The following is a 56,834-nucleotide window of genomic DNA, read 5'->3' as shown; positions in this document are numbered from 1 at the left end:
TTGCACACCAGCTCGATTTCGTGAGAATAAAGGGCATCAGCTCAAACGTGATTAGAGAGCTTCAATCGAGCTTGGATTTGGTGGGGGAGGGTGTTGAACGGTCCCTCCAACCGTTGTACCGCATCCACATGATAAAACGTGCTCGTCTCCTCCATATTCATCATCTGGTCACCCAAATCGTATAGGAAAACGTGTTTATTCATCCCGAGAGCAATCCCGAGTTCGACGTGTGCGCCTTTGCCTCCAGGCAACAGGATGACGACGAAGTCGGCTGATTGAATTCCAGCGACTTCTTCTTCACCAATCGAACGTAATGCATCAATCGAAGCAGCACGTTCGTTTTGCGTCCAGTCATACGTATGCGTGTGACCGAGGGCCCTCAGCTCATCACGGATGAAACGTACTTCTTCCTTATTTGAAAAGCTTGAACCGACATAAAATCGCACAAAAAAACCTCCGATTCGTTATAAATGATTCATCTAGTAAAGAGCCACAACATAAAATAATATGATCAACAAGCAACAGAGTGCAAGGAAAGAAATCACCATAATCAGGACGAATTTCATCAAAGAAAGTGGAACGTATGATTGAATCAAGCGTGTTAAATAAATCGAAGAGAGGACAAGCAAAATGATTGTGCCGATAAACCAAATGGAACCATTCGTGACATTCGGAATCAGCCAAAAATAGGCGACTGTCATCACGATTAGACACAGTGTCACCATTAAATCTTTACGTTTTTTAGTCATCTAATCCCCCTCGTTGATGTTCCAACTTCGACCTTACCTGTTCGGCATCTTCCGCATCAAACGTGCTGTACCATCTCACATAATCGAGATCGATGACGCGGTAATGTCCGCTGATGATGTTCTGTTGAAGAATGAAGTGGGACCCCTCTTTAATCGCATGCCAAAAGACACGTCCGCCGAGCGTCTTTTCTTTCGGTTCATATGTGTTCGCGGTCGCAATCAGTTTGACGAATTCGACCGGGTCATCACCGATTAAATGGATGAGAATCTCACTCTCATTGAACAAGGCGCATAGCGTCACTATGGTCGACCAACTCGCTTCATTCCGTTCTTTCTCGATTTGAATGAGTGTTTTTTTTGATATGCCAAGTAAATTCGCCATCTCATCCTGTGAATGCTGAGATTCGATTCGAATCAGCTTGATTTTACGAGAAACTTGTCCAATAAATTCAGATTTTTGCATATGGGTTCTTCCCTCCTATTCGTAGAACTCAAAGTGACGCCGAGCTAATGAAAATCAGTAACCATGAGATTCCGAGAAACACGGTGAATAAGAGCAGGCAGACGACGATATAGCAGGAAATGTATTGCCAATATGTGAATCGTTTCGATTGATAAAAGTGATATGTAAAACTGAATGTCGCGATGCCGATGACTAAGAAAGCGACGATATCCCAGATGATTCCGACTTTTAAGAACGATGGAGTAAAATACGATGCAACAAGTGCAAGTATAACCGTCACAACTCCAGTAGAAATGGCAGCGGATGGTGTTGAAGTGTTTTCCAACATAATCACCTCCTAATATATTACAAGTGTAATTTTACACTAAAAGTAGACAATGTCAATTTAAGAATCTAAAAAACCCTTCTCTAAGGAAGGGTTCCGTCATTTGTCATGTTTATTCGTTAAGTATGTCGTCAGTGGGTAAACACCGATGCTTTGTAAGATCAGGGAAAGTAAAATGACGGCGAACGCGAGGGATATCATTTCGCTCGACCCGGCAATTTTCTCTGCCTCTAGCCAGAGGACGAGAGCGATCGACATCGTTCCTTTGATTCCCGACCATGTGAGTAAGGAAGTCGCTGTTAAATCGTCTTTGAATTCCTTACGCCAGACGGGGACCGAATAGACGAGGCCGCCGACGACGATGAACCGGGTCACGATTGAAAGCAGGAATAAAAGAACAGCGAACGTCCAGAGTGAGACAGACAGATAGCTGGTCGCTTCGATTCCAATCAACAAGAACAAGAGGGAAAGTAACATCGGGATGACGATATCCCAAAAGCCATCCAAATGATGTTTAACTGTTTCATAATTTTTCTTCGTCCCGAGTTCGTGCGATAACATTATTCCAGCCGTTACAGTAGCAAGGACACCAGAGACTTCAAACGCATCGGCGAGATAGAAAGCCCCGTACGCGATGACAATTGTCAGCATGACGAGCTCATGCTTCTTAAAGCTGACAATTATCAATTTTTTTAGTAGAAATCCGAAAATGAAGCCGATGACAATTCCTCCAGCAGACACAATCAAAAAATCGGTCAAAAAACTGAGCGTTGAGAAACGTTCTCCTGTTGAGAACATACTGAGAAAAATCGTGAAGATGACGACACTCGTTCCATCGTTCACCATTGATTCACCTTCGACAACGTCAGCGATCCGCTTCTCACCTTTACTCCGTTTTAAAATCGCCGTCACGGAAACGGGATCGGTCGGAATCAAGATGGATGCCAATAAGAAAGAGGCGGTCAAGCTGAGGGGATTAAAGAGCTCACTGATCCAAAACGTGCCATATCCCATCAAGATGGCGGTCAAAATAAGACCGACCGTACTTAATATCGTGATGATCCCAATATTGTCCTTCAAATCTTTGTATTTGAACTGATAGGCAGATGTAAAGAGAAGTGCAGGCAGGAACACTTCGAAAATCATATCTTTTGAGATGAACACCGAATCAAAAAAGGTGATATACGAGAGGCCGATCCCAATCAAGACCAAGATGACCGGGACAGGGAAGTAATTTCGTTTAGAATCAATCAAATAAATGAGATAGCCAATCAGTAGTAATGTGATCACCTGCTGCGCGATCATAACGACGTCCTCCTCTGCAATCAACATGCTATACAGTATCTTCCCATTCAAGGACTAATCAAACGAGAATTGTGGAATATAGGGGGTAGTACATTTATTTCATATAGGGAGGAATCAATATGGGAAACCCGATTGGTGATTTGTCATGGACGTTTTATTCAGAGTGTGAGGTGCCAAGTGATATCACCGAGACATTCATCGATGGGGAGCGGGCAGTCGCTGCCTACAAGACGGTGCGTGACGTTGCCGTCTTCACGAACAAACGTCTGATTGTCCGTGACGCGCAAGGGCTCACGGGGAAGAAGATTGAAGTGTACTCACTTCCGTACGACTCGATTAACATGTACTCGACGGAGAACGCGGGACGCATGTTTGATTTGAACTCAGAAGTCCAACTGTTCACGCGCGCCGGAACAATCAAAATCAATCTGAATAAAAAAGTGGATGTGCGTAAGTTCGACCGTCTGCTCGCAGAAGCAATTTTGTAAAACAGTGGACCGAGAAATCTTTCGGTCCTTTTATTTGGATTTTTCTGACAATCCATAATCTTGCATGATACGATAGGACATAATGTGTGACGGAGGTTACGATGCGATTTACAACCCGATTATTGATGATCATGCTCGGCGGTTTGATGTTGGTGACTGGATTTATCCATCTGGCTCGTTTGTTTTGGGAATGGTTTCACGACCCTACGGAGGGAGGGATTGTGCTTCTTTTTTCTGGAGAGGATGGTGAGAGCAGCGGTTTTTATGAAGGGAAGTCACGCAAGATGAGAGAGGACGATGATTTACAGTTCTTGAATATTGACTTTCTAGATTACACGTTTGGAGCAGGTGGGACGGTGACGGAATCGGGAAATTCATACTGGTTATGGTTCTTTATTGGAGGTTTGATTGTTTTAATGATTCTACTGATCATCACGATGCGAAGAAGAAAGCGTGTCGTCTCGACCATTGATTTCTCGAGTGACGCCGTAAAACGAAGAGGGAGAAAGACTAAAGCAAAAGGGTTTGTGGAATCTAAAGAGATTCAATGGACTGATAGCGCGATTCGGAATGCGCTCATCCAGTTCAACTTGGATTTACCGGTTTCATTAAGGCATGAATCAAATGAAACTGTTTTGGACTGGTTCAAACGGATCGGTGTTGAAGAGGTGGACCTCTCTCCTTATTGGAAATCGAGATATGTGGATGAAGGAGTGACTGATGAAGAATCTAGACAGTTTCGAGAAGCGTTACAGTTCATGCGATTGGAAGATGATAAGGGGTGATTGTGTATGAACGATGAAATAGAGGTGGTTGATTTCGATATGCGGAAGTCAATGGGTTCCGCTCGTTTGGTAAAGTCCAATCATCGATTCTACATTAATTGGGATGAGCTGGTCATAGACCTTAAACGGCATGAATATGTCTCGGGTATTCGAATCATCGACGAGAATCACTTGTTCATTTGGGCGTTTACGTTAGAAGGAGAACCAATCAATGCGTGGGTGCTGGATACGCGTGGACAGATCAAGCATTCCTTTCATGCAGGAAACGCGATTGCAGCAGTTGTAATGAACGATACGGGAATCTGGATTGGATATGGGGACGAGGGCATCTTTGGAGATGGGATCTCGACCGAGGCACTCGTCTGTTTCTCAAACGAGGGAAGCGTACGTTTTCGCTATAATCAAGAAGTGAGAAAGGCCCCAGTTCTTCATGATTGTGACGTGATGTACGCGTCTGAGAAGGGGGTGTGGGTCATCTCTTCAATCGATGCTCGTCTCGTCCATGTCCATATGAACGGACGGATTGACTCATATCCGATGCCCCGTCATCTCCTTGACTGTTCGTCATTGATGATTGAAGACGGTGTTGCCTATGTCATGAAAGACGAGCAGGTGTATCGCTGGCCATTCGAGGATAGAAAGCGTGCCGAACTAGTCGAAAGTTAACGAAGATATTAAGTAGATTAAATGGGCAATCAATTGAATTCTTTATCGTATTGAGAGTCAGTGGATTTAGTCACAAAATTAAAGGTCGAAAAGGTTACTTAATATTATTTCACATACCGAACTCATATTAAATATGTATTTAACTCATGGACAGAAAATAATCCGCTCTCACTCAAGAATTGCTTTAACAGATGGATATGTCCTAAACCATAAAGTACAAAGATGCGATCATTTGATTCCCTTAGTGACATCAATTCCTTAAAAATCATTAAGTTACGAAAATACCAGTAGTGTGATACCCACCTAGTACCAGACACTACAAGGGATGCAATCTCTAAATAGGCGCGATGCATAGATAATGTAATTGTAGGGTGATTGATTTCTTTATAATAGTCAGAGATCGTACGACTCTTAAATATTTTTTCGATATGATTCATGACATCTTGTTGGGATGATAATATTTCCTCCATTTCTCGCTTCTCATCTTGAATAATGGTTTCTAAACTGAGTCCCTCATCCTCATTCCAATCGATTGGATATACGAAATCTAGATTAGATTGTTGTGCAAGTCGGAATGCAATTTGTTCGCGTTCGTTAGCGGTTGCTAATTCCGGCTGTTGAATGATACGTTGAAAATGCTCATTTACGTATTCTTTCTTTGAAGTATTCATTTCTACACATACTTTAGTAGGCTCAAATTTTGCTAATTGATTCACGAATTGTTTAATTTCTAACTGACGTTTTTCGCTTAAAACATCTGGCATTTTTGGCATAAAATAATCACCATTGTTTGGCATGTTTAGATGTGTTGTGCCAACGAGCAATATATCTGTTTTATTCATAGCAATTCTCCTAATCAATTTGATGTATAGTGTTAACTACGCTTATACTTCTTCTAGGTTTCATATTTTGTTACTTGATTTCAAAAGAACCAAGTCAATATTTCTCATGGACCTTCGAGTTCATCCTAGTTAATAAACTTGTTAAAAATCTACATAGAAATGAGGAATTCACATGATTCGTTTCGGCATCATTGGTACAAACTTCATCACAGACTGGTTTATCGAAACAATCAATCAGTTGGATTACGTAGAAGTGACGGCACTTTACTCGCGCACGGAATCACGTGTTAAAGAATACGCAGAAAATCACTCCATTGTACATACGTTCACGTCACTTGAAGAGATGGCTCAGAGTGATGTCATCGATGCCATCTATATTGCTAGCCCGAACTCACTTCACGCCGAACAGAGCATCTTCTTCATGCAGCATGGTAAACACGTCCTGTGTGAAAAACCGCTCGCCTCGAACGGCCAGGAAGTCACTCGTATGATTGAAGTCGCGAAGGAGAACCACGTCGTCTTACTTGAGGCACTACGTAATCTGTTCATGCCGAACCTTGAACGGGTTCAACAAGCGATGGAACAAATCGCTCCGGTTCGCCGGGCCGTCTTCAATAAATCGCAATATTCTTCACGGTACGACCTGTACAAAAAAGGGGAGAACCCCAACACGTTCAATCCTGATTTTTCGAACGGCTCGTTGATGGACCTCGGTGTCTATCTCCTCGGACCTGCTTTGAAACTGTTTGGTCAGCCGAATGAGATCCAGGCGAGCGGCGTAAAGTTGGAATCTGGAGTGGACGGGAGTGGTACGGTCCTTCTCTCTTATGACGACCTTGATGTGGTTGTCATGCACTCAAAAATCCATGCGACTTCGACGCCTTCTGAAATCATTGGGGAAAAGGGACGCATCATCATCGACGATATTGCAACGTGCGATGAAGTCCGTCTGGAGTTACGGGATGGCACGTCAAAAATCATATCAGAAGCGCAGAATGCTCCGATGTCCTATGAGATTGAAGCATTTGTGCGAGCAATAGAAGCTAGGAATTCAGAGACGGATGCGCATTCAGGAACTGATATGATTCGTCTTGCTGATGTGATGACAACGGTGCGAAAACAAGTTGGTGTGGTCTATCCAGCAGATAAATAAGTACACAAATAAAACGGTCCTCGATGTCATGTGCGCATCAAGGACCGTTTTCATTATTCTTTGTTCAAATAGAGATATCTCAGAAACAGTCCCAAGACAATCGTCATGACGACGGCAGGGATGAGTCCGATGAGCAGTAATGTGTTCATACGGTTTCCTTTCTGAGCGATTCGAGTCGTTCACGCATCTCATCAAAGGAATGGCTATCCGTCAACATACTGAGCTCTGCAGCGGCGAGTTCTTTCACTTGAGTCGACCACTCTCGTTCAATCTCGATTTCAGAATTCCTGATCTCCTCGTTTGCCCGCTCGACCTGTTTCTTATGAATGCTCTCGAGACGAGTGCGAATCATGTCACGGAGGAGTGCCGTCAATTCATCCTTCAGTTGTGTCCGACCATCCCCTTCGAAAAATTGACCCGCGTTCTTATAGCGCTTCAACACTGACTGATAAGGTGGTGTTTCGAGATGAATCGGTTCGACAGCCTCTCGTAGCCATGCCACGTCGAGTTCACGGTCGAATTCAAGCGTCGGAAGGAGAGACGCTTGACGTTCTGTCAACCGTTCGACCAAGGCTTCGAATTCGCGTTTAACGTATCGCTCCAATCGATATTGGAATACTTGGAGCTCTTGTTGGATGTCATAGGCGTATTTATCGAGTGTACGTCCGAGTGCACGCTCCAGGCTCTTCCTCGACCCGTCGACCTCGACCGGGTGGAATGTCTCTTTGACAAAGTCCGAGAGGCGGAGAAGCGAACGGGTCTCGAGGTGGGCGAGGAGTTCTTTCGCTTCCCGGTCAAACAGGTCAATGAGTGCTGATACATCGAGTGCCGGCGGGTTCTCGAGTAAAGCAATCAATTGCTTACGGCGTTGTTCTTTTGCCGACTCATCTTCTTCTGCTTCGTGTAAGACGCGATCGAAGGCGGCGAGCAATGCTGTCGTCTCTTCCTGTATACGCATCGCGTTCGCGAGACGAAGGTCTTTGTCGATATAGCGTTCAAGTGTCGAGACGAATCGGTCGAATCCTACATCATCCCCTTGCATGGCGTTTCGGCTTGAGATGGGGAGAACGGTCGGTCGTCGGACACCGAGCGCGGTCAACTGTTGCGAAACATAGCTTGTGACCGCATCCCGTTCTTCGTCATCTGTCGCAAGATCGGAGGCGTTCACGAGGAAGAACATCTCATGGTCTCCGGTCCCTTGAACACGACCGAGCTGGATGACGAGCTCTCGGTCTGCTTCTGTGAACGCATGATTATAATAGGTGACGAACAAGACAGCATCCGCGTCACGCATGTAACCGAATTGCACCTCGCTATGTCGGTTGAACTGCGAATCGGCACCTGGTGTGTCGACGAAGACGATGCCGCGTCGCGCCCACGGTGAGTCGAGGTACAGTTCAATCTCTTTCACGATACAGCTTTTCTCTTCTTGTGCGACGAACGCGCAGAACGTGTCATAGTCGACGGTCTCCATTTGCCCGAGATAATCGAGCGGTGCTGATTTAACAGCATTGACGAATGGGTGGTCGACATCTAGTGAGGCGAGGGAAGTCCCATAACCTTGTAACTCATACTCAAGTTCATCTCGTGACTTAAAGGTGATTGTCGCTGTACGATTCGTCCGGCCGTTCGGCGGAACAATCTTCGTGATTGACGCCGTGAGCGGGTTCGGTGAGGTCGGTAACACCGTCTCTCCGAGAAGGGCATTGAGGGTCGAAGATTTTCCGGCTGAAAACGCACCGAAGATGGCAAACGTATATTGTTCATGCTTCGCACGCTCGATTTTCTTACGGAGAGTCGTGACACGGGAGCGGAATAAAGGGTGCTTCTCTAATATTTCACATACCGTATTTTCATAAGAAAAATTAAAATCAAATAAATCATAATTATCTTCTAACATCGATGTCGACGCAACCTCTGATTGGACAACTCTCGCTTGTTTTTCAGGGAGATACGTTGCATCGACATAGTTTCGAACGGCCAACTGATCTAACTGACCTGAATCAAGTTGCAACGCTTCATATTGACCGATAGCATCTAGACGGTTCAAAAGGCGTAAGCGTAATGCTTCATTATCGAGCGCTTCATACAATTCGTCTTCTTCAGCAGAAAATTGTTCCAAGCGCATGTCGACTTCAGCCTTCATATACATATCCGTAGAATGGACCCAAGGTTCCGAGACTTTCGTCACCCATGTCGCAAGGGCCGTCTCGATGTCACGACTGAACTGTAACACCGTATCACCACTGAGTGATGCGCCGGATTTTACTTGTTCAGTGATGAGTGAGCTCGGAGCAATCGGGAGGACATCACTTTTCGGCAGGAGAGTCTCTGGAAGTTTCAAATCCCGAATGATGTCTTCTGCATATTTCACGAGGTGCGGTCGTAGATTCATATCAATCAAACGGTTGAACTCTTTGACGGCCACGTCTTCACGACGAGTGCGTTCTTGCTTCGTTTTCTCTTTCGAGAACAAAAGTCCGACCTTAAAAGAAGGAGAACAACTCTCGAGATAAGAGCGTAATAGTTCACGGAACTCATAAGTCATGATCGGTGCACTTTCGACGATTGGTGCTTGATGTTTGAAGAATTCACGACGGAACGATGTCCACCATGCCCGTTTCTTCTCAAGGCGGTGCAGGCGAGATTGCATTTCCTTCGGACTCTTCTCATAGGTCGGTAATTGATCCAACATCGATTGAATTGAAGTTTCGTTGCGTTGGACCAACGTATGAATCAATGCATCCGCATGCTCGACTTGTTGCTGTCTTGATTCTTTGATGACATGCCGCACATACGAGCGCAAACGCTCGACTTCGTTATGAGGATGTTGTAATTCCCGAAGTGAAATATAGAACGTGTCATTCGGGACGATGTCATGATGTCGGAACGCCTTCGTCAATGAGGCTTTGAAGTCCACAAAGGAAAGCTCATCCTCGTCATGCTTATCAATTTGGTTAATGATGATGGAGTAGGGACGTCCTTCTCGACTAAATTGTTTCATCAGCCCGATGTTTTGTTCCGACTGGACATGGTTGTAGTCCATCATGAAGAACAGGTGATCTGCCAAGAAGAGCGAGCGTTCTGTCGCTTGGCGATGACGTTCATCGGTCGAGTCAATTCCTGGTGTATCCATCAACACGACATGTTCATCAAACGGGAATCGTTCGATGGTGTACTCGACTTCCTTGATTTCCTCGACTTTACAATAGTCACTAATGTTTGATAGAGAAGAAGCGTCTAATGAAATCCAATCCGTATCATTGATTGCGACGGATGCCGCTGATTCGCCACCTCGTAATGTGACGATATTCGCACTCGTCGGAATCGGACTTGTCGGAAGAAATCCTTCTTCTAGCCAGTCGTTGAGCAATGTCGACTTCCCAGCTGAGAAGTGACCACAGACAGCAATCCAAACTTCTTCATTCGTTACTTTTTGTAGGGCGGTGCGGGCGAGTCGTGCCGCGTCCGTCATCTCCTCTTGTTCAAACGTTAAAGCAAGCCGAGCTAATTGTTCTCGTTGTTCGTGCATGTTTCCCATCCCCTAATTATGATTCCGTCGTGATGCCGACACGATGTCCGACATATTCATCATTCGTTAAACAATCCAGCACCAACTCGGCGACATCGTCTCTCGAGATTGGACCTGATTGTTTCGTGCCTAACACTTCTTTTGAGACGATGATGTCTCCACTCGATGGTTCATTGATCAGTTGAGTCGGACAGATGACTGTGAACGCCAATCCGGAGTCTCGTAATAATTCATAGGCCCGTGCATGATCTTCTGCTGCGGTTGTCATCGAACGCTTCGATTCTTTCGTTTCAAAGCGATAGTTGTCGCTGTCATGTGCCTGTAAGATGCCGGCGGTCCCTACTGTGATGATGCGTGTCACATCAAATTGTTTCATCGCGTCAATCACGAGTGGTGTGAATGTAGACAATACGTTTTGTTTGTCCGTCCCTAACGCCGAGATGACGACGTCTGCAGATTGTACCGTTTCTAGGACTGCTTCTTTGTCCGTCGCGTCTCCGATGATTTCGTTGACACCTTCCTTTGAATCCAACGAATGTCTCGTTAAAAGTTTGACGTCATGTCCTTGATTTAATAAACGCTCAAGTATCCGTTCCCCTGTACGGCCACTTCCGCCGAATAAAGCAATTGTTGACAAGTAAACCCCTCCCCATCAATATGAAAGAAATATCCAACGCCATCATAACACGGAAGCGTTCACAAAACTGCCTGAAATGGTTCGATTCTGCTTGAAAAGAATGTGGTACGTTTTAGAATTGAGGAAGAAGGCAAAAAATACATATGACAAGCGTAAGAGAGGAAGGCACCATCACATGAAATTTGGGGCTCGAACTATTAAGACCGGACTATCGGTCGCAATCGTTTTACTGATTGCCGAGGCGTTTCAGTTCCAACAGATCGTCGTCCCGGCACTCGCTGCGTCACTCGCGCTTCTCCCGTCTGTTTATCAGACCGGACTTCGCTTAATCGAAGAGATGAAAGGGAACTTGATTGGGGCATTGCTTTCCGTCGGTTCCTTGTTGCTCACTCCGAATCCGACACCAATCGCCATCGGATTCGTCATCATCATCGCCATCTCCATCCTTTTGTTTTTAAATTTAGAATCGACGACACGGACCGTCATCTTGACGACGATTCTCATCATGGAAGGGGCAAGTCAGTCGGACATGCCGGTTTGGGTGTTTGCGGGTGAACGTTACTTACTCATCATGATGGGGATTACTGTTGCATTAATCGTAAACGCACTTTTGTTCCCACCTCGATATGAACGGAAACTAGAAGAGCAGGTGACGGAGGTATTTCAAATGGTCGTCCGGATCGCACGATTGTTTGCAGAAACGGAAGGCGGTCGCTCATCCTTCGAATCCTTGCCTGAGACGAAGAAGTTGCATAGTGATTCAAAGCAAACATATGCCTATTTTGAAGAAGAAATCAAAGCGAATCGTTGGCTCGAGAAGAAGACGCCGATCTTCCGTCGTGCCGTCCTGAAGTCCAAGATGATTGAGACGAACCGGGCCGCGCTCCATGTCATCGAGAAACTCGATCATGATTTCCATACGATTGAACAACTTCCTCCACAATTGAGCGATGAGTTGTATCGCCACATTCGGCATTTGTTGCGTCGACATGAGCGTCTGTTTTCGGCCTACGAGCTCGAGAACGAGCACCTCATCGATCGAGAAGAGGATCTCATCCATGAGAACTTTGACTTTGCGAAGTTAATGATTGAGAAGATGAGAGAGGAAGAGGAAGAACTCATTCTCATCGTCGTGCCGCTCGTGGCGACGATGACTGACTGGGTCAAGGCAATGAATGAACTCGAACGCTATCTTGTCACGGAAATGAAGAAACATGGGGACAACTTAAAAGTGGAACCACGTAAGAAATGGTTTTTTGAAGACTGAGAAGGAAAGATTGATAGAAAACCTAAAGGAGTACTCGAAACCGTGTGCACCTTTAGGTTTTTGTGTGTATAAAATATTTATAGAATGACCTATATAAAAGACGAATGAACCTCTTCAATCTCTTTTGTACAAACGTACAAGTGCCAGACAAACGAAAACTAACGAAATGAACACGATCAAACTGATTTTTTGCACATAAATTGTAAAATCATAATACTCATAGAAGTAAAAGATATGCGGCCAAGGCATAAACTCACCTCGAGTGATAACCTCGATGAGTGTATAGGTTAGTACGAGGGCAGTCGCATACTCGAAGCTCTTTAAAAGAAGTACCAGAGCTGCTCCAATCCACCAAAAGAGAGTTAGTAAAAGTAGATGATGAACTAGTATTAATGGAGTTGTTTGAATCAATCGGAACGCGCCATCGATATTAAATAGCAATAAAAGATACCCTATAACATATAATATGAACAGGAACACGAAATTGAACCCAATCCATTTTCGGTAGTGTGGGATTAATGTGTAATAAGCCCCTGTGTCATATAACGGCTGAAAATAAAGAATGACAGACCATGAAATCCAAGGCAGATAGAGGGAATGGACAATCTGTATACTGAGGTGCAGTTCGGAACTGTCCCTAACTAAAACAAGAAGAGAAACACAGAATACAAGTAGCGGAATAATCCCGAGTAACCGCTGATATCTCCATTCAAACAATTGAATTCTTAGTAAACGGTATATATCCATCATTGCGCCCTCATCACAGCTAAGTAACCATCCGAAAGCCGAGGAACGATTTTCGCATCGCCTTTCTCTTCATCAAAATATCGGATACAGGCTCCGTCTGATGTTTCTTCGATATGTACTACATCATGATCTTTCACCCATTTATTCAATTCCATAAGATTGATTTGCGCTTCCGCCAACGAACCTTCTGCTTTCTTCTTCCATCTTCAGGTGGGATTTATCGGTCAAGTTGACTCTTTCTAACGCTTGTTGAATGGCACTCTCTTGTTTCTTGCGGTCGACGATACCTTGCAATAGGGCTAAATGAAAGAGAACTTCGTTTACAGACAGGGAAGGATAAACATTAAAGTCTTGGGCTAAGAAACCAATCATTCCAGCTGTATCCGCATATTTACGTTTCATCATTGATTGACCGTTCACCCGGATATCTCCACCGGACGCATTCGTTAGCCCGCAAATGATTTTCATTAATGTCGTCTTTCCCGCTCCGTTCGACCCAAGGAGACCATATATCCCTTCAATGTTTAGCGAGACATGATCGAGAGCCATATGTTTCTTGTACCTTTTCACGATGTGTTCCACTTGTATCATGGTGTACCTCCAAATCACTTATACTTTTGACGCACTGTTCAAATCCCGATACCATTTTTTCAAAAAGATGAGTTGCTGTTGATGAGTCAATTGCATGAATTCAGATATTTGCTCTTTAGATGCGACCAGTTCCTCCCCGTTAAGAATTGATTCTAAGAAGAAAGGGTCTGGTTCGAGCGGTGAGGGGAGATTCAATTCGACTGACAGCCAAAAAGCCATCGCATCATCGAATGCCGCTCGTGTCGGCTGGATTTGGCTGTCTGTGTTTGAATGTGACCAAAACAAGGCAGGCATGTATGCTCGAACGACTTCTGGTAGGTCATGATCTAATCGTAAATTGCTCCCCACATGAAGGAGTAAATGCTGATTATCTCGGTAACTGAATTTCTCAAGATTAGGCGATAGGAGGATGATCTTATCAGGCAAGGAGCTTGATATGCCAAACTCTCTTTCAGTGAGTGCATGAATTGATTGAAGCGTTTCTTTTAGAATCGGCCAATACGAGTATGGTGGTGTCCATGACTGATCGACGATTATTTCTTGATCTTCCGCTTGATACGCTTCAAATGATCCCTCAAACAACGTAACCCCTGCCTGTACACCTTCATAATGAGCAGGAGCTTGCTCGATAAGGTTTGTTAAAAACTTAGATTGTGGCGAATAATGCAACGTGACAGGTACGCTATTCGTTCGATTAATCACAGGTTTAAAGTTCTCAGACCCGATTCTGCTGTTCGGATAAGATTGTTTTGTTGGATACCAATTTAACCAAGCAGGCAGATAGGTTACTTCATTAGTGATTGGGAATTGACTTGTGTTTGGGATTGTATATCGGACAGACAATGCAGTTGGTACTCCGAGCGTTACAGCCTCAATCTCGATGAAATCTCCAACTTGATGGAACGAGACTTCTCGCTGGTTTACACTGATATGTTTTACCTGATAAGGATGATAGAGCGATAACACAATAGTTTCTGTACTCGACACTAAAGTATAGTCTGCTTCCACTTCGAACTGACCATGTGATTGCTTCGCTAATTTCAACTGAACATTGATTATTTCAAAGTTCAAAAATGAATCTATTTGTGAAAAATCATATGGATAAGGTAATTCATAATGTTCTGTCGTTTCCGTATCGAGAGAACGATCGAATACCAACTGGTCATGGCTTAATGCGAAAGAAGCACTAGATGCAATCACTAAGAACAGCATAATTGCCAAGACTGTCATCTGAATACGATGACTCCTTCTGATTGCCCAACACGATATGATCCATAGGGTGAGTCCAAAATGAAAACATAAAATCAACATGTTCTTAATAAATAGTGCGTTGCTACTCAAAAAACCTGTCAGTTCGTAATAGATGACCTCAGGTTGTAGAGGTCCGAAAAAGAAGAAAGCATTCGGGCTATTAAATCCTTTTTCTAAGAAGAACTCAGAAAAAATCTCTGTATTCAGTGGTCCGAACAATATCCATAGGATAAAGAGGACGAGAATGCCGCTTCGCTTTTTTCCAAACAGGAGACCCACATTGATTCCCCATACCGATGCAATTAGTAGTGGAAGTAGATAGAAAATAAGTGAATGGAATAACAGCTGCTGATAAAAGGACCATGTTTCGATTTGATTAAATGAGAAATAAGTGACGACAGGTAGAAGCCCGAGTAAGATGGCACAAAATGAAAAGAACGTATGTATGAAGAGTATGGCGACAATCTTTTGAAATTGAATCCACACAATGTTTGGAAGAGTCAATTGACTTCTGTATTGTGCCTCATCTGAAGTAAGACGATACATGACTACGCTGACAATCAACATAACACCTTGAATAGGAATCACTATGCCTTTTAAGACATTAGGAAACATCATGTACTCGAACGGCTCGTTCACGTTCGCAACGATTTTTAATATGAGGACAATCGGGATAAAGATAAGTGCAATCAAATAGAATACGTTTCGGCTCATCTGTTTAAAATAAAAAGGAATTAATTCTTTTAATATGTTTTGTCTCATAGTTACCTCGATGATTGTGTAGTGATTGAATTGATAACGATATTGATTTAATTATCTCAGCTATATCCTAAGGTGTAAATAAAATCCAATTATATATGAGTCGATAAAGGATTAATGAATTATTTGGTAATAATCTCAAGTTGTGTTAGTCTAGAAAAATCATTGTCTGCGTCAACCGATTCGTTGTCATTATCTATACTTGAAGGGGCAGGAAAATGAAAAAGATTGTATTATCCATTATTTTACGAGTTATTATGAAGTCTTAAGTACATTCCCGACCGAATCCTGAAACTTTTTGAGAAGAAACACGTATACAATAGAGACAGATACATAAGAACGATAGGGGGATTCACTATGTCAGAAACAACACCGCCACCAGAAGAAGGTGTCACACCACAACGAATCAGCGGAACACTTCCGATCGAGGCACGGGCGGTCTTTCGATTATCGAGTGCGATTTTTTATATCATCGGTCTCCTCATCACTGGAGCTCTCGTTGTCGCATCATACTGGTTCGACTGGCCGACTTGGCTACAGATTGGCTTTATCGTGCTACTTGTCATCGATGTCGTCTATAGCTTGATTGATATCATCTGGTTCCAAAAGTGGAAACAGGAACGATTCACGTATGATGTCCAGCCGCTTGAGATCCGGATTCATCATGGAATCATCACGACACATGACGTACTCATCCCGATGACGAAGGTCCAATATGTTCATGCGGAACAAGGACCGATTCTACGTAAATACGGGTTACAGACCATCACCATTGGAACAGCGGCCGGTTCTCACGAAATCTATGCGATTGAAGAGTCATTCGCAAAAACACTCCGTGAGCAGATTGCCATCTATGCACGAATCGAAGAGGAGGATGTCGTATGACCGAGACCGCGTTAACATGGCATCGACTCCCGAGTCGCGTTTTGGTGCTGCGTATTCTCGAAGTCATCAAGTCGTTCGCCATTCCAATCGTCTTACTCTTTGTGCTTAACAACGACTGGGAATCGACTTTCGGCATCATCATCCGAGTCGGCATCCTACTCTTTCTATTACTCGACATTGTCCAGAAGTTCTTTGGGTGGTTAAACTTCCGATATGCACTGGATGAAAAGACTGTCTATGTGATCGAAGGGAACTGGTTGAAAAAAGAAAAATCGCTTCCACTCTATAAAATTCAAAGCGTTCATTCGAACAGTCCATTCCTCTATCGATTGCTTGGTGTTGTCGAATTGACGTTCGATACGAATGCCAACAGTGACGATGCATCATTCAAACTGGCTGGTGTCTTTCCGACCGAAGCGAAACGACTGGAAGAGATTCTCGAGCAAGTCCGTCATCGGAAACAGAATGCACAAACCGAAGACAATCCAGAAATGACAGATGCGACAACTGAACAGGCAGAATCTTTACCAAGCCGTCTGTTATATGCCTTGTCCACGCGCGAAATCGTGTTGGCCTCCATCACGTCGCTCTCTGTCTTCGCCATCTTCCCGGTCGCTTCAACAATCATCTCTTCGATTGATGACTTCATCAATTTGGATGGGGCGTTCAACCAAGTAGAAGATTATGTCGTCCATGCGTCCATCATCGTCATCGGTCTTCTCGTCATCGGGGTGTTGATGCTGTCGGTCGTGATCGGTATGGTCATTAACTTCTTGAAATATGGAAACTTCCGACTCGAACGAAGAGGGGAGCGCATTCGTGTCGAAAAAGGGTTATTGAACCGGAGTGCAAAAGAGATCCCCTATGAGAAGATTCAAGCGATTCGAATCAAAGAGACGTTCATCCGTCGCTGGTTCCACATCGTCGGAGTCGAACTCGTCGCAGCAGGAACGATGGATGAATTAAAGGACGAATCATCAACGATTCTCCCGTTTGTTCGACGTGACCGTGCGATGCGAGTACTCCGTGAACACTTCACGCACTTCACATGGTCGGATGAATTACATCGACTTCCAAAAAAGGCGTTAGGAATCAAACTACTGCGAATCAGCTGGTTCGGCTTCATCTTATCAGGACTCGTGCTCTATTTCTTCCGAGATTATGCATGGTGGCTCCTTCTTTTATGGGCCATTATCATCGGGGGACGTGTGCTCAGTTACGTCACGACAAAATATGTCCGTACCGATCAATTCATTCAATTGCGGACGGGAGCTTTCAACGTCCGGTCGTTCTTGACGGACAAACCACGGATCGAACAGATTCAAGTGAAGCAATCGCTCTTGCAACGTCGATTCGGACTTTGTACGGTTCAGTTCTCGACTCGAGGAGGATTCTTGTCCGTCGAGACAATTGACGACATTCCGAAAGAAGAAGCGGACGCGATGCTCGTCTGGTTCTCCCGTTATAACGAAATGAATGAAAAACGCTCAGGATAAAGTCTCCTGAGCGTTTGAATTATTTGTGATTTTCGTATCAAATGATGTTTCTCTTACTGAAAACGCGGATAAAGTATGGTATGATGCAAGTAGAAAGAGACCGGTGCTGGACACACCGACCTCTGGCTTACAGGCTCCCACTTTAAGAGTGGTCCCAGCCGCCACAATGGTTAGTGAATCAGAAAGTGACCCATCTCATTGCGCCGAGGGGGTCATTTTTTTGTGCGTTCAGACGTTGCACGATCGGATGTTCGGTGAATCACCAAGTGAACGATGATCGGAGCGAGGATTGGGATCATGACATAATCTCCAACCCAGGTCCAAAGTTGTTCCATCCGCACCACCGCCTTCCTCCATTGTGGACTTGGCGGCTGACCCCACTATTGCTGCGTTAACCTGCCCCTTCATTATAACAGATTCGTTCGTAAAATGGCGTTAAAAATAAGAACAAACGTTCTTGTTTTATAAAATGAATCTTTTGATGGAATCGGTCTCATAAATGGGTCCAAAGAAGGAATTGAGTCGAATCGCCCTTGCTTGTTAGATGTCTGACAGGATATAATCAATCTCGTGTGTATACACGGGTGGGTGAGGGTGCCAATAAAGGATTGATTCCTATGGCAAAACAAACAGAATGGAAAACAGAAACATACGGGGGCGTGCTGAACTTTCTGGCGACAGCATACATCCCGGCCGTGCATGCGGCAATCTTGACACAAGCCGGACTCCCGTTCGAGGGGGCGCTCGTCGGAGCGATTTTGACAAGCATCATCGGGACGTTGATTGCGGGGTTCTTCAATCTTCCGCTACTCTTGTTACCGGGAATGGGGATTAACGCGCTCTTCACGTACACGCTCGTCTTACAGATGGGGTTGAGCTGGCAAAGCGCGCTCGCTGTCTCGTTCGTCTCAGGTGTACTCGTCGTATTGTTGACGGTCACCAAGGTGGCGAGGAAATTGGCGAACGCGTTCCCGCCGATCATCCATGACGGATTGACGGTCGGTCTCGGCCTCTTCCTCATTTTGATCGGTCTCGAGGCGGCTGGAATTGTCTCAGGTGGAGGCGGGGCATTGCTCCACATCGGTGACCTCGGAGAGCGTAACGTCCAGGTGGCCTTTTTATCACTCTTCGTCGCCATCTTGTTGTTCTTGAAGATGGGACCGAGCAGCTTCCTATGGACAATCGGTTTCGGTGTCGGTCTCAGCGCCGTGATGGGAACGCTAGAGTGGACGGGAAGCTTCTCATTGTCACCGTTCTTCGAGTCATTCGGCACGGTGTTTGGGAACATCTCGTTCGCTGAATCTGCGTCTCCGCTCTTCTTAGTCGCGGTCGGTGTACTGACGCTTGTCTTGTTGATTGAAAACATCAGCTTGATCCAGAATCAGACACGTGCAATCGACAAAGAAAAGGATGCGCCGAAAGGTCTCATTGCACAAGGCCTCTCGACGATGGTCGGTGCCATGTTCGGGTCAAGTCCGACCGTCTCGACGGTCGAAGTGGCTGCCGGAATATCGGTCGGTGCACGAGGCGGGATTGCTTCATTCGTCACATCTGGATTGTACGTGGTATCGCTCTTATTGCTACCGCTCTTTGCCATCATCCCTGTGACGGCGATTGCACCGGTATTGATTATCATCGGCATGATGATGTTCCAAAACGTGAAGCATTTGCCGCTCGATAACTGGGAGCATGCCTTCCCGGCGATTCTCGTCATCATCATGATTCCGTTCACGTATTCCATCGTCGATGGGATTGGACTCGGATTCATCGCATACACGATGATTGTCTTGTTCAAGAAGGGCTACCGGTCACTCAGTCCGGTCGTCGGTGTCTTGACCGTATTGTTCTTAGTTTTCTTCTCATTACCAGTCTGGTTATAGAGACACACGCGGCATCGTTCATGACGAACGGTGCCGTTTTTTTGATGATTCTCAAGGGATGGTTCATGCTATAATCGCAGTAATTTGAAGAAAACGGGGAGGGGATTTGATGCAAGTCCTTCAAGAATTCGCATCGTACACAGAATGGCTCAAGTCGTTAGAAAAGCTAAGTGAATCTGATTGGAATAAACAGATCGACTCTGAGAAGTGGTCTATAAAGCAAATCATCTTACATATCGCCCATTGGGACAATCATCTGTTGAATGTCATCATCCCATCGGTGAAGAACGGGGAAGGAATGATATTCCCTGATTTTGACTCGTTTAACGCGCGGGCGACGAAAAGAGCGGAGAAGTTGACAGGTGAGACCGTACTGAAGGAATCCCTTAACAGTCGGCGAACGCTCGTCACGATGCTCGAGTCCTTAAGTGAAGAGGCGCTGACTTATAAAACGACAGCGAATGGCGTCTCGCATGATCTTCATCAAGGTGTCCCATATTCACTATATGTGATCATCGGAGAATTCATCGAGCATGACTGGCACCATATGAAGCAAGTCGAGTCCATCCTGAAATGAGACATCGGAAAGTGCGTGGTCTGAAACGAAAGTTAATTCGTCTTCAGCGTAATATGCAAGAAAATCATCATGATTTCCCAACTGAGTTTCATAATGGTTATTGGAATACCAAGATTCCGGTCGGACAAACTTTTTTATTGGAGATTCAACACAATGCCCAAATCAAACAGGCAATCATCCATATTCTGCTCGATGAGGCGAAACGACTAGTTGAGTTGCGTGTGGATGAGCGAATGCGAGTTGCCGTGCTGCTAGATTTTCCTACACTCTGGAACTCTGAGCTTCTCGTGTTTGAAGATGAAGAGGAGTTACAAACGTTTATGCGGCGTGATTCATCCCATCAAAAATGGATCCCGATTTCTCATAAAAAAACGTTTATGAACAAATGGGACATTCGTAGTGACCAGGATATTCGCGTGTATGGATTTGAAGAATGGTTGCTCGACGAAGAAGATGAAGGTAGAGAATTGTGGATGCTCGTTCAATGAACGGGCTTTTTCTTTTGTCTAAAAATAACTGAATATTCCGTTAAAGTGCATGGTATAATCCTTTTAATCCTATTTCCAAATAAAGGATTAAATCTATAGGGGGAGCCGTCACATCAGATGAAAACAATCAAACCGAATATACATAAGCGGTATAACCAATGAAACAAGCCAAAATGATCTTTATGTCAGGAATTCTTTTCTCCTTGCTACTTGTCGGGCTCATCTCCTATTCCGGTCAACTGGGATACCGTTACTATCAATCATTAGACATCTCGGGGAGCGACATCACGAGTTGGGTCACGGACTGTCATGACAAACGAAAGTTTTTAGGGATTTTCGAAGTGACGGATGTTGATTTTTGGTGTGGTGATGCGCCATATGAAGAACCGGAAGGGAATGGTCCAGACGGAGCGATGATTGACTCAGAAGAAAAATCAGGTGGTACACCGAAAGAGCGGATTAAGGACCAGTCACCTTCTTACGGCAATCCCCAATCAAATGAGTCGAACGAGATCGCTTACCTCCCATACATTATTACCGGTCTGTTCATCTTGCTCGGATGGTGGCTTTGGAAGAGACGACGTCCTTCGAAGAAACAAAGCGAGGAAGAAGAGTTAGATATCGAGGATCACTCGCTAGTGACTTATGACAACTCGTCGGAGCAGATAAACCGAACGCTTCATCCATTACCTGCCTCGGTTATTCGACAACAGTTGATTCAATTCGAAGCAGCATTACCTCCACATAAACGTCGCCGCCCGTATGAGACGTTGTCGACCTGGGCGAAACGAATCGAGCTTGATGCATCTCTACTTGCCTATTTAGAGACACGCTATGACGAAGTGAACATCTCACCACAGCGTGAGCGAGCGTTCACCCAACAACTTGATGAATACCTACTACGCACACAAAAGGAGTCGAATTCATGACCATCCGACACGTATTGGAACAACTAGACCGCATTTATCTCGGGAAACCGGAAATCACAAAATTATGCTGCACAGCCCTATTGGCGAACGGACATATTTTGCTAGAGGATGTGCCTGGGACGGGGAAGACGTTACTTGCGAAAAGCATCGCCAAAAGCTTTGAGGCAGACTTCGCCCGAATCCAGTTTACAGCAGACCTGCTGCCTTCTGACATCATCGGTTCAGACTTCTTCAATATGAAGACCCAAACGTTCGAGAACCGTACCGGTCCCATCTTCACAAACATCTTGTTAATCGATGAAGTGAACCGTGCCGTCCCGAGAACACAATCTGCCTTGCTTGAAGCGATGGAAGAACGCCAAGTTTCAATCGGTGGCGTCACCTATCAGCTACCGAAACCGTTTTTCGTCATCGCGACGCAAAACCCAATCGAGTCTGCTGGGACGTTCGCCCTACCGGACGCCCAACTCGACCGCTTCCTCATGTCCCTTCAAGTCGGATATCCAGGGGCAGATGAAGAGCGGAACTTGATTCTGCAGACGATTTCAAAGACGAGGCATGTGGTACACGCCTTGATGACGAATGCGGCTTTCTTAGAAGCACAAAAAGAAGTCGAGAACGTCCGGATTCATGAAGATGTCGTCACTTATTTGCTCGCACTCATCCAAGAGACAAGGCAACATCCGTTAGTCGAAGTCGGGGCGAGTCCACGGGCGACGCTCGCGCTCGTCAAGGCCTCACAAGCCTATGCGTACTTGAACGATCTTCAGTTTGTCACGCCTGAAGATGTTCAAGCCGTTGCACCACACGTTCTCTCGCATCGATTGACCCTCACCCTTGAAGGGGACATCAAATCGACGAAGCGACAAGTGCTAGCGGACGTACTCGAGTCTGTAACTGTCCCAGTCGAAAAGGTGTAACGATGCGACAGGTCGAAATCAGTACACCGTCCATCCTTCAGGACCAACTTTGGCCGGCTTATGTCAGTCTCGGTCTCCTCACGATGTGGATGCCTTATGTATGGCCCATTTCTTATGTATGCGGAGCATTATTAATCGTCATGTTCATCCGGAAACGAATCATTCGAACACTTTCAAACGAAGTCTCATTTTCCATTCGACAGAAAGAAGATCTCTTGTTCATTGACGATGAGACATCATGTGTCGTCCGTATCGATGGGTATGAGCGAATCATTGCCCTTGGCGTTCCGCTATTGATTCGACTAGAGGGTAATGAACGAATGGTATTCGAGAACGGGTCACAGGCATACGACACAAGGATTGAACAGGACATTCATCATGTGAGCGTCTCGGCTGTGAAGCGTGGACCTGCTTCGATTCATACGTGTGTGATGCGTGTTACGTTACCGTTTTATTTAGGTACTCTTTTTTTCACGGATGAGGAGATGGATATGCCCTCATGGATTGTGTTACCTACCATCACGAAGTCGCCAATCACCGAATCTCGTATGATACGGATGGGTGACCGCATCGTCAAACACTCCCCATTGAACGATCCGTTGATGATTCAAAGTGCAAAACGATATGAGAAGGAACCCTCCAAACAGATCGACTGGGTCGCCACTTCAAAGGTCGGTCATGTACAGGCAAAAGTACTCGAACGACAAAATCTCGACACGTTCACGATTTTCCTTGATTTGAGCGGTCCGCTCGGGAACGGGCTCCATGCGCAATACGAAGACTTGATTCAACAGACGGCGTATTGGGTCTCTTATTTGATCAAAGAAGATTGTAAAGTGGAACTGTTAATCAACCGACTCGACAAAAACAACCAAGTCGACCGTGTTACACTGGGAGAAGGCAGAAAACAATTACGGCACATTCTCGTCCGACTGGCGATGATTCATGAATCGAACGCGTTTGTTGCATCATCGCGATTCACGTCATATGTCAGTCGTCACAAACAGCCGCACGCCGAATTGATTCACATCAATCACGCGATGCTGCTGAAATCTTCAGGTTGATGAAGGGAGAAACACATGCGACCAATGAAGGGCTTATTCATATGTTGTGTCGGACTGCTTGCAAGCACGACGACCGGATCAGCTGAGATGACTGAATCCTCGGCGGAACGTTTTGCAGATGCATATTTTTATGACATTGTGATGGATCATATTCAGGGAGATGATCCGACTAATTATCATATGACGTACAGTGAGAACATCACGTTCGGACCACTACTCGAGACATACGTCCCGTCTTCCTCTTGTTACAAGAATGATGAGACATGTTCGTTCATCCCGACAAAAGAATTTGTGGCGACCGTCTTTCAAGATGATGAACCAGTCAACGTGATCGGAACGTATGAACAATCAGCAGGTACATATGCGTTCTCAACGTTTGGTTCAGACAAAGAAACTCCGAAAGCTTTGATGGACGTACAAGGACATCTCGTGAAATACACAGAAAGGTCGGCATGGTTTGATTATGATCGGGACATGTTGACGGGGTTGACGTCCAACTCACAACAGATGATCAGCGGGGATGCAATTTCGACGAAGGACTTCCAAGCTTTATTGATTGAAGAGCATTCAGATATTGAAGGATCTGCTGAAGAAGGGATGATGGATGGAGCGGGTGACTATTCGAATGAAGCAAAATCAAACAATCCAACATCGAATATCAACCGATTGATTGGTTTTGCAGTATTAGCGATGTTGCCATTCGGGTATTGGTTCCTTAAAAGACGAAAAACAGCATGATGTCAAAAGACTTATACAGTCAACATGAACCACTAGAAATGGTGATCATACCGAGTCATGCACTGAAAGAAGGAGAAGCAAATCGATTGATTTTTCGACATCTGAAGGATGAGGACTTTCCATTGCGCATTGAACGGAAACGAACTGTGAGAGCTACGAGAAAACATCTCTTCTCTTTTGAACGTCAAGAAGAGCATCTGACGACCAAAACCCTCAAGAATCGTGAGTCATTAGAATCGGAATTGACACTCTCTTCGAATGAAATCATCGTCTTACAAGGAGAGACAGATTGGATTCTGAGTTATTATGGGGACGGTTTGACGCTTCAAGGAAAACAAGTGAGTCGTGTCGAAACAAAGGGAATAGCCCATATCGAGGATTTTTTTGAATATGTGACGACAGGTGCGTTTCCGATTGAGGTGTCATTTGGTTTAGATGGAACGCTCGGTCCTCATGAGAACGTATATCGCTTCACGTTGCATGACACAGATTGGAAGACATTGATTGAAGACGAACTGTTGCCTCAGCTTCGAATTCCGAAAGCGAAGAATGTATGGCAGTCCCTTTTCTTTCCGACAAATAATCAGACAATCGAATGGTTCACTAGTGAATTTCATCCAAACATCTTAGGAAACTTCGTTTTCGCCCACGATGCCCATGATACGTATTATCTCTTGGATCACGTGAACGGAGAGATTAAAGTGTTTTGAATGATCCAACTAAAGAAGAAGTGAGTTTGCGTCAATCGATTGAGCCTATCAAACTCAAAACCCGAATCAAACAGTACGCCAATTATGAGAAGGTAGGGATGGAACATGAACTATTTAGAACATCTAGAAAAACATTGTGGCACGTTCGTCAGCGGGTATGATATCCCATACTTGCTAGAAGAGGATGTCCAAATCATCGAACTTGAAGATGAGTCCTCTAAAATCACAAGTATTTCGACATTAGGACTGCATTGGCATACACTTCAATTTAAAAATGGTTCGATCGCTCACCAGGAGTTGCTGTTCCGCTTCAATCAACAGCATGTCAAAGATGAGTTTGCTGAATTGATGTGGCAGCTGATTGATTATGCGCTGGGAACGCACAAGGCGTTCGAGTTGGGCGAAATCTACGAACTGCCAGAGGAAGTGCTTGAACAATATTCATTTTCTTCGGTCTATGTGACCGCCCCTTTTTACTCAGATGAGTCGCTCATCACATATAAGAACGGGGAACAGAGCGTCATAGTCGTCTGGTTTGTACCGATTTACCCTTCAGAAGAGTTGTTCATCGAAGAACACGGAACCGAACGGTTTGACGAACTCCTATATGAGACTGATTGCGAGTTATTCGACTTGAACCGAAAAGAACTTGTCTAACGAACATCCCCTCATGCGCGCATGAGGGGATTCTTTACATATAGGGGCCGTTCGCTTGGACGACGAACTGCGAATGGTCGTAATGATACGTGATGCGTGAGTAGTCGAACGGTTTTCCATTCGAAAGATGGAAGATCGTCTCAATGCGAAGCGTTGGATCATGCTCATGCAAACCGAGATGTACCGCTTCACTTTCCGTCAATCGACCTACCTGTAGATACATGTCAGAAAAACCGATTGTGACACCGAGCGCACTTTGGACGTAATCGAAAATGGAGTCGGCCACAATCTCTCGATTCAAGTAAGGGACGATGGCTTTTACATAATACGATTCTTCATGACAAAGTACTTCCCCGTCCACATACCTTACCCGTTCGACACGATACACATCGTCTGTTACGTCAATCCCGAGATTTTCGGCCACCAACGCATCTGGTTTCATAACAGACACGTCGAGTACATCAGAGGTCAAGATTCGATCTCCAAGGTTACTCTTGAATCCTTGGGTGGAAAAGAGACTCATATAACCGGGACGATTATGGCGTCTGACGAAAATGCCGCTACCACGGAGTTGAAAGATGATGCCTTTTCGTTCGAGCAGTTCCAACGCTTTCGTGATCGTACTCTTACTCACGGCATATTGACTCATCATCTGCTCAAGGACAGGTAGCTTATCACCTTGTTTTAAATTCTGTTCATATATGTATTGTTCTATTTCATTTGCGATTTGTTGGTATTTTAACATGGTCATTCCTCACTTTTTCGTCACTTCTTGTATTATATCATGAAAAAACAAGAATGTTTCATTGTATCAACCTTGTTAAATTATACCGGTACAATTATAATTGACGTGTATGATTCATCAGAAGGAGGAATAGAGGATGAAGACGTTACCGAAAGATTTTTTATGGGGAGGCGCACTCGCCGCCCATCAATTCGAGGGTGGTTGGGACGCTGACGGAAAAGGACCGAGCGTCGTCGACGTCTTGACAGCAGGCGCACACGGTGTCGCGCGTCGTATCACGGACAAGGTTGAGCCGAACGAATTCTACCCAAACCATGAGGCGATTGATTTCTATCATCGTTATAAAGAAGATGTGGCGCTCTTCGCCGAGATGGGATTGAAATGCTTGCGTACCTCAATCGGATGGAGTCGCATCTTCCCAAATGGTGATGATCCAGAGCCGAACGAGGCGGGTCTTCAATTTTATGACGACTTATTCGATGAGTTACTCAAACATGACATCGAGCCAATTATCACGCTCTCGCATTTCGAGATGCCGCTCCACCTCGCACGTGAGTACGGCGGGTTCCGCAACCGTGTCGTCGTCGACCATTTCGTCCGCTTCGCGGAGGTCTGCTTCGACCGTTACAAAGACAAGGTCAAGTACTGGATGACGTTCAACGAGATCAACAACAAGATGGACGTCAATAACCCGCTCTTCTTATGGACGAATTCGGGTGTTCTTTTAGAAGAAGGGGAGAACGCGCGTGAAGTCATGTATCAGACGGGACACCACGAACTGATTGCGAGCGCCCTCGCCGTCGCCAAAGGGAAAGCCATTAATCCGGACTTCGAGATTGGGGCGATGGTGTCGCACGTCCCAATCTACCCGTATTCATCAAACCCGGACGACGTCATGTTGGCAGAGGAGATGATGCGTCAACGTTACTTCTTCCCGGACGTACAAGTACGTGGGTTCTATCCGAGTTACGCCTTGAACGAGTTCGAGCGCGAAGGGTACAACATCCCAATCCTTGAAGGAGACGAAGAGATTTTACTGAACGGGAAGGTTGATTATCTCGGCTTCAGCTACTATATGTCGACGACCGTGAAAAGTGATGTCGTTGTGGACAACAGCGGAGATATCGTCAACGGTGGTCTGCCGAACGGTGTCGAGAATCCGTACATTCAGTCGAGTGACTGGGGATGGGCCATCGATCCGGTCGGTCTCCGTTATGTACTCAATCGTTTGTATGACCGATATCAAATCCCGCTCTTCATCGTGGAAAACGGATTTGGTGCAGTCGATGAGATTGTCGACGGGAAGATTCATGACGAAGCCAGAATCGATTATTTGAAGGCTCATATCGAACAATTGAAGCAAGCCGTCATTTATGACGGGGTCGACTTGATTGGGTACACACCTTGGGGCATCATCGACATTGTCTCGTTCACGACGGGAGAGATGAAGAAACGGTACGGGATGATTTACGTGGACCGTGACAATGAAGGGAACGGGTCGATGGAGCGGATGAAGAAAGACTCGTTCGACTGGTATAAACGGGTCATCACGACCAATGGGGAAGAACTGTAAGTGAAACAGGGGGCAAAGAACTGTGAAATGTATGCAGGTCTTTGCTCTTTTTCGCTATAATAAAGAAAAGTGAGAGTTAGGAGGGAAGAATGATGCAAGTGAAGCAGCATGGGCCAGTGACGGCAGTTTGCGCCAAAGTGAAGAACGGTCCATTCGAGATGTCGATGTATGTGTATTATCTCGATGGGATGATTATCGATACCGGGACCCGTACGATGCTCCCCACTCTCCAATCCTTTTATGAATCGGTCCCGATTGACCTTGTCAGCATTACGCATCCACATGAAGACCACATTGGAACGGCCGCATGGCTCGAACAAACGTATCGCGTGCCAATCTACATACATGAAACTGCCAGAGACATGTGCCGGACGGGGCTAGATATCCCAGATTATCGGTCACGCTTCTCCGGTGACCCTGAACCGTTTCAGCCGGTCGCCTATCACGACAATCAGATCACATCAGAACATCATACCTATCAGGTGATTCATACACCTGGTCATGAACCGAATCACGTTGTCTTATATGATGAGGAGAACGGTCGACTGTTTTCAGGCGATTTGTACGTTCATCCGTATCCAAAAGTAATGATTCCAGAGGAGTCGGTCCCTGAACAGATTCGTTCGCTCAAGCGTGTCCTGTCTCTCGAATTTGAGGAAGTGTACTGCCAGCATGCCGGACGTCTCGAGCAGGGAAGGGAGCAATTAACCAAAAAGCTCGATTATCTAGAACGTTTGACCGATGACGTGATAACGAAAACCGCTGCGGGCTATACGATTGACGATATCAACGCTCACCTCTTCCCTGTCCCGTCGCCGCTCGTCCAAATCTCCAAGCGGGATTATGACTCCAGACATATGATTTCAAGTATTCTTCGGGAAGTCTACGAACAACTTCGTTGACAGAAGGCGAATCACCTAGTATTCTGAATACATGATTAAACGTTTAAACTTTTAAACGGAGTGATGAATATGAAACAACCAAATACAACACCCGAGGCGTCGCTATCATTATTTGAAGATGCAATCCCATTGTTTCAAGTATTAGCCGACGTCAATCGTCAACGCATCATCGTCGAGATCGCCAGACATGAGCGATTGAACGTCAATCAGATTGATGAAAAGATCGAGTTGTCTAGACCGGCTATCTCGCATCACCTCAAACTGTTGCGACAAGCAGGTATCGTCTCTTCCGAGAAAATCGGGACAGAGAACTTTTACTTCTTGACCCTCGAGGACGCGGTCGGACTGCTCAAAGCACTGACACGTGCAATCGAAGATGAATGTATCTTATGACCTTTCTTTTGGAAACAAAGAGAAAGGCTTCTTTTCCACTAATTAGTTTAAAAGTTTAAACATATAAACGTTAAAAGGAGAATGAAAATGAATCAAACCATTGTTATCACGGGAGCATCAAGCGGGATTGGTCGAGCGACCGTCGAATTGTTCAGCAAACGAGGCTGGCATGTCGCCGCAACGATGCGAAGTCCTGAAGACCATCAAGAACTGTCCAACCTAAAAGGGGTATCGCTCTATCAGCTAGATGTGACGAACGAATCGAGCATTCGTGACGCCTTTCAACAAATCGTCTCGGATCACGGCACAATCGATGTGTTATTGAATAATGCCGGGTACGGAGCGGTCGGGATTTTTGAAGAAGCCTCTCCTGAACAGATTCAGCGTCAGTTTGATACAAACGTCTTCGGTGTGATGAATGTGATCCGGGCATCTCTCCCATATTTCCGTAAACAACGGAGCGGACGGATTGTGACCGTCTCTTCGGTCGGTGGTCAAATCACATTCCCAATCTATAGTCTGTATCACAGTTCAAAATGGGCGATTGAAGGGTTCATCGAATCGCTTCAGTTTGAACTGGCACCGTTTAACATCGATATGAAATTGATTGAACCAGGACCAATCAAGACAGACTTTTATGGTCGTTCCCAGGAACTCGTCCGTGACCAACCGCTCGACGTATATGATAACTATACGGAAGTCGCGCTCCATAACACGAATGCCGCTGGTGCGAACGCTGAAGGCCCGGACGTCGTCGCCGAGACGATTTGGCGTGCAGCGACCGACCGGAAGAAGCGTCTCCGCTATCCATCAGGTAAACAGGCGGGACTGTTGATTGTGTTGAAACGTTATCTCCCGAACCGATTGTTTTTCTCCATCGTGCGACGTGTCGTAGAGAAAAACTAACAACAAGTATCTGTTTCGAACTTCATCAGTGTTAGAAAGAATTTTTTCATCCACTCATTCAATGATAAATATCACACAAAATCACCCGATATAACTTGTAAGAGGAGGGATTTGATGAAAAAAGTCTCACTGGCATTATCGACGTTCATTCTTATGATTGGATTGACGGCAACACCGACAGAGTCGGTCGATGCAGCGGCGAAACGCTTCAAAAACTGCACGGAGATGAACAAAGTGTATAAAGGGGGCGTGGCTAAATCAAAGACGACCAAAAACAAAGGTGGAAAGACGCGTTATAAACCTTATGTCAATAAAGCCTTATATGACGCGAATCAATCAAAAGACCGCGACAAAGATGGGATCGCCTGTGAACGGTGATCATAAAATCATGCATCGCATCAGCCGCCATACGAGGGCGGCTTTTTGTATGGACATAGACAACGGTTCGACCACATGATATTATCATAAATAATAACATTATCAAATATGATAACATTGAGGTGTAATCAATGAATCAAGATGTCTTAAAAAGTTTATTGAACCCAATTCGCATGAAAATCTTTCAACACGTTCTGATGAATGAAGGAGTCACGACCGGAGACTTAGCAAAAGCACTTCCCGATGTGCCTCAAGCGAGCCTCTATCGCCATATCAACAAAATGGTACAAGACGAGATTTTATCTGTCATGAGCGAAAATAAAGTTCGCGGGGTGTATGAGAAAGTGTATGCGATTCAAAACAATCCGTTGACCAGTATCAACAAGATTGTCGAGGAGGAAGACCGAGAACAACTGTATATGGTCTGTTACACGTTTGCGATGTCACTGCTCATGGATTTCGGCAACTATCTGAAGCGCGACTCGATCGACCTCCCAGAAGACAAAGTCGGATTCCGGAGCATCCCGCTCTACCTGTCCGATGCCGAAAGTGACCGATTCTTGAAAGGTCTTTATGACTTATTAGAAGATGTGTTGGACCATGAGTCATCCGAAGAACGCACGTTACGAAAGTTCTCGTACGCGTTCATGCCGGTTGAAGAAAAGGAGGAGATGGATGATGTATAAGCAAGAACAGGTATTCATTCAAGGGGAATCAACCATCGCGGCTACAATGACGACTCCACATGATGGCCAGTCGCCATTTCCAGCCATAATCCTTATCGGGGGGACAGGTGGATTGGACCGCGACGGGAACGGGACTGGCTTCAAGTCGAATCTGTATAAAGACCTGGCAGAATGGCTGACGACGAAAGGTTTCGTCACGTTACGCTTTGACAAACGTGGCATCGGCAAGAGTGGGGGAAATCGGAATACCGTCGGTCTGACAGGACTCGTGGACGACGTGGCAACGATGATTCGTTATCTGAAATCGCTTGACCATGTCTCACAAGACATCTTGCTGCTCGGTCATAGTGAAGGATGTATCGTCGCGACGCTCGCTGCTGAACGCGAGTCGGTTTCCGCCCTCATCCTGTTGTCCGGGGCCGGTGTGGCCTTGAAGACGAGCATGCAGGAGCAGGCACACTTCTTACTCGATGAAGTAAAGCGTACGAAAGGAATCAAAGGAATGCTACTCCGACTCAGCTTGAACGAGAAGTCGGTCATCGGAAAGCAACAAAAACTGTTCGAACGTGTCACAGCGACGGACCAGGATACGATACGGATCCAACTGATGAAATTCCCTGCCAAATGGTTACGGGAACACCTTGCGTATACGGATGAGACGCTCCGGGATCGCTTGGTTCAGTTGAATGTACCGACACTTGCGCTGACAGGGGATCGAGACGTTCAAACGGACGTCCATCATCTTGACGAGCTCGATGCACTTCACGCGGAACATATCGAGGTACAAAAGATTAGAAACATGGACCATATGTTGAAACATTTCGACGGTGAGATGAGCATTCTGGACGTGAAAAAACAATATCGTGTACAACTCACTGAGCCGCTCCATCCCGAGCTTCAACACCAACTTCATGAATGGCTAAAGCGCCACGACTGGACATCCTGACAAACTGTCTTGTTTTACGTATGTAAGAACCGCTCAACGTGTTCCATCGAGAAATGACGACTCCACTGGACGAAGTGCCCGCCTGGGACGGCAATCAATTGAACAGAGGGATGAATTTCTCGTTCCGCTCGTTTGACATGTTGAAGCGTCCGTTTCGCCTCCTTCAAATCAATACCTGTGAAGTCCGCATAATAGAGTTGCGTCGGGACTTTGACCCGTCGGAACAACTCCTTAAAGTCCAGTCCGTCGTATCCGAACAATAAATGTAGGCCACCGGTCGACAAACGAGCGCGCTGTTCGAAAGTTGTTCGAATCATCGGTGTGGATTCTACTCCAATCCGTCGACAGAACAATTGGAATCGTTCCTCAGAAAATACGGAATCACTCTTGTTCATGCGAGCTTCAATCGAGTTCATGAGGCGATTAGAGGAACTGTGATAGAGCAATCGTAAAAGGGGGAAAGCGAATCCGAATATGCCATATTCACGAAAAGGAATCATGGCATTCGGTTTATGACCTTGGTCAAGGAGAATCAACCGTCTGACCTGGTCTGGGTAATGGACCGCATAAGCTAGCGCGATGGCACCCCCCATCGAATGTCCGATTAACCGAATGGACTCCAATTGTCGTGAAGTTCGGTATGCTTCGACCCAATCTGCGAGCACTTTGGAGGTCGCATATGTATGTAGTCCTTCACTCTCACCAAAACCAGGTAAGTCTAACAGGTGGATTTCAAATTGTTTATGTAAGGCTTCGACAAACTGTTGTCCTTGAGACCCAGTAAATCCGCCACCAGGAAGGAATAAAATAGGATCACCTTGACCGTGGATGGTTGCTTTGAATTGTCTCACGTCATCTCTCCTCTATATAGAATGCGATAGAATGCGTTCCATTCAAGTATAAAGATGATTGGAAATCAATTGAAGAAATTTCGCCATCTTTCTCACGATGTTCGTGAACAAATGAGGGTATAACTTAGTGATAGATAGCTTTCTATCATCACGCATCATATATGCTCTTATGTTTAAAGGAGGAATGATGGATGAAACTTTCGGGGAAAACAGCAATCGTCACCGGGGCCGGATCTGGTATGGGGCGGGCCATCGCTAAACTCTTCGCGAAGGAAGGCGCGCGGGTCGTCGCATTCGATATGAATGAAGATTCTGTGCAGGCAGTGGTTGAAGAGATGAAGACGGGAGGTGGGGATGTCGTCGGCATCGCTGGTAACGTCACGAATCAGTCAGATATCGACCGTCTCGTGGATACAGCGAAAGAAACGTTCGGGTCGGTCGACATTCTCGTCAATAATGCGGGCATCATGGACAACTTTATGACGGTGGGGGAAGTGACGGATGAACTGTGGGAACGGGTCCTTGCTGTCAATTTGACCGGACCGATGAAATTAGCCCGCGCCGCCATTCAAGTAATGGAAAAACAAGATAGTGGCGGGGTTATCATCAACAATGCATCTGTCGGAGGATTGTTCGGCACTCGCGGAGGCGCAGCATATGTGGCATCGAAACATGCCTTGATCGGGTTGACGAAAAATATCGCAGCGACCCATGGGACACTCGGTAAGATTCGTGCAAATGCCATCGCGCCGGGTGGTGTCAACACGAATATCGGTTCGACCATCACCGCTCCGAGCGAACTCGGGATGCGTGCCATCCAAGGTGCAGGGGAAGCACCGATGGGTGAGCCCGAACAAATCGCGAACGTCGCGCTCTTTTTAGCATCGGACGATTCAAGTTTTGTAAATGGCGATGTACTGAAAGCGGATGGTGGTTGGACGGCAAGATAAACGAAAAGAGCCGGAATCATTCGGCTCTTTTCGTTTGGTATTTTTTTCGATAGGCGAGCGGGGTGATCGAATGATGTGCTTTAAATGTCTGGACGAAGTGACTGACTGATGAGTATTCGTATAATTGAGCTGCTTCAGCAATTGATATTTGTGTCGTAAGTAAAGTATTCGCAGCATTGTGCATACGAACTGACTGGATGTATTGAGAAGGAGAAGTACCTAGATATCTAGTGAATAAACGACAACATTCACTTTTGCTTAAATTGTTATGATCAGCTAACTGGGTTAATGTAAGCCGCGAATATTTTTCTGAATGAATCGAATGAAGAAGATTCGTGACACGATTTAGTGAATTAGAACGATACATCGGCTCGTTCATTCGTTGGATTCGATGGCGCCACACAACAGTTAAGTGAAGGAGTGAATCAAACAGTGAAAAGTCATCGTTTGATAATAATCGATCCACTGCTTTCCCAGCCGCTTGAAGTGCGGTACAATCTTGCTTCTGATTAGAATCATACATGTAGGGTGGATAATGGTTCTCTATATACGGTCGAACATATATGTCTTCTAATAGTATTGATAGTGTTCCTTGTGGAGTAAAGGAGATTTCGTATACGCGGCTCATTGATGTTGAGAGACGTATCGAATAGAATTGATTCGGTCCAATCATACAACCTGACTTGGGTGTAAGTTGATAACGAATCCCGTCAATTGATAAGTCACATTCGCCGTCTATTACCCAAACTAAATGGAATTGTTTCGAAACATAAAAATGAGAAGTAGGGCAGTGTGAAGAGTCCCATATTGTTGCGGACGGATATTGAGTCCCTTCCAATGGATCACCTCAAAATCATGATATTTTTTAATGAGTTATACCGGGACATAAGGAATAAAACCGAAAATCATGCCAAAAATCATACATTTTTCTAGACTGAACGAATGATAATTGAACCAGTTTCTTCTATATTACTGATCAATCAATCTGCAGTTCACTCTTAACTCTGTCAATTGTACGGATATTCTGGTCTGATATATGTAATGATTGTTAAAATCGCGTCATTATAGCCTGCGAGTTTATATTGAATGGATTCATCTTGGTGTTCAGATGTCTTGAATGAATCAGTTACTGAATCCAGCAACGTTAGATACTTGTTAATAAATTCATCTTCATACATAACCGTAACATCTTCTAACATTTGTTCGAATGCTGATAGCTGTCCTTCGTCATACGATTGATAGTAGGCTTTATCAAATATTGTCTGCTTATAAATAAACATGATTTCTCTCTCAATCATGTTTGCTAAAGTGAACCTCGACAACAATTCATTCTCCAAATATCTTCCCTCCATAGCTTCTATCGAATGATTCCGAAACCTATAAAAAGTTTTCATCAATCAGACTCTTCAAGTCAGTACAACAAACCCTCAAAGTAATCTTCTAACGCAATACAGAATTCGGGATCAATACAAGATAAGATATTGATGACTGCAGTAGTATAGCCGTTCAGATGATCAGCCTGGCTTCCACTCGAAAATTCACCCACTTTATATCGCTCATTCAAATCATCCATCTCTGTTAGGTATTTTTCTAAAAACTGATTCTCTTTCATCTCAATGACATCTGATAACATACTACGTAGAGCCAGCAACTGGCCTGTTTGAAAATCAATTAGCCGTCCTACTTGTAAATCGTTCACAAACAAATCTTCAAATACTTTGTTCGTCTCAACAAATTGAATTTGTCTCTCAATCACATCTATGATCGTGAATGAAGATAGTTTCGTATGACTCACTAGAGTATCTCCTTCATAATCGATTTAAAAGATGAGCCACCCTGTAAAAGCCGCATGGACGAGAATCGCAACAGGTACCCCAATCCGGAATTTAGGCTTCAATGTCTTATGTCGGAAGATGCGCATTGCCAAATAAGCACCGAATGCCCCACCAATCCATGCCATCGTCAATAACGTACGCTCTGAAATGCGCCAAGCCCCGACCCGAGACCGTCGTTTATCGACAAAAAATGACACAAACGCTAGTAAATTAGTCACAATGTAATATAGCAGTAATAGTTCCAAAGACCAAAACCTCCTTATTTCTCTCTTCATTATATCGTAAAACGGCTCTATAAAGCCGTTTTTATGGATTAAAACAATTTTCTGAATCCTCTCATCCCCATGAATTGTTCTGTAAATGAACTGATATGACTCTCATATCGTCCTGTAATCGCTGTGAAATATAGAGGTGTTACAGTAAGGGGGCGTTAGAAAAGGGAGGAATATTCTTATGAAAAAACCACTATTGACACTAACGGCACTCGCTGGCCTTAGTTTAGGAGTCGCTGCTCCAGCTTCGGCAGCATCAACACACACAGTTCAGTCTGGAGATACACTCTATCGTATCGCCGTGAACAACAACGTCTCTGTAAACGACATTAAACAAGCGAACGGCTTAAACTCAAATATGATTTACCCGAACCAAGTCTTGAAACTTGGAAAGGCAGAAGCAAAAGCTTCTACTGCATCTAAAACGTATACAGTTAAATCAGGTGATACACTTTATCGTATCGCATTGAACCACGGGATCTCTGTTAATCAATTGATGACTTGGAACGGTCTTGATTCAGATCTTATTTTCCCAGGACAAGAGTTCGCCGTGAAAGGTGCAGCAGCTGCATCGGTAGCGAATGATGCGAAAACATCAGCACCGAAGACTTCAACATCAACACCTGTTACAAAAACAGCATCGTCTACAACGCAAACCCAAGCTCCGGCTTCAGGTAAGACAATGACTGTTGAAGCAACAGCTTATACACCATATTGTGCTGGATGTTCTGGTATCACAGCGACAGGTATCGACGTTCGTTCGAACCCTAACCAAAAAGTCATCGCAGTCGACCCTTCTGTCATTCCGCTCGGCTCTAAAGTATGGGTTGAAGGATACGGAGAAGCAATCGCAGGAGACACTGGTGGTGCCATCAAAGGTAACAAAATTGATATCTTGATGCCGACACAAGAGCAAGCGCTCAACTTCGGTCGTCAATCAATCACAATCAAAGTCTTGAACTAATTCAAGCTCATCAAAGACACTGCCATCGGGCGGTGTCTTTTTTGTGCCTAGCCCTTTTCCCAAGGATTCTTCACTTTCGTCAAACCTAATCGTTTGGCGAGCGGCTTAATCGTCAATCCATGCAAGGCGACCGAGATAACGACGAGACCGAGCGTGGTCGGGAGCATCCGTTCTGCGTCTTCAATCCCCAGTTCCGCAATCTCTTGTGCAAAAAATGCTGTCACCGTCATGGCGACGATCCCACGTGGGGCAATCCAACTGATGAGCGCCCGCTCCTTCGTCGTCAAAGGGGAGCCGACTAAAGAGGTTTGCACCGAGACGGGGCGGACGATGAATAAAATTCCTAGAATCGATAAGAGGAGCGGCCAGTCGAAGATGGCAAGTAAACTGTCGCGGGTCAAACTCGCGGTCAGAATGATAAACACGGTCGAAACGAGCAAGATAGAGATATTTTCTTTAAACTCGCGAAGTTGTTTCAAAATGTGGAGATGTCCATGTTTGGAGTTCGCCATCGTCAATCCCATCGCCGTCACGGCCAATAACCCGACCTCATGCATGACCCATTCGCTGATGGAGTAGACGAGAAGGACACCGGAGAACGTCAACGTCGTCCGTAAATATTCTGGGACTTTATCATTTCCGAATAGACGAATGAGTAAATGTCCGACGGCGATTCCAAAGGCGACGGCCACGATACAGGACCAAAAGAACGGTAGATGGCTCGCAAGTCCCTCATTCTGATACAAAATAAATCCAAACCGAACGACGAACAGCGCAATCAAAGCGCCGAGTGGATCGACGATGATTCCTTCCCACTTCAATACTTTTGAGGGGCGAACCGATAAGTTTGCTTGACGTAATAACGGGATGATCACGGTCGGTCCTGTCACGACGAAGATGGCGCCGAGTGTGAAGGCGGGTAACCAATGAAACTCACCAATCCAAATCATTAAGATAGATGTCAGGATAAAAGAAATGAAGACACCGACGGTAACGAGTCGAAAGATTGGTTTTCTTAAATCATCGATCTCTTTAAACTCGAGACTGAGACTGCCTTCAAATAAGATGAGCGCCACGGCAATCGAGATGAGCGGGCTATATAAATCACCCAAAATCAAGTCTGGTTCTAACCATCCGAAAATCGGACCGACCAAAATACCCGCAACCGTCATGATCAAGATGGCCGGGAAGTCAAAACGCCATGCAATCAACTGCGAAAGTGCGCCGATGAGGACAAGTAAGCTGAATCCGATCATCATGTCTTCCATAAACATCCTCCATTTCATTACTTCTTCATATATGTATACCCACATCATGAAAAACATCTGCTAAGATTGCCCGATTTCGGGTAAGAATTGAAAGAAAGGGAGGGATACGATGGAAGTAACAATCGGACTCATCATCGTCATCATGACATGGCTCATCTTATTACTTAACCTCACGTTTGCCATCACCATCATCTTTTTTGAGAGGCGAGACATCGGTACGACGTGGGCATGGCTGCTCGTTCTCTTCTTCTTACCACTCATCGGCTTCTTCGTGTACATCTTTTTCGGCCGACTGATCAAATCTCAAAACTTTTATGAAGTCGAAGAAGAGAAACGCGAAGCGTATCACCACCACGTCGAAGAACAACTCGATCAACTCGACCGTTCGCTCGCCCCGTTCAATCATCCAATTCTTTTGAAATATCGTCGTCTTGCTCGTCTGAACCTCGTGTCGACGAATGCACTGATGTCATTCCATAACGATATCACTGTCCTGCACGACGGAACGGAAAAATTTGAGAAGATGTTTCAAGATATCGAGAGCGCGACGAAAGAAGTCAATATTCAATATTACATCATCCAAAACGACCCGCTCGGTCAGTCGTTAATTCGTCTGTTAACGGAGAAGGCGAAACAAGGGGTACGCATCCGTCTCCTTTATGATGCGGTCGGATCGAGAGGGTTAAGACACAAACACTTTAAGGATCTACTCGCTCACGGCGGAGAAGTCAAATCGTTCTTCCCGTCCAAACTCGGCATCAATTTCCGCGTCAATAATCGAAATCACCGAAAACTCTGTATCATCGACGGGGAACTTGGCTATATCGGGGGTTTTAACGTCGGGGATGAATACCTTGGAAAAGATGAGCACTTCGGCTATTGGCGTGACGTTCACTTACGAATCTCCGGCGACGCCGTCAAGGAACTGTTAGAACGGTTCATTTTAGATTGGAATCGCTCGGTCCCGACAAAAACGAAGGCTCAGAAAGACGACTTTGTCTGGCCGACGGAGGGAATCTCACATCACGCTTCACCGGTTCAAATCGTGACCTCAGGACCGAACTCCTCGACGGAGCACCTGAAGAACATGCTCGTCAAAATGATCACTCAGTCAAAAGATTGTATCTATATTCAAACACCGTACTTCATACCGGATGCGAGCTTCCTTGATGCCTGTCGGATTGCCCTTATGGCAGGCACCAAAATCAAGCTGATGATTCCAAATAAGCCGGACCATATGTTTGTCTACTGGGCAACTTATGCGAATGCGGCGGAGCTTGTACGCTATGGGGCCGAGGTCTTCACATACGAAGAAGGATTCCTCCATGCGAAAACTCTTGTTATCGACGGAGAGGTCGCTTCCATCGGGACGACGAATATCGACGCGAGAAGCTTTCGTCTCAACTTTGAAATCTCAGCGCTCGTCTTCGACCGAGATGTCGCCCAGTCCGTCATCGATGCATTCGAACGAGACGAGTCGAATGCCGAACGTTTGACGATTGAACGATACGAGTCGAGGACTCGCTGGATTCGTTTCAAAGAGAGCGTGTCACGCCTGCTCAGTCCAATCCTATAACGCGAAACATCCGGTAGAGGAAATTCCTCACCGGATGTTTTTTAACGTTTCTTCAATTGTGCGACAAGACGCTCGAATGACTCATTGACGTCTTTTGGAGCTTCCTTGTCTCCATATTCCGCCGCCTCTAACCATTCAGCGTATAAGGCATGGTTCGTAAACTCAATTCGTTGTAGCCAGTCAGACACCGTCTCCTCACGCAGACGTGGTTGCACTTGTTCGAGCTTCCGACCCGTTTCAAGGAGCTGGATTTGCCGTGGCGAGCGGACGATTCGTTTATCTGAGAGCGTTTGGTGATGAATACTCTTTGGAATCATCCCGTCTTCCTGGATGTCCTTTCGCTTCTGTAAATAGAAGAACAAACCGACACCAATCAATAGCGTGACGACAAAGATGCCGATGAAAAAGAGTGACTCGTTCGAAGCGGACTGGAGTAATGTCTCCTGTGACACTGTCTCTGCATCGATGTTTGGGTTGTCTGGCACGAGGAAACGGTTCACACGGTCATTCGGATCGAGTGTGATGCCGTCGAACCAGCTGCCGATCCATAAGAAGAAAGGACTGATCCAGGCGATGACATTCCCAAACAACAGCTCTTTGATCGTACGGATGATGAGGGAGACGGCTAACCCGATTCCTAGCCCGAGAGCAAGCATTGTCACCATGCGCTTATAGTCACGACGATAGTAAAGATTCCGCTGCCAAATCAAAAAGATGAACGGAAAGAGCACCATCGCGAGCGGCTGGGTCGCCGGTGGGAATAACCAGTCGGCCACTAAGAACAGGACACTCGCCATCGCGTAACGGTCCGTCCAATCCAACGTTCGGATAAATGCATGCACGTACGTGAAGATCAAAAGCAAGATGCTCATCTCATAAGAGAAGTACAGGGCACCGATTGAAAGGACCGTCTGCACGATAAGCTGTGTGTTCCGAGGGAGGCGTAGCGTCAATAAAAAGAGAAGCGGAAACACGTGACCGATATAAAATGCCGCGAAGACCCACCATAACCATCTCATTGACCGTCACCCCCTAACCGTAAGATCGATTGATTCCCGCTATACTTGGCAACTTTTCGTTCGAATAAGGAGCGTGCCAATGGAAAATCGCTTTCCGACAGACAGGCGAACGTCGTCATGATCTTACGGAAATGCATCTCGCCACTTCCTGGAGGTAGGTCGTATGTGATTCCGTCTTTCGTAAGCGTCGGGACGATGAGACCGTAACTCGCGTTCTCTTTCTCGAAATCGCGGCATAGGGCTGCCGCTTGTGAGATGAGTCGCTCCATCTGATAGGTGAGGGCTCGTCCGTCTTTCGTCAACAAATCAAGGACGATCACATACTCATTCGCTTGGACCGGTTGCTCTGTGCGGGCAAGCAGTTCCCCTGTCTTTGCATAAGCGGACCAGTACAACTGTCGCATCGGTTGCCCGTGATACGGGGTAACCGACTGGAACGTTTCCGGATCACGATAGGCGCTATGTCGGACCATCTCTTCACCAGGGAGGGTAGGTGGCCGTTTCGGGATCGGATACGGTGAAAACTCTGGGAACACATAACCGATTCGGGGAAGTGTGTCTTCCTTGTATAGAGAGAACATACGAAGCGGGTCACGAATTTCCATCCCGATTGCCTCAAGACGGATGGGGCCGCGCTTCTTGGCATGGAGCGGGATGGTAAAGTCGACGGTTGCATTCGTCTCGACAAAGTTCTCCTGGCGCCAAAACGCGTGACCTTCCGACTCGACGGTCGGATGTAAATAACCGGATAGACGTACGACTCCGAGTGGTACTTTTGCAGTGGATATGAGTTTTAACACGTAGACGGCGTCGTCGTTCGGGAATAGTTTTAACTCCTCGGTGAGGTCGACATGCACATGCTCCGCTAACCGAAACATGAAAGCTGGCATGACCAAGGCATAGAGACTGAAGCCGATCAATAGGCTCGCGATCAAGACATTCCCATATAGCGCAGTGAAGACCCCGACGACAAACAAGAGCCACATGTATCCGGATTCGAGATAGCGTGGGCTGACTAACTGCATCTTACACCTCTGATGGGACCGGGATGGTCTCGAGTACAGATTTGATGAGCTTCGTCGGTTTCGTCTTCAAGGAAGCTTCGACCGTCAAGACGATTCGGTGTCCTAGAATCGGAAGAGCGAGCGCTCGGATGTCTTCTGGTGAAACGAAGTCTCGTCCTTCCATATAGGCATGTGCCCGAGCCGCCATCGTATAGGCAAGGGTCGCTCGCGGACTCGGACCCACCTCGATATCCCGGTGGTGACGGAGTGACTCCATCAAATCGAGGAGATAGTCCTCCATCGCCTCATGGAACTTCACGTCGCGTACTTCTTGTTGCATCTTCAACAGCTCGTCACGTTGAAGCGAGAATGGCTCTGTCGACAGATGCTCATTTCGAATCAAACGACGCTCTGAATCTCGTGACAGGGGCGCAAGTGTCAATTTGAACAGGAATCGATCCAATTGTGCTTGTGGAAGCGGAAATGTTCCTTGCCCATCGAACGGGTTTTGTGTGGCAATCATAAAGAACGGTTCCGGTAATTGAAGTGACACTTCCCCGAGCGTCACTTGACGTTCTTGCATCGCCTCAAGTAAGGCCGATTGCGTACGCGGTGTCGTCCGATTGATCTCATCGACGAGAAGGATAGAAGTAAAGATAGGTCCTGTCCGACGTTCGAACGCCCCCGTTGTCGGATTGAACAATTCCATTCCTAAAATGTCACTTGGTAATGTATCCGGTGTACATTGGACACGCTGAAACGTCGCCGATACGGAACTCGCGAGACTTCGGGCGAGAGTCGTTTTTCCTGTTCCTGGACGGTCTTCCAGTAACACGTGTCCTCCTGATAATAATGCGATCGAAGCAAGTTTGATTGCTTTTGATTGCCCGATGACTTGATCATTTAAATGTGAAACCCATGGATGCACCATTCAAAATCCCCCTATATTTTTCTGATAATTAAGAAAATCATAGCATAATCGACGATTGAGGTGTGCGGAAAATCCGACGATAATCTAAAAAAGACCGACCGGCATGCGCCAGTCAGTCATCGTTTTGGAGAATCTAAATATCGTTCGAAATGACGCTCGAGCCACTCTTGGAAAAACGACATGAACGTACAAATCGCCCAGTAAATCAATGCCACGACGATATAGACCGTCATATAATCAAACTCACGACCCCCGACGATTTTTGCTTTATTGAAGATCTCCGGGACAGTGATCATCGCCGCAAGAGAACTCGCTTTGATCAAATCGAGAAAGACGTTCGAGAGCGGGGGAAGGGCGATCCGTGTCGCCTGAGGTAGGACGACACCTTTGAGCGTCAACCATTTCCCCATCCCGAGCGAACGGGCCGCTTCCACCTGTCCGTCATCAACCGCACGAATCGACGAGCGGATAATCTCGGCGATATAGGCGGCAGAGTTCAAACTAAACCCGAGAATGGCTGCCGTCAATGCGGCAAACTCGATGCCGATGAACGGGAATCCCGAATAGAGGATGAACAAGATGATCAGAATGGGCACACCACGCATGAACGAGATATAAAATGTCGATGGATAGCGAAGGAGTCGCGTCGGAGACAACTTCCCAAGCGCCAATATCAGACCGAGCACAAGACCGAAAAACATGCTCGTAAAGGAAATCCAAAGCGTGTTCGGTAATCCACCTAACAGATAAGGGAACGACTCGATGGCTAGGTCTACGTCAAAGATGGCGTCCCATTTGATGTCTGAGAACGTCATATCATTTCCTTACTTCGTCTCGACGATTGTCGCGTCCACATCAGGTTCAACCGAGACGTCCGCCCCGTTATAGAATTGCTCTGACAACTCTTTGACCGTACCGTCCTCGAGCATCTCTTCTAATACACGGTCGATATTCTCTTGAAGCTCGTCGTTTTCGTTATCCATCAAGAATGCGACCTCTTGTGGGTTATAAGCGATATCAGGGTGAATCGTGATATCAAACTCTGGGAAGAAGGCGAGCGCAAGCGTTTGAAGATAGTAATCGTTCAAGATGACATCGGTACGTCCTGTCGAGACATCACGCAAGTACTGGTCGTTCGTCGCATTGTCATAGATGACTTCTTCAGCTCCGTATTGACGTGCCACATCCATGAAGACGGTCGTCGCTTCACCAGCGGCTTTTTTGCCTTTCAAATCTTCAAGCGATTCAATGCCTGAAAGGTCACTCTTGCGAACGATGGCTGTTCCGTATGTGTACTTATACGGTTTCGAGAAAGCGAACTTTTCCTTGCGGTCTTCGGTGACCGAGATATCATTCGCCGCTACGTCGATTTGACCGTTTTGAACGCTTGTCAACATGTTGTCAAACGCCATTTCTTTGAACTCGACTTCAAGCTCGAGGCGCTTCGCGATCTCTTTCATGAGTTCCACGTCAAAACCTGTCAACGTATCACTCTCTTCTTCACGGAAAGAAGCGGGGTAGAGCGTACCAGCCGTTCCGACTGTCAACGTTCCTTCTTCTTGAATTTCTTCCCAACGTGTCGTATCTGCTTGATTCGTGCTATCATCACCACAAGCGGCAAGTGGGATTGCTAAAAACAATGTTGCTGCCAAACCTTTTGTTGTTCGTTTCACAAGAATTCCTCCTTAGATGCTTCATCTGTCTAAAAATAGCATGAGTTCACCGGTCTAGCAACTGTGAAACACGTATTAAACAGATTCAAGTCACATTTGAAACGTTTATTCATAAAGCGCTATCATTCCGTTGAATGCGAAATTCATTTCTATAATACAGATATCACTGATTAATGAAACAGGTTTTCAACTGACATAACAACTAGGTTACTCGAAATGAACAAATGGAGGTAATCCTATTATGAAAAGAGGTGGAACGGATGAGTCGTATTCAACTAAATGTACTAAATGAGTCACTTATCAATCAAGTGAATGACGCGAATGACCCATTTCCAATCATCGGTCGAATCATCCCAAGTTATATGAACGGAGAATGGACATATGTAGAAGAACTTTATGATAACAGAAAGGAAATATCATTCCCAGACGATCAGATTGATTGGCGACATTACATGGAACGAGACAATCGCGTCGTATATTTAGCGATGGACAATGATGAGTGTGTCGGGCAAATTCGACTCGTGAAAGATTGGAATCGTTTTGCATACATAGAAAACATCGCGGTCAAAATGACGTACCGTAAGCAAGGAATCGGAAGAATGTTGCTTGAAAAAGCCGAACGTTGGGCCAAAGAGAAAGAACTGATCGGATTATCTCTTGAGGCGCAGAACGATAACTTAATTGCATGTCGCTTTTATAGAAAAGAGGGATTCCATCTCGGAGGAGTCGATACAATGAAACAACACGCGAATCCACAGATTGATTTGACCTTGTATTGGTACAAGATTTTCGAAGAAGGGGGCAATCATAAATAGAGTATTTTCATACTCTTTTTTTATTAGTTTACATAACATATATTATCAGTAAAAATAAAGACTCATCTCATTATCTTAGTATACTTATGATAGTGAGATGAGATAGAAATTTAAGAAGAGTGTGTATATCGAATTAATGTGACACCGGGTTCTGGTTCAAATTCAGTACTTCGCACAAATCCGAGTTTCGTATATAGACGCTTGGCGGGCCCGTTATGCTTGCCCGTGTGAACGTAGACGAGCTGCCCTTTATGAATGCTTAACACATGCTCAAGTAGCGTCGTCGCCAGTCTCGCCCGGAAATATGTCGGATCAATACAAAGTTTTGTGATCTCCACCGTATTTTCGGATGCTTCAATGGTGACAAATCCAATCAACCGCTCCTCAACATACAATCCATAGCTCGTACCTGGCAAGTTTTGAATGACATCAATCGTCTCATATCGTGCCGGAATTTCGTCAAATCCGAGCAATTCCGCTTCAACGGCATATGCGTTCCGCTGAATCTCGAGCATCTGCTGGGCCTGTTCGAATTGATGGATTGGGATTTCTTTTAGTTGCATCGTCTCATCCCTCCATTATCGAGTAAACTTTCTCGCCTGTTTGCGTTTCGCCCGCTTCAGTGCTAAATAGAGACGGTGTGTCCCTTTGAGTGGCGGACCATGCCCGACAAACGTCAGGAGCGGTGACAAATCGACCAGCCGCTCCGCACTCTCTACAGCAACGGATCGGTTCCATGTCGCAAGACCAGGCAGCGGGAACAACGGACGGACGTCCCCTGCCACTGCGGCCCCTCCCTGCGACTGAAAAGCGTCTCCGGCGAATAACACCCGATTCGTTTCATCGTAAAATGCAATCGAACCTGGTGTATGTCCACTTGCGGCAAGGACACGTAGACCAAATAGCCGCTCACCTGGATCTAACAACGTATCCGGTGTAGAACGGATCGTCGGCAAGGAACCCCGTATTTTGTGTTGTTCTTCCTCATCTAGTGAACGGTCTCCTGATAGTAAGCGGGCATCACGCCGGGAGATGAACAATTCTGCGAGTGGATGTTCCGCTTTGATGGCATCTACCCCACCGACATGGTCTCCGTGGGCATGCGTCAATAAAATGGCAAGGAGTGGTTTGTCGAGTTCTTCAATATACGACAGTATATGTGCCGTATTCCGATTTAGCGCCGTGTCAATCAAGACGAGCCCGAGTTCATGTTCGATCAGCTGGACGTTGATCGGAAGAACGGGAGCGTAAAAGGTTAGTTGATGGATATGTCCATATCGTCTCACTTTCATCGAAAATCCTCCTAATCGAATAAGGTGGTCCAGTCATCTTCTTGCCAGTGCGCGTCGAAGCACATATGAATCTGTTCGAGCGTGTTTCGGGCAAGGGAGAGTTCTGGTAAATGGTCGCGTTCAAAGAACCCGACATCAGTCGTCTCTACGCCGGCAGCGCCTTCCCCGTCACCGATTAATGCACACTCGATGAAGAGTTTGTAATAGTGCTCAGAGAGTGGCGGGTGTGGATGTTCGTGCATATCAAATAAGGCGAGTAACCGCACCGGAATGACATCCAAGCCGGCCTCCTCTTCTACTTCTTTGATGATATTAGCAGCAGGAGAACGGTTCACCTCACAGAAACCGCCTGGTAGTGTCCATAACCCGTCTGACCGCTCCTTGACGAGTAACAATCGGTCTCCTTTGAAGACGACGCCTCGTACATCGAGCTTCGGTGTCGGATACCCTTGAACATGGGTCAATTGTGAGATGGCCTCGTTTGATAAGTCTGAATGTCGTTCAAACATCTCTTTTGCGATTTCTTGGAGCTCTTCATATCGTTCTCGGTCATATTGATCACGTGTGAACGTCAGACCGGCCTGAGACAGCGCCTGAATCCGTTTCGCCCACGTCAGCCATTGAGACATATAGATCCCCCTATCATTTGTCCTACATGTTTCTTTCGGCAAATCGTTGCGTTCTCCTTTTTAGTTTTATATTCCCCGAAGACTCGGACAAGTCACGTATACTGAAAGAAAACAGAGGAGAGATACAACATGAATCGTTATGAACTGACTCATTTCAAAGAAACTTTGTTGAATTATTCAGAACCTGACTTACGGTATAAATGCTCCCCTACGATTTGGTCAATTGGTCAGATGTACGATCATATCATGTTGGTCGCGAGTGAGTATTTAGATGAAGTCGACCGTTGTCTTCAAGAAGACGGCAAACTCGGTGGGGAGAAGACGCCATTTGGGGAGAAGTTGTTCCGAGAAGGTGGATTTCCTCCAATCAAAATCGAACTCCCTCCCGAGATGAACCAACCACCTAACAATACCGATACGAATGAGCAGTTACTGGAGCGAGTGACCGCCTTGATTTCAAGGATGGATGCGTTAAAAACCCGTCTAGGCGACGCCACAGACGATTGGAAGACCTTTCACGGTGGATTCGGCTGGTTGAATGCGAGAGAGTGGTTCGAGCTTGTCGAGATGCATACACGGCATCACCGTCGACAGCAACAAGAACTAGAAGGATGGCTAACACAAAAAGACCTGTGAGCGGCGATTATGCCGATGCACAGGTCTTTCCTTTAATCGAGATACACGTCCTCAATCTCACCGAATGAATCTTCGTCGAAGACGAACGACCCGTTGGCGTAGCGATCAAGTAGCGTGAGCGTTTTTGTCTTCACTTGTTTTGCTTTCTCTTTTCCGACGATATGCAATGTCTCATCCCCATGTACAGGGAGCACACGACGGATCTGGTGTGGTTTTGATTTGACCTCACGAATGAGCATCGTTCCGCGAAGGTTGCGGTTCGTGCAATCGAACTGGTCTTCGAGCTTCATCTTCTTGACCGCTCCCCGCTGCGTCACGAGAACGAATAATGGTGGCGTGAAGAACGAGAAGGCATCGGCGACGACGTCACCGTCTTTCAAGTTCATCGCTTTCACACCGGCTGCCCGCTGTCCAACGACCGGAACGTCATCCTCTTTGAACCAGAGCCCGTATCCACGCTCTGAGACGAGGAACAACTGTCCAGGACCGTCACTGATCCCAGCGAATACGACCTCATCGTCACCTTTTAGCTTCAAGGCCATGAGCGGCTTCGACTTCCGCTGCGCGTCATAGTCGCGTAACGGCGTACGCTTGACCATTCCGTCTTTCGTCACGAAGAGGCAATGGGCATCTGTCTCGAACGTCGAGACAACGTCTGCCGAGATGACCTGTTCTCCTTCGATTGGGACGAGGTTGGCGACGTGCTGACCGGCATCCTTCCACTTCGATTCAGGGATCTGATGGATTGGGATGAGGAGGTAGCTCCCTTTGTTCGTCCAGACGAGCAAGTGATCTGTCGTCATCGCTTGTGTCGTAAGGAGAGGACGGTCTTTATCCTTCATCTCCGGTAAGACGTCACTTGAGGCACCATATGAGCGCATCGAGGCACGTTTGACATAACCGTCACGGCTGACGAAGACCATCGTCTCTTCGACGGCGATCATGACTTCCGTCTTCAGCTTCAATTCTTCGACTTCCGACTCGATGACCGAGCGACGGTCATCTCCGAACTCATCACGTAGCGCCGTGAGTTCTTTCACAATCAACTTTCGTTTCGTCGCATCCACGTCGAGAATGTTCGAGAGGCGAGCGATCTCTTTTTGGAGTGCCTTCGCTTCTTTTTGCAACTCGACGATGTCCGTATTCGTGAGTCGGTACAATTGGAGCATGACGACCGCTTCAGCCTGGCGTTCCGTGAATGAGAACCGCTCCATCAGTTTCTTCTTCGCGTCCGCTTTATCTTTCGCGGAACGGATCAATTCAAGCGTCTCATCGAGGACCGAGATGGCTTGCTCCAAGGCATCGACGATTTCAGCCCGTTTTTTCGCCTGTTCGAGTTCAAACGTTGTGCGACGTGTCACCACTTCTTCGACGTGCTTCAAATAGGCGTCGATGATTGGGATGATGCCCATCTGTTTTGGTGTCCGGTTCACGATGGAGACCATATTGTAGTTATAGGCGAGTTGCAGGTCCGTATGCTTTAAGAAGAAGTGAAGGACGCCTTCCGCGTCTGCCTCTTTCTTCAATTCGATGACGACACGAAGGCCGGTCCGGTCCGTCTCGTCACGGACTTCCGCGACACCTTCGACCTTTTTATCGAGACGTAGCTCTTCCATCTTTTTGACAAGGTTCGCCTTGTTCACTTCATAAGGGAGTTCTGTGATCGTGATCTGTTCACGGCCACCTTTTAGCTGCTCAATCTCTGATTTCGCACGGATGATGACCTTACCCTTGCCGGTCTCGAACGCCTTCAGGATGCCTTCTTTCCCCATGACCGTCCCTCCGGTCGGAAAGTCAGGTCCCGTGACATACTCGAGGGCGTCTTTCGCCGTATCGACCTGACCTTTCAAGCGTGCGATGGCGAGGTTGAGCACTTCCGTCAAGTTATGCGGTGGGATTTCTGTCGCATAACCCGCTGAGATCCCTGTCGTCCCGTTCATGAGCAAGTTCGGGAGGAGTGACGGTAAGACGAGCGGCTCTTCCGTCGAATCATCAAAGTTTGGCGTATAGTCGACCGTATTCTTCGCAATCGACGTCAGCATGACCCCAGCAATCTTCGAGAGACGCGCTTCCGTATAACGCATGGCCGCTGCCGGGTCACCGTCCATCGACCCGTTGTTCCCATGCATGTCGATGAGCGGATAGCGTAGTTTCCAGTCCTGAGAGAGACGTACCATCGCCTCATAGACGGACGAATCACCGTGCGGGTGATAGTTCCCGATGACGTTCCCGACCGTCTTCGCAGACTTTCGGTACGGCTTGTCGTTCGTATTCCCCTCATGGTGCATCGCATACAGGATACGACGTTGTACGGGCTTTAGCCCGTCGCGTGCGTCCGGTAAGGCACGGTCTTGAATGATATATTTTGAATAACGCCCGAACCGGTCACCGACGACCTGTTCGAGAGATAAGTTTAAAATGTGTTGAATCGTCGACATCGTTACATCACTTCCTCAATCGCTTTAGTCACATGTTCATTGGCGATGATCGAATCATCTTCCTGGAGTCCGAAGGCAACGTTCTCCTCGATCCACTCACGGCGATGCGTGACGTTATCGCCCATCAAGACTGAGACGCGCTTGTCCGCGACGGCCGCGTCGTCCACCGTGACACGGATGAGCGTACGGGTATCCGGATTCATCGTCGTCTCCCATAACTGGTCCGCGTTCATCTCACCGAGACCTTTATAGCGCTGGAGGATATAGCCTTTCTTATACACTTTGACCAACTTCTCGAGCGCCTCTTCGTCCCATGCGTAGTCGAACTGCTCGGACTTGCCTTTCCCTTTTGAGATGCGATAGAGCGGTGGCAAGGCGACGAACACACGGCCCGCCTCAACGAGCGGTCGCATATAACGGAAGAAGAACGTGAGAAGGAGCACTTGGATATGCGCACCATCTGTATCGGCATCCGTCATGATGATGATCTTGTCGAAGTTACAGTCATCCAAATCGAAATCATGACCGACTCCGGCACCGATTGCATGAATGATTGTATTGATTTCTTCATTCTTCATGATGTCCTGGAGTTTTGACTTCTCGGAGTTGATGACTTTCCCGCGTAACGGAAGGATGGCTTGGAACGTCCGGTCACGCCCTTGTTTGGCGGAACCACCGGCCGAGTCACCCTCGACGAGGAATAGTTCGTTCTTCGCGGCATTCTTCGATGTCGCCGGCGTCAATTTCCCGTTCAAGATGCTCGAACGTTTCTTCTTCTTACCGTTCCGTGCCTCTTCACGTGCTTTTCGTGCCGCCTCACGCGCCTGAGCCGCGCGAATCGCCTTTTTGATGAGCATCGTGGCCATCTGTGGGTTCTCTTCTAGGAAGATCGTCAGTTGCTTCGCCATGACGCTATCCGCACTCGCGCGCGCCTCTGGAGAGCCGAGTTTCGACTTCGTTTGGCCCTCGAACTGGAGGAATTCTTCAGGGATTCGGACCGAGACGATGAGCGTGAGTCCCTCACGGACATCGCCACCGTCTAGATTTTTGTCCTTCTCTTTGAGCAATCCGTTCTTACGCGCATATTCATTCATGATCCGGGTCATCGCAGTCTTGGCGCCGACCTCATGCGTCCCACCGTCACGCGTACGGACGTTGTTGACGAAAGAAAGGACGTTCTCAGAATAGGCGTCTGTGAACTGGAATGCGAGCTCGATCTCAATCTCGTTCTCTGTCCCTTCGAAGTAGACGATCGGGTGAAGCGTCGCCTTATCGTCATTTAAATATTGAACGAATTCAGCGATCCCATCCTCGTAATGGAACGTCTCTTGTTTATCGGTACGCTCGTCCGTCAGCGTGATCGTCAATCCTTTTAATAGGAAAGCCGATTCACGAAGGCGTTCGGCGAGCGTGTCATAGTTATACGTTGTCGTCGAGAAGATGGTTGCATCCGGTTTAAAATAGACGCTCGTCCCGGTCTGGCGCGTCTTGCCCGTCTCTAGGAGCGTCGTCTGCGGCACGCCGCCGTCCGCAAATGTCTGCTCGAAAACTTTCCCGTCGCGATAAATTGTCACGACGACCTTGCTCGAGAGTGCGTTGACGACTGAGGCACCAACACCGTGGAGACCGCCCGACGTCTTATAACCGCCTTGCCCGAACTTTCCACCAGCATGGAGAACGGTAAAAATGACTTCAGGTGTCGGTTTTCCAGAGGCGTGCATCCCTGTCGGCATCCCACGTCCGTGGTCACGGACCGTGATCGCATCGTCCTTATGAATCGTCACATCGATTTGACCACCGAACCCGGCGAGCGCCTCATCGATCGCATTGTCGACGATCTCATAGACGAGATGGTGAAGCCCGCGATGGTCGGTTGACCCGATGTACATCCCCGGTCGTTTTCGTACGGCCGTGAGTCCTTCGAGCACCTGGATGGCGTCTTCATTGTAATTAAATAGATCTGTTGACATAGCAGTCACCTCAATTTCGAACACACGTTCGTTTTTCTTTCCTATTGTATAGCTGTTCATCGATTCTGGCAAGCCTCCCTTGTCAGCCGTTGCTGAAAAAAAGGAGACCTACCAAGGAGGTAGGTCTTATCCGAGTAGACGAGCATGCTCCACGTACAGGCAGCGGTTCTCGATGTAATCGAGCCCGGCATCGCGTGCGATTTGCTCCGCCTCTGGACTTGAGAGACCGAGCTGGTTGAAGACGAGCCCGACATCCCCATGTCGTACCGCATCTTCCGCGACACCTGCTAAAAACTCGCTGCGACGGAACACGTCGACGATATCGATTCTACCCGGGATGCTCTCGACGGACGGATATGCCTTACGGCCGTTCCACTCCTCGAGCATCGGGTTGACAGGGATGACGGTATACCCGACACGTAGTAAGTACTCCGCAATCTGGTTGGCCGTCTTGTTCGGGTTGTCGGACACGCCGACGACCGCGATGGTCTTCGCTTCAGACAAAAGTTGCTTCAAACGCTGATCATCCATCCAAAATCCCCCTTTGGTTTACGTTTACAGTGTAACGTTACCTGACTTGCCGTTTCAAGTCCTATTTTCATCATAAGGTATAATGGTTCAACATTACAATTTCAAGACAAATCAATATGGTTTACATAACAAATTATTGTCTACCTTTTGTTTTGCGATAAAACTTATCAGTCGATTAACCACTCGATTCAGAAACAATCATGTAACTCATAAACATTGCGTGAAATATCTATTTCACGCAATGATAAGGACGTGTTATAAGGTCTTTTCATGGATGATTTTGATGACTTTTATATAAAAAGAAGCGTTCTTTCGCTATACTGAATGAGAGGAGGTGTGAGATGGGAACAATTTATGATGCCCGTCGCGGAACGCTGTATAATGAACGCATCATGTTTTATGGCAACCTCATCGCCTGGTTCGTTCATATCTTGTTTTGTCTGTTATTCTGGCGATTGGATGTAACCTCCTTGTTCATCTCTAATGGAGTGAGCGTCCTATATTACACGATTTCATTTTATTTTGTACATAAACGATGGTACGGCATTTTCTTTACCGGGCTGTTCATCGAAGTCGTGTATAACGCAATCATCTCGACCATCATTCTCGGTTGGGATGTCAACATGCATTACTTCATACTCATGATGGCCTATGGCGTCTTTTTCATGCCGAGCGTGACAAAAGGGCAACGAATCTTTACGACTACTCTCGCAATGGTGATTTATAGCATCCTCTTCGTCAATGTGTCAGACGGAATGGTGACTTTACCGCAACATATTGAACAGGCACTCGGGCTCTTTTGTATCCTTTCGACGGTCATGATGATCGCCGGTCTTTCTTTCATCTTTGAATCGGCCGTCGTCGAGGTGACGGATGAACTCGAGCGATCGAACGAGCAATTGCAAGTTCTCGCTTCGACAGACGGATTGACAGGGCTACTGAATCGAAAAATCGGGCACGAACGCGTCTCGGAATCAATCGAGCAGGCTAGTCTCGACGGCATCTCTTATGCCATTGCGCTATGTGACATCGACGGATTCAAGTCGTTCAATGAGACATATGGCCACGATTGTGGAGACCGTGTCATTCAACAAGTCGCATCCATCCTGTCTTCAGTTGACGGGCTTGCCGTACGCTGGGGTGGTGAAGAGTTTTTGCTCTTCTATACAAATTCGTCTGGTGACGTTTACGCCATAACGGAACAGTTGCGACATCAAATCGCATCCACACGTTTGGAATACGAAGGTGAACAACTCCATATCACGATGACATTCGGACTTGCCGTACGTAAACAGTTCGATACGCTAGAGGAGATCGTGAAAGAGGCAGATGATTATCTGCGTGAAGGAAAACAAAATGGAAAGAATCAAGTTAGATACGTAAGAAAAGGAGGGGTTCAATGAGTATCTTCCGTCAACTCGGACAACGGCCGACAACAACGAACTTGAAGCGATTTGAGCTGAACGGATTGCACCGATTACCTGTGTTCATCCAACAGTTCTTCCACCACTTAGCGGCTAAGCACTACTCCAAACAGACCGCTCAACGCTATGTCTATGATGTATTGGATTTCTTCCGTTGGGTCGAACACGTGAGCGGGACTGAGTTAGAACCCGAGACAATTGATTTGGCGGCATTTACGGAAATCGATCACGCGGGTGCAGAAGCATATGCGACTTATCTCGCCCTTGAGCTCGAGAACGCCCCGAGTGTCATCAATCGAAAACTCTCCACGTTACAATCACTCTTTAATTATTTGATTGAGACAAATCAGGCCACGATCAATCCATTCCAGGCCGTGGAGCGCCCGAAGCGAGGCAAACGGAACCCGATCTATTTGACAGAGTCAGAGTGGCTCGACTTCTCGACGCTTGTCCGCAGCAATGTCGGGATGACGAACCGTGAGGCGAGCTGGTATGAGGCAAATCGTGAACGTGACTTCTTGATCATCCAACTTCTCGGACTGACGGGTATGCGCGTGTCGGAACTCGTCGGACTCAATTGGACCGATATTAACTTCGAGACTGAGACCATCCGTGTCATCGGTAAAGGGAACAAGGAACGCCTCATCCCGATAGCAGGTCCTCTTCAGCCCCTGCTCATCGAATACCGTCAATTGTCACGTGAAGGTGCGTTATTTCAGAATGAAAAAGGGAAACGAATCGCCGTTCGTACGGTTCAACACGTGTTAAAAGGCCATATCGATCGATTGAAACCATATCTCCCTTTCTTGTCATATAAACAAGTGACACCCCATAAGCTTCGCCACACGTTTGCTACACGACTGGCGATGAGCGGAATCGATGTATTGACGATTCAACAACTGCTTGGTCATGAATCGGTGGCCACGACACAAGTGTATGCCCATATTGGTGACGAGCGTAAAAAACACGCGATATCAGGTTTACAATAATATGTTATGTCAACTATATATCCAAATATAAACACCACCTAATAAATGGGTGGTGTTTATATTTATGTGCTCGACATGGACAGGATTAATATGGCATCATCGATGACCATATAATAGGCATTTTCATATGCAATGCGTTCCTCTGTCTCTAAATCGAAAATGACGACGCCGCTCGTAAGACCCTCCGTATACTCATGCACGAGATAACGACGACCGATCACGCGTTCGAACGGTTCCACATCGATATAACGTGCCCCAGTCGCGATATCAATGACTTCCGTATGCATGTCACTCTCATCTACCTTAATAAAGATTGTCGAACTGACATCGTCATACGTGAAGTCGAGCGGTTCATATGCACCCCAGTCGACAACCGATACTTCGTGTAACACGTCAGGTGCCGTCAAATCATAGATGACTTCTTCGTTCAAAGAGTCGACGAACGCTGAAAATCGAAGGGTACCTTCGTTCTCTCCAAGGTATTGTACCGTATCGCCTTCCCCTTGCAATCGGAGAACATCATCGAATGGCAATTCATCCCGCTGATCCCAGATTGCCTCGATCGCCTCCTCGAGCGGACAGATGAGTAGCGCCTCAGAATGGTCAATCGGGTCGTCCGGAGAGACTCGTCCATTGTCGAGTGCATCATAGTAGTCAAATTCATCGAGTCTGGCGTTACAGACGATATAAGCGATACCCGCGAATGTCGTCGTGAACAAATACAGTTCACGGAATCGTTCCGTCTTCCCGACTAGACGCTCGTCCCGAATGCGCTCACGCTGACCGGTCACCCGATCATACAACCATGCTTCATCTGACGATTCAAACGCCGTCAAAAAGAGGAAGTAACGATGATCGAGTACCCAGAATAGCGTACTATTCCCTCTCTTCTCAAATGTCGTTACAATTTCTTCTTTCCCTGCTTTATAAGAGAACGCGATCAACTCTGTCTTGATAATTCCCTCGCCGTCTGGGATCTCGTTTAAGAAGTACACGACGTCCCCATCCACGAAGAGTTTCGAATACCCGTAGTCTTCATAGGGACGACGGTTCAACTGGGTAATCATCCCGTCCTCTTCATCAAAACGATAGAGGGAGAAAATCGTCTCATCTTTCTTTTCCCGATAGTAGACCGATGATGATGTGACAGCAATCAAATCCTCATGGTCGATCGGCATGGCACGTGCGTCCACAATTCTCATAAAGCACCTCTTTCATGTCCAGATTCGGCTGGTTCGACAGTGACAAGGCCCGGTGGTCGTTTCGGGAACGTGATACGGAGATGAGCATATTCAATCACATTCTGGTGTGGATGATTCTTGTCAATCCAACGA

62 protein-coding genes (2 of these 62 cut by a window edge) are annotated in these 56,834 nt (G+C 46.4%); 31 read left to right on the top strand and 31 right to left on the bottom strand.

Features of this window, described 5'->3' with window-relative positions:
• Window positions 1-55, top strand: partial view of a helix-turn-helix domain-containing protein gene (locus KNP62_RS03290; RefSeq protein WP_214783085.1) — the end only. The gene continues 710 nt to the left of window position 1, outside the view; only the last 55 of its 765 coding nucleotides appear in the window; its start codon lies off the left edge, out of view; the stop codon is at window positions 53-55.
• On the opposite strand, the gene KNP62_RS03285 is transcribed toward KNP62_RS03290, so the two are convergent.
• From KNP62_RS03285 to KNP62_RS03265, 5 genes are all read right to left on the bottom strand, one after another.
• A complete protein-coding gene (locus KNP62_RS03285; RefSeq protein ID WP_214783082.1) occupies window positions 42-446 on the bottom strand; it encodes a nucleoside 2-deoxyribosyltransferase in 405 nt (134 codons plus the stop codon). The two genes, KNP62_RS03290 and KNP62_RS03285, sit on opposite strands and share 14 nt — an antisense overlap.
• Window positions 447-479: 33 nt before the next feature.
• Window positions 480-749, bottom strand: a complete 270-nt coding sequence (locus KNP62_RS03280; RefSeq protein WP_214783080.1) for a hypothetical protein — start codon at window positions 747-749, stop codon at window positions 480-482.
• Window positions 742-1,212, bottom strand: a complete 471-nt coding sequence (locus KNP62_RS03275) for a helix-turn-helix transcriptional regulator (RefSeq protein ID WP_214783076.1) — start codon at window positions 1,210-1,212, stop codon at window positions 742-744. The genes KNP62_RS03280 and KNP62_RS03275 overlap by 8 nt, the downstream gene beginning before the upstream one ends.
• A 28-nt stretch (window positions 1,213-1,240) precedes the next feature.
• The gene (locus KNP62_RS03270; RefSeq protein ID WP_214783072.1) at window positions 1,241-1,537 is read right to left on the bottom strand and encodes a hypothetical protein; all 297 of its coding nucleotides are present in this window, start codon (window positions 1,535-1,537) and stop codon (window positions 1,241-1,243) included.
• 99 nt (window positions 1,538-1,636) lie between these two features.
• The gene (locus tag KNP62_RS03265) at window positions 1,637-2,842 is read right to left on the bottom strand and encodes a cation:proton antiporter (RefSeq protein ID WP_214783069.1); all 1,206 of its coding nucleotides are present in this window, start codon (window positions 2,840-2,842) and stop codon (window positions 1,637-1,639) included.
• A 119-nt stretch (window positions 2,843-2,961) separates the two neighbouring features.
• Between KNP62_RS03265 and KNP62_RS03260 the strand changes: the two genes are divergently transcribed.
• The 3 genes from KNP62_RS03260 to KNP62_RS03250 all read left to right on the top strand — a co-directional run bounded on the left by KNP62_RS03260 (window position 2,962) and on the right by KNP62_RS03250 (window position 4,781).
• Window positions 2,962-3,330 carry a PH domain-containing protein gene (locus tag KNP62_RS03260; protein WP_214692319.1) on the top strand — a complete coding sequence of 123 codons (369 nt, stop codon included), beginning with the start codon at window positions 2,962-2,964 and terminating at the stop codon, window positions 3,328-3,330.
• Window positions 3,331-3,431: 101 nt separating this feature from the next.
• Entirely contained in the window at window positions 3,432-4,115 is a 684-nt protein-coding gene (locus KNP62_RS03255; protein ID WP_214783066.1) for a hypothetical protein, read from the top strand.
• Window positions 4,116-4,121: 6 nt separating this feature from the next.
• Window positions 4,122-4,781, top strand: a complete 660-nt coding sequence (locus KNP62_RS03250) for a hypothetical protein (protein WP_214783063.1) — start codon at window positions 4,122-4,124, stop codon at window positions 4,779-4,781.
• A gap of 122 nt (window positions 4,782-4,903) precedes the next feature.
• Here KNP62_RS03250 and KNP62_RS03245 read toward each other — a convergent pair whose 3' ends face one another.
• The gene (locus KNP62_RS03245; RefSeq protein ID WP_214783059.1) at window positions 4,904-5,623 is read right to left on the bottom strand and encodes a DUF5694 domain-containing protein; all 720 of its coding nucleotides are present in this window, start codon (window positions 5,621-5,623) and stop codon (window positions 4,904-4,906) included.
• A gap of 172 nt (window positions 5,624-5,795) precedes the next feature.
• Between KNP62_RS03245 and KNP62_RS03240 the strand changes: the two genes are divergently transcribed.
• Window positions 5,796-6,776: a Gfo/Idh/MocA family protein gene (locus KNP62_RS03240; protein ID WP_214783056.1), complete on the top strand. Its 981-nt coding sequence runs from the start codon at window positions 5,796-5,798 to the stop codon at window positions 6,774-6,776.
• A 145-nt stretch (window positions 6,777-6,921) separates the two neighbouring features.
• Here the strand turns inward: KNP62_RS03240 and KNP62_RS03235 are convergent, their stop codons facing one another.
• Window positions 6,922-10,308, bottom strand: a complete 3,387-nt coding sequence (locus tag KNP62_RS03235) for a dynamin family protein (protein ID WP_214783053.1) — start codon at window positions 10,306-10,308, stop codon at window positions 6,922-6,924.
• Between the two features lie 16 nt (window positions 10,309-10,324).
• Window positions 10,325-10,945, bottom strand: coding sequence for an NAD(P)-dependent oxidoreductase (locus KNP62_RS03230; RefSeq protein WP_214783050.1), 621 nt, complete (start codon window positions 10,943-10,945; stop codon window positions 10,325-10,327).
• Window positions 10,946-11,120: 175 nt separating this feature from the next.
• Here KNP62_RS03230 and KNP62_RS03225 point away from each other — a divergent pair, with 175 nt between their 5' ends.
• Window positions 11,121-12,212 (top strand): FUSC family protein, encoded by a 1,092-nt coding sequence (locus KNP62_RS03225; RefSeq protein WP_214783047.1) that lies wholly within the window; start codon window positions 11,121-11,123, stop codon window positions 12,210-12,212.
• A gap of 888 nt (window positions 12,213-13,100) precedes the next feature.
• Here KNP62_RS03225 and KNP62_RS03220 read toward each other — a convergent pair.
• Window positions 13,101-13,550: an ATP-binding cassette domain-containing protein gene (locus tag KNP62_RS03220; protein WP_214783044.1), complete on the bottom strand. Its 450-nt coding sequence runs from the start codon at window positions 13,548-13,550 to the stop codon at window positions 13,101-13,103.
• Window positions 13,551-13,568: 18 nt separating this feature from the next.
• Window positions 13,569-15,563, bottom strand: a complete 1,995-nt coding sequence (locus KNP62_RS03215) for a hypothetical protein (protein ID WP_214783041.1) — start codon at window positions 15,561-15,563, stop codon at window positions 13,569-13,571.
• A gap of 354 nt (window positions 15,564-15,917) precedes the next feature.
• Between KNP62_RS03215 and KNP62_RS03210 the strand changes: the two genes are divergently transcribed.
• Together KNP62_RS03210 and KNP62_RS03205 are read left to right on the top strand one after the other, a co-directional pair.
• Window positions 15,918-16,445, top strand: coding sequence for a PH domain-containing protein (locus KNP62_RS03210; RefSeq protein ID WP_214783038.1), 528 nt, complete (start codon window positions 15,918-15,920; stop codon window positions 16,443-16,445).
• Window positions 16,442-17,941, top strand: coding sequence for a PH domain-containing protein (locus tag KNP62_RS03205; RefSeq protein ID WP_214783035.1), 1,500 nt, complete (start codon window positions 16,442-16,444; stop codon window positions 17,939-17,941). The genes KNP62_RS03210 and KNP62_RS03205 overlap by 4 nt, the downstream gene beginning before the upstream one ends.
• A 212-nt stretch (window positions 17,942-18,153) precedes the next feature.
• On the opposite strand, the gene KNP62_RS15640 is transcribed toward KNP62_RS03205, so the two are convergent.
• Window positions 18,154-18,276: a hypothetical protein gene (locus KNP62_RS15640; RefSeq protein WP_255349577.1), complete on the bottom strand. Its 123-nt coding sequence runs from the start codon at window positions 18,274-18,276 to the stop codon at window positions 18,154-18,156.
• Window positions 18,277-18,558: 282 nt separating this feature from the next.
• Between KNP62_RS15640 and KNP62_RS03200 the strand changes: the two genes are divergently transcribed.
• From KNP62_RS03200 to KNP62_RS03160, 9 genes are all read left to right on the top strand, one after another.
• Entirely contained in the window at window positions 18,559-19,821 is a 1,263-nt protein-coding gene (locus tag KNP62_RS03200) for an NCS2 family permease (RefSeq protein ID WP_214783032.1), read from the top strand.
• Between the two features lie 109 nt (window positions 19,822-19,930).
• Window positions 19,931-20,398, top strand: a complete 468-nt coding sequence (locus KNP62_RS03195) for a DinB family protein (RefSeq protein WP_214783029.1) — start codon at window positions 19,931-19,933, stop codon at window positions 20,396-20,398.
• A complete protein-coding gene (locus KNP62_RS03190; RefSeq protein WP_214783026.1) occupies window positions 20,395-20,886 on the top strand; it encodes a DUF3916 domain-containing protein in 492 nt (163 codons plus the stop codon). Before KNP62_RS03195 ends, KNP62_RS03190 begins: the two co-directional genes overlap by 4 nt.
• Before the next feature lie 158 nt (window positions 20,887-21,044).
• The gene (locus tag KNP62_RS03185; protein ID WP_214783024.1) at window positions 21,045-21,815 is read left to right on the top strand and encodes a hypothetical protein; all 771 of its coding nucleotides are present in this window, start codon (window positions 21,045-21,047) and stop codon (window positions 21,813-21,815) included.
• Complete coding sequence (locus tag KNP62_RS03180; RefSeq protein WP_214783022.1) at window positions 21,812-22,735, top strand: AAA family ATPase; 924 nt, start codon at window positions 21,812-21,814, stop codon at window positions 22,733-22,735. Before KNP62_RS03185 ends, KNP62_RS03180 begins: the two co-directional genes overlap by 4 nt.
• A gap of 2 nt (window positions 22,736-22,737) precedes the next feature.
• A complete protein-coding gene (locus KNP62_RS03175) occupies window positions 22,738-23,799 on the top strand; it encodes a DUF58 domain-containing protein (protein ID WP_214783019.1) in 1,062 nt (353 codons plus the stop codon).
• Window positions 23,800-23,814: 15 nt separating this feature from the next.
• Window positions 23,815-24,537, top strand: coding sequence for a hypothetical protein (locus KNP62_RS03170; protein ID WP_214783017.1), 723 nt, complete (start codon window positions 23,815-23,817; stop codon window positions 24,535-24,537).
• 122 nt (window positions 24,538-24,659) lie between these two features.
• Entirely contained in the window at window positions 24,660-25,247 is a 588-nt protein-coding gene (locus KNP62_RS03165) for a hypothetical protein (protein ID WP_214783014.1), read from the top strand.
• Window positions 25,248-25,352: 105 nt separating this feature from the next.
• Window positions 25,353-25,904: a suppressor of fused domain protein gene (locus KNP62_RS03160; protein WP_214783011.1), complete on the top strand. Its 552-nt coding sequence runs from the start codon at window positions 25,353-25,355 to the stop codon at window positions 25,902-25,904.
• A gap of 34 nt (window positions 25,905-25,938) precedes the next feature.
• Here the strand turns inward: KNP62_RS03160 and KNP62_RS03155 are convergent, their stop codons facing one another.
• Window positions 25,939-26,649, bottom strand: coding sequence for a GntR family transcriptional regulator (locus KNP62_RS03155; protein WP_214783008.1), 711 nt, complete (start codon window positions 26,647-26,649; stop codon window positions 25,939-25,941).
• A gap of 136 nt (window positions 26,650-26,785) precedes the next feature.
• Here KNP62_RS03155 and bglA point away from each other — a divergent pair, with 136 nt between their 5' ends.
• From bglA to KNP62_RS03120, 7 genes are all read left to right on the top strand, one after another.
• Complete coding sequence (bglA, locus tag KNP62_RS03150) at window positions 26,786-28,222, top strand: 6-phospho-beta-glucosidase BglA (protein WP_214783005.1); 1,437 nt, start codon at window positions 26,786-26,788, stop codon at window positions 28,220-28,222.
• A 92-nt stretch (window positions 28,223-28,314) separates the two neighbouring features.
• Complete coding sequence (locus tag KNP62_RS03145; protein WP_251125565.1) at window positions 28,315-29,124, top strand: MBL fold metallo-hydrolase; 810 nt, start codon at window positions 28,315-28,317, stop codon at window positions 29,122-29,124.
• A 69-nt stretch (window positions 29,125-29,193) separates the two neighbouring features.
• Window positions 29,194-29,517 (top strand): ArsR/SmtB family transcription factor, encoded by a 324-nt coding sequence (locus KNP62_RS03140; RefSeq protein WP_214782999.1) that lies wholly within the window; start codon window positions 29,194-29,196, stop codon window positions 29,515-29,517.
• Between the two features lie 87 nt (window positions 29,518-29,604).
• Complete coding sequence (locus KNP62_RS03135) at window positions 29,605-30,423, top strand: SDR family oxidoreductase (protein WP_251125564.1); 819 nt, start codon at window positions 29,605-29,607, stop codon at window positions 30,421-30,423.
• A 153-nt stretch (window positions 30,424-30,576) separates the two neighbouring features.
• Window positions 30,577-30,801, top strand: coding sequence for an excalibur calcium-binding domain-containing protein (locus KNP62_RS03130; RefSeq protein WP_427373281.1), 225 nt, complete (start codon window positions 30,577-30,579; stop codon window positions 30,799-30,801).
• Window positions 30,802-30,932: 131 nt separating this feature from the next.
• Window positions 30,933-31,487, top strand: coding sequence for a helix-turn-helix domain-containing protein (locus KNP62_RS03125; protein WP_214782990.1), 555 nt, complete (start codon window positions 30,933-30,935; stop codon window positions 31,485-31,487).
• On the top strand, window positions 31,480-32,433 hold the full coding sequence (locus tag KNP62_RS03120) for an alpha/beta hydrolase (protein ID WP_214782987.1): 954 nt from the start codon (window positions 31,480-31,482) through the stop codon (window positions 32,431-32,433). Before KNP62_RS03125 ends, KNP62_RS03120 begins: the two co-directional genes overlap by 8 nt.
• Window positions 32,434-32,447: 14 nt before the next feature.
• Here the strand turns inward: KNP62_RS03120 and KNP62_RS03115 are convergent, their stop codons facing one another.
• A complete protein-coding gene (locus tag KNP62_RS03115; protein ID WP_214782984.1) occupies window positions 32,448-33,284 on the bottom strand; it encodes an alpha/beta hydrolase in 837 nt (278 codons plus the stop codon).
• A 191-nt stretch (window positions 33,285-33,475) separates the two neighbouring features.
• On the opposite strand from KNP62_RS03115, the gene KNP62_RS03110 reads away from it, so the two are divergent.
• Window positions 33,476-34,234 (top strand): glucose 1-dehydrogenase, encoded by a 759-nt coding sequence (locus KNP62_RS03110; protein ID WP_214782981.1) that lies wholly within the window; start codon window positions 33,476-33,478, stop codon window positions 34,232-34,234.
• 16 nt (window positions 34,235-34,250) lie between these two features.
• Here KNP62_RS03110 and KNP62_RS15720 read toward each other — a convergent pair whose 3' ends face one another.
• The 4 genes from KNP62_RS15720 to KNP62_RS03090 all read right to left on the bottom strand — a co-directional run bounded on the left by KNP62_RS15720 (window position 34,251) and on the right by KNP62_RS03090 (window position 36,314).
• Complete coding sequence (locus tag KNP62_RS15720; protein ID WP_353047516.1) at window positions 34,251-34,601, bottom strand: helix-turn-helix transcriptional regulator; 351 nt, start codon at window positions 34,599-34,601, stop codon at window positions 34,251-34,253.
• 640 nt (window positions 34,602-35,241) lie between these two features.
• On the bottom strand, window positions 35,242-35,571 hold the full coding sequence (locus tag KNP62_RS03100) for a hypothetical protein (protein WP_214782974.1): 330 nt from the start codon (window positions 35,569-35,571) through the stop codon (window positions 35,242-35,244).
• A 74-nt stretch (window positions 35,572-35,645) separates the two neighbouring features.
• Complete coding sequence (locus KNP62_RS03095; RefSeq protein WP_214782971.1) at window positions 35,646-36,029, bottom strand: hypothetical protein; 384 nt, start codon at window positions 36,027-36,029, stop codon at window positions 35,646-35,648.
• 24 nt (window positions 36,030-36,053) lie between these two features.
• Window positions 36,054-36,314 carry a DUF1294 domain-containing protein gene (locus KNP62_RS03090; RefSeq protein WP_214749089.1) on the bottom strand — a complete coding sequence of 87 codons (261 nt, stop codon included), beginning with the start codon at window positions 36,312-36,314 and terminating at the stop codon, window positions 36,054-36,056.
• A 208-nt stretch (window positions 36,315-36,522) separates the two neighbouring features.
• Between KNP62_RS03090 and KNP62_RS03085 the strand changes: the two genes are divergently transcribed.
• Window positions 36,523-37,305 (top strand): LysM peptidoglycan-binding and 3D domain-containing protein, encoded by a 783-nt coding sequence (locus KNP62_RS03085; protein WP_214782968.1) that lies wholly within the window; start codon window positions 36,523-36,525, stop codon window positions 37,303-37,305.
• A 47-nt stretch (window positions 37,306-37,352) separates the two neighbouring features.
• On the opposite strand, the gene KNP62_RS03080 is transcribed toward KNP62_RS03085, so the two are convergent.
• Complete coding sequence (locus tag KNP62_RS03080) at window positions 37,353-38,573, bottom strand: cation:proton antiporter (RefSeq protein WP_214782965.1); 1,221 nt, start codon at window positions 38,571-38,573, stop codon at window positions 37,353-37,355.
• 109 nt (window positions 38,574-38,682) lie between these two features.
• Here KNP62_RS03080 and cls point away from each other — a divergent pair, with 109 nt between their 5' ends.
• A complete protein-coding gene (gene cls / locus KNP62_RS03075) occupies window positions 38,683-40,149 on the top strand; it encodes a cardiolipin synthase (protein WP_214782962.1) in 1,467 nt (488 codons plus the stop codon).
• Between the two features lie 41 nt (window positions 40,150-40,190).
• Here the strand turns inward: cls and KNP62_RS03070 are convergent, their stop codons facing one another.
• The 5 genes from KNP62_RS03070 to KNP62_RS03050 form a co-directional block, all read right to left on the bottom strand.
• Window positions 40,191-41,168 carry a hypothetical protein gene (locus KNP62_RS03070; protein ID WP_214782959.1) on the bottom strand — a complete coding sequence of 326 codons (978 nt, stop codon included), beginning with the start codon at window positions 41,166-41,168 and terminating at the stop codon, window positions 40,191-40,193.
• A complete protein-coding gene (locus KNP62_RS03065) occupies window positions 41,165-42,193 on the bottom strand; it encodes a DUF58 domain-containing protein (protein WP_214782956.1) in 1,029 nt (342 codons plus the stop codon). The genes KNP62_RS03070 and KNP62_RS03065 overlap by 4 nt, the downstream gene beginning before the upstream one ends.
• A gap of 1 nt (window position 42,194) precedes the next feature.
• Entirely contained in the window at window positions 42,195-43,103 is a 909-nt protein-coding gene (locus KNP62_RS03060) for an AAA family ATPase (RefSeq protein ID WP_214692405.1), read from the bottom strand.
• Window positions 43,104-43,219: 116 nt separating this feature from the next.
• Window positions 43,220-43,918 (bottom strand): amino acid ABC transporter permease, encoded by a 699-nt coding sequence (locus tag KNP62_RS03055; RefSeq protein ID WP_214692406.1) that lies wholly within the window; start codon window positions 43,916-43,918, stop codon window positions 43,220-43,222.
• A gap of 9 nt (window positions 43,919-43,927) precedes the next feature.
• Complete coding sequence (locus KNP62_RS03050) at window positions 43,928-44,776, bottom strand: transporter substrate-binding domain-containing protein (RefSeq protein WP_214760938.1); 849 nt, start codon at window positions 44,774-44,776, stop codon at window positions 43,928-43,930.
• 260 nt (window positions 44,777-45,036) lie between these two features.
• On the opposite strand from KNP62_RS03050, the gene KNP62_RS03045 reads away from it, so the two are divergent.
• Complete coding sequence (locus KNP62_RS03045) at window positions 45,037-45,591, top strand: GNAT family N-acetyltransferase (RefSeq protein ID WP_214782953.1); 555 nt, start codon at window positions 45,037-45,039, stop codon at window positions 45,589-45,591.
• 110 nt (window positions 45,592-45,701) lie between these two features.
• Here the strand turns inward: KNP62_RS03045 and KNP62_RS03040 are convergent, their stop codons facing one another.
• The 3 genes from KNP62_RS03040 to KNP62_RS03030 are packed head-to-tail and all read right to left on the bottom strand — an operon-like array spanning window position 45,702 to window position 47,512.
• The gene (locus tag KNP62_RS03040) at window positions 45,702-46,154 is read right to left on the bottom strand and encodes a GNAT family N-acetyltransferase (protein WP_214782950.1); all 453 of its coding nucleotides are present in this window, start codon (window positions 46,152-46,154) and stop codon (window positions 45,702-45,704) included.
• Between the two features lie 15 nt (window positions 46,155-46,169).
• Window positions 46,170-46,883 (bottom strand): MBL fold metallo-hydrolase, encoded by a 714-nt coding sequence (locus KNP62_RS03035; protein ID WP_214782947.1) that lies wholly within the window; start codon window positions 46,881-46,883, stop codon window positions 46,170-46,172.
• 11 nt (window positions 46,884-46,894) lie between these two features.
• Complete coding sequence (locus tag KNP62_RS03030; protein WP_214782945.1) at window positions 46,895-47,512, bottom strand: NUDIX hydrolase; 618 nt, start codon at window positions 47,510-47,512, stop codon at window positions 46,895-46,897.
• Between the two features lie 129 nt (window positions 47,513-47,641).
• On the opposite strand from KNP62_RS03030, the gene KNP62_RS03025 reads away from it, so the two are divergent.
• Window positions 47,642-48,148: a DinB family protein gene (locus KNP62_RS03025; protein ID WP_214782942.1), complete on the top strand. Its 507-nt coding sequence runs from the start codon at window positions 47,642-47,644 to the stop codon at window positions 48,146-48,148.
• A 32-nt stretch (window positions 48,149-48,180) separates the two neighbouring features.
• Here the strand turns inward: KNP62_RS03025 and parC are convergent, their stop codons facing one another.
• From parC to KNP62_RS03010, 3 genes are all read right to left on the bottom strand, one after another.
• Entirely contained in the window at window positions 48,181-50,586 is a 2,406-nt protein-coding gene (gene parC / locus KNP62_RS03020; protein WP_214782939.1) for a DNA topoisomerase IV subunit A, read from the bottom strand.
• A 2-nt stretch (window positions 50,587-50,588) separates the two neighbouring features.
• Window positions 50,589-52,556, bottom strand: a complete 1,968-nt coding sequence (parE, locus tag KNP62_RS03015) for a DNA topoisomerase IV subunit B (protein WP_214782936.1) — start codon at window positions 52,554-52,556, stop codon at window positions 50,589-50,591.
• A gap of 126 nt (window positions 52,557-52,682) precedes the next feature.
• A complete protein-coding gene (locus tag KNP62_RS03010) occupies window positions 52,683-53,087 on the bottom strand; it encodes a CoA-binding protein (protein WP_074034448.1) in 405 nt (134 codons plus the stop codon).
• 341 nt (window positions 53,088-53,428) lie between these two features.
• Here KNP62_RS03010 and KNP62_RS03005 point away from each other — a divergent pair, with 341 nt between their 5' ends.
• Both KNP62_RS03005 and KNP62_RS03000 read left to right on the top strand, forming a co-directional pair.
• Window positions 53,429-54,490 (top strand): GGDEF domain-containing protein, encoded by a 1,062-nt coding sequence (locus tag KNP62_RS03005; RefSeq protein WP_214782934.1) that lies wholly within the window; start codon window positions 53,429-53,431, stop codon window positions 54,488-54,490.
• Window positions 54,487-55,500 carry a tyrosine-type recombinase/integrase gene (locus tag KNP62_RS03000; protein WP_074034446.1) on the top strand — a complete coding sequence of 338 codons (1,014 nt, stop codon included), beginning with the start codon at window positions 54,487-54,489 and terminating at the stop codon, window positions 55,498-55,500. Before KNP62_RS03005 ends, KNP62_RS03000 begins: the two co-directional genes overlap by 4 nt.
• Before the next feature lie 62 nt (window positions 55,501-55,562).
• On the opposite strand, the gene KNP62_RS02995 is transcribed toward KNP62_RS03000, so the two are convergent.
• On the bottom strand, window positions 55,563-56,702 hold the full coding sequence (locus tag KNP62_RS02995; RefSeq protein ID WP_214782932.1) for a hypothetical protein: 1,140 nt from the start codon (window positions 56,700-56,702) through the stop codon (window positions 55,563-55,565).
• A protein-coding gene (locus KNP62_RS02990; RefSeq protein ID WP_214782929.1) for a hypothetical protein crosses the window boundary here: on the bottom strand, window positions 56,699-56,834 show its final stretch. The gene runs 1,076 nt beyond the window's last position; 136 of the gene's 1,212 nt are visible here — the last part of the coding sequence; its start codon lies beyond the right edge, outside the window; the stop codon is at window positions 56,699-56,701. Before KNP62_RS02990 ends, KNP62_RS02995 begins: the two co-directional genes overlap by 4 nt.

It is taken from the genome of Exiguobacterium sp. s183, assembly GCF_018617655.1.
Lineage (GTDB): Bacteria > Bacillota > Bacilli > Exiguobacteriales > Exiguobacteriaceae > Exiguobacterium > Exiguobacterium aestuarii_A.
This window is presented reverse-complemented; position numbering and strand designations above follow the sequence as displayed.

What these genes read in the sequence shown, in the direction of transcription:
- KNP62_RS03170 (WP_214783017.1), top strand. Translation starts at nt 23,815, where the DNA reads ATGCGACCAATGAAGGGCTTATTCATATGTTGTGTCGGACTGCTTGCA.
- KNP62_RS03135 (WP_251125564.1), top strand. Translation starts at nt 29,605, where the DNA reads ATGAATCAAACCATTGTTATCACGGGAGCATCAAGCGGGATTGGTCGA.
- parC (WP_214782939.1), bottom strand. Translation starts at nt 50,586, where the DNA reads ATGTCGACGATTCAACACATTTTAAACTTATCTCTCGAACAGGTCGTC.
- KNP62_RS03025 (WP_214782942.1), top strand. Translation starts at nt 47,642, where the DNA reads ATGAATCGTTATGAACTGACTCATTTCAAAGAAACTTTGTTGAATTAT.
- KNP62_RS03280 (WP_214783080.1), bottom strand. Translation starts at nt 749, where the DNA reads ATGACTAAAAAACGTAAAGATTTAATGGTGACACTGTGTCTAATCGTG.
- KNP62_RS03235 (WP_214783053.1), bottom strand. Translation starts at nt 10,308, where the DNA reads ATGCACGAACAACGAGAACAATTAGCTCGGCTTGCTTTAACGTTTGAA.
- KNP62_RS03145 (WP_251125565.1), top strand. Translation starts at nt 28,315, where the DNA reads ATGCAAGTGAAGCAGCATGGGCCAGTGACGGCAGTTTGCGCCAAAGTG.
- KNP62_RS03045 (WP_214782953.1), top strand. Translation starts at nt 45,037, where the DNA reads ATGAGTCGTATTCAACTAAATGTACTAAATGAGTCACTTATCAATCAA.
- KNP62_RS03210 (WP_214783038.1), top strand. Translation starts at nt 15,918, where the DNA reads ATGTCAGAAACAACACCGCCACCAGAAGAAGGTGTCACACCACAACGA.
- KNP62_RS03180 (WP_214783022.1), top strand. Translation starts at nt 21,812, where the DNA reads ATGACCATCCGACACGTATTGGAACAACTAGACCGCATTTATCTCGGG.
- KNP62_RS03275 (WP_214783076.1), bottom strand. Translation starts at nt 1,212, where the DNA reads ATGCAAAAATCTGAATTTATTGGACAAGTTTCTCGTAAAATCAAGCTG.
- KNP62_RS03085 (WP_214782968.1), top strand. Translation starts at nt 36,523, where the DNA reads ATGAAAAAACCACTATTGACACTAACGGCACTCGCTGGCCTTAGTTTA.
- KNP62_RS03055 (WP_214692406.1), bottom strand. Translation starts at nt 43,918, where the DNA reads ATGACGTTCTCAGACATCAAATGGGACGCCATCTTTGACGTAGACCTA.
- KNP62_RS03070 (WP_214782959.1), bottom strand. Translation starts at nt 41,168, where the DNA reads ATGAGATGGTTATGGTGGGTCTTCGCGGCATTTTATATCGGTCACGTG.
- KNP62_RS03225 (WP_214783047.1), top strand. Translation starts at nt 11,121, where the DNA reads ATGAAATTTGGGGCTCGAACTATTAAGACCGGACTATCGGTCGCAATC.
- KNP62_RS03255 (WP_214783066.1), top strand. Translation starts at nt 3,432, where the DNA reads ATGCGATTTACAACCCGATTATTGATGATCATGCTCGGCGGTTTGATG.
- KNP62_RS03125 (WP_214782990.1), top strand. Translation starts at nt 30,933, where the DNA reads ATGAATCAAGATGTCTTAAAAAGTTTATTGAACCCAATTCGCATGAAA.
- KNP62_RS03195 (WP_214783029.1), top strand. Translation starts at nt 19,931, where the DNA reads ATGCAAGTCCTTCAAGAATTCGCATCGTACACAGAATGGCTCAAGTCG.
- KNP62_RS03005 (WP_214782934.1), top strand. Translation starts at nt 53,429, where the DNA reads ATGGGAACAATTTATGATGCCCGTCGCGGAACGCTGTATAATGAACGC.
- KNP62_RS03000 (WP_074034446.1), top strand. Translation starts at nt 54,487, where the DNA reads ATGAGTATCTTCCGTCAACTCGGACAACGGCCGACAACAACGAACTTG.
- KNP62_RS03155 (WP_214783008.1), bottom strand. Translation starts at nt 26,649, where the DNA reads ATGTTAAAATACCAACAAATCGCAAATGAAATAGAACAATACATATAT.
- KNP62_RS03060 (WP_214692405.1), bottom strand. Translation starts at nt 43,103, where the DNA reads ATGGTGCATCCATGGGTTTCACATTTAAATGATCAAGTCATCGGGCAA.
- KNP62_RS03245 (WP_214783059.1), bottom strand. Translation starts at nt 5,623, where the DNA reads ATGAATAAAACAGATATATTGCTCGTTGGCACAACACATCTAAACATG.
- KNP62_RS03260 (WP_214692319.1), top strand. Translation starts at nt 2,962, where the DNA reads ATGGGAAACCCGATTGGTGATTTGTCATGGACGTTTTATTCAGAGTGT.
- KNP62_RS03010 (WP_074034448.1), bottom strand. Translation starts at nt 53,087, where the DNA reads ATGGATGATCAGCGTTTGAAGCAACTTTTGTCTGAAGCGAAGACCATC.
- KNP62_RS03140 (WP_214782999.1), top strand. Translation starts at nt 29,194, where the DNA reads ATGAAACAACCAAATACAACACCCGAGGCGTCGCTATCATTATTTGAA.
- KNP62_RS03250 (WP_214783063.1), top strand. Translation starts at nt 4,122, where the DNA reads ATGAACGATGAAATAGAGGTGGTTGATTTCGATATGCGGAAGTCAATG.
- KNP62_RS03110 (WP_214782981.1), top strand. Translation starts at nt 33,476, where the DNA reads ATGAAACTTTCGGGGAAAACAGCAATCGTCACCGGGGCCGGATCTGGT.
- KNP62_RS15720 (WP_353047516.1), bottom strand. Translation starts at nt 34,601, where the DNA reads ATGTATCGTTCTAATTCACTAAATCGTGTCACGAATCTTCTTCATTCG.
- KNP62_RS03240 (WP_214783056.1), top strand. Translation starts at nt 5,796, where the DNA reads ATGATTCGTTTCGGCATCATTGGTACAAACTTCATCACAGACTGGTTT.
- KNP62_RS03265 (WP_214783069.1), bottom strand. Translation starts at nt 2,842, where the DNA reads ATGATCGCGCAGCAGGTGATCACATTACTACTGATTGGCTATCTCATT.
- KNP62_RS03205 (WP_214783035.1), top strand. Translation starts at nt 16,442, where the DNA reads ATGACCGAGACCGCGTTAACATGGCATCGACTCCCGAGTCGCGTTTTG.
- KNP62_RS03120 (WP_214782987.1), top strand. Translation starts at nt 31,480, where the DNA reads ATGTATAAGCAAGAACAGGTATTCATTCAAGGGGAATCAACCATCGCG.
- KNP62_RS03160 (WP_214783011.1), top strand. Translation starts at nt 25,353, where the DNA reads ATGAACTATTTAGAACATCTAGAAAAACATTGTGGCACGTTCGTCAGC.
- KNP62_RS03080 (WP_214782965.1), bottom strand. Translation starts at nt 38,573, where the DNA reads ATGGAAGACATGATGATCGGATTCAGCTTACTTGTCCTCATCGGCGCA.
- KNP62_RS02995 (WP_214782932.1), bottom strand. Translation starts at nt 56,702, where the DNA reads ATGAGAATTGTGGACGCACGTGCCATGCCGATCGACCATGAGGATTTG.
- KNP62_RS03030 (WP_214782945.1), bottom strand. Translation starts at nt 47,512, where the DNA reads ATGTCTCAATGGCTGACGTGGGCGAAACGGATTCAGGCGCTGTCTCAG.
- KNP62_RS03065 (WP_214782956.1), bottom strand. Translation starts at nt 42,193, where the DNA reads ATGCAGTTAGTCAGCCCACGCTATCTCGAATCCGGATACATGTGGCTC.
- KNP62_RS03130 (WP_427373281.1), top strand. Translation starts at nt 30,577, where the DNA reads ATGATTGGATTGACGGCAACACCGACAGAGTCGGTCGATGCAGCGGCG.
- bglA (WP_214783005.1), top strand. Translation starts at nt 26,786, where the DNA reads ATGAAGACGTTACCGAAAGATTTTTTATGGGGAGGCGCACTCGCCGCC.
- KNP62_RS03190 (WP_214783026.1), top strand. Translation starts at nt 20,395, where the DNA reads ATGAGACATCGGAAAGTGCGTGGTCTGAAACGAAAGTTAATTCGTCTT.
- KNP62_RS03215 (WP_214783041.1), bottom strand. Translation starts at nt 15,563, where the DNA reads ATGAGACAAAACATATTAAAAGAATTAATTCCTTTTTATTTTAAACAG.
- cls (WP_214782962.1), top strand. Translation starts at nt 38,683, where the DNA reads ATGGAAGTAACAATCGGACTCATCATCGTCATCATGACATGGCTCATC.
- KNP62_RS15640 (WP_255349577.1), bottom strand. Translation starts at nt 18,276, where the DNA reads ATGGAACAACTTTGGACCTGGGTTGGAGATTATGTCATGATCCCAATC.
- KNP62_RS03040 (WP_214782950.1), bottom strand. Translation starts at nt 46,154, where the DNA reads ATGCAACTAAAAGAAATCCCAATCCATCAATTCGAACAGGCCCAGCAG.
- parE (WP_214782936.1), bottom strand. Translation starts at nt 52,556, where the DNA reads ATGTCAACAGATCTATTTAATTACAATGAAGACGCCATCCAGGTGCTC.
- KNP62_RS03185 (WP_214783024.1), top strand. Translation starts at nt 21,045, where the DNA reads ATGAAACAAGCCAAAATGATCTTTATGTCAGGAATTCTTTTCTCCTTG.
- KNP62_RS03200 (WP_214783032.1), top strand. Translation starts at nt 18,559, where the DNA reads ATGGCAAAACAAACAGAATGGAAAACAGAAACATACGGGGGCGTGCTG.
- KNP62_RS03035 (WP_214782947.1), bottom strand. Translation starts at nt 46,883, where the DNA reads ATGAAAGTGAGACGATATGGACATATCCATCAACTAACCTTTTACGCT.
- KNP62_RS03175 (WP_214783019.1), top strand. Translation starts at nt 22,738, where the DNA reads ATGCGACAGGTCGAAATCAGTACACCGTCCATCCTTCAGGACCAACTT.
- KNP62_RS03220 (WP_214783044.1), bottom strand. Translation starts at nt 13,550, where the DNA reads ATGATACAAGTGGAACACATCGTGAAAAGGTACAAGAAACATATGGCT.